The 57671-nt window shown below is 37.7% G+C and carries 43 protein-coding genes, 1 tRNA gene and 1 pseudogene (1 of these 45 cut by a window edge); 13 read left to right on the top strand and 32 right to left on the bottom strand.

All coding sequences use genetic code 11. The features are described from left to right. The 5 genes and pseudogenes from MCO_RS10745 to MCO_RS00555 form a co-directional block, all read right to left on the bottom strand. A pseudogene (locus MCO_RS10745) lies at positions 1-269 on the bottom strand (hypothetical protein); the annotation flags it as partial. Positions 270-365: 96 nt separating this feature from the next. Beyond that, positions 366-1742: an amino acid permease gene (locus MCO_RS00540; protein WP_007551929.1), complete on the bottom strand. Its 1377-nt coding sequence runs from the start codon at positions 1740-1742 to the stop codon at positions 366-368. 487 nt (positions 1743-2229) lie between these two features. Continuing rightward, on the bottom strand, positions 2230-2595 hold the full coding sequence (locus tag MCO_RS00545; protein ID WP_007551930.1) for a hypothetical protein: 366 nt from the start codon (positions 2593-2595) through the stop codon (positions 2230-2232). A gap of 461 nt (positions 2596-3056) precedes the next feature. Next, positions 3057-4595 (bottom strand): histidine ammonia-lyase, encoded by a 1539-nt coding sequence (gene hutH / locus MCO_RS00550; RefSeq protein WP_007551932.1) that lies wholly within the window; start codon positions 4593-4595, stop codon positions 3057-3059. Between the two features lie 1593 nt (positions 4596-6188). After that, positions 6189-6265: transfer RNA gene (locus tag MCO_RS00555), tRNA-Arg, on the bottom strand. A gap of 243 nt (positions 6266-6508) precedes the next feature. On the opposite strand from MCO_RS00555, the gene MCO_RS00560 reads away from it, so the two are divergent. Continuing rightward, on the top strand, positions 6509-7282 hold the full coding sequence (locus MCO_RS00560) for an NAD kinase (protein WP_007551934.1): 774 nt from the start codon (positions 6509-6511) through the stop codon (positions 7280-7282). Between the two features lie 146 nt (positions 7283-7428). Further along, on the top strand, positions 7429-8832 hold the full coding sequence (locus MCO_RS00565; protein ID WP_007551935.1) for a DEAD/DEAH box helicase: 1404 nt from the start codon (positions 7429-7431) through the stop codon (positions 8830-8832). 9 nt (positions 8833-8841) lie between these two features. On the opposite strand, the gene gltX (MCO_RS00570) is transcribed toward MCO_RS00565, so the two are convergent. The 7 genes from gltX (MCO_RS00570) to MCO_RS00600 all read right to left on the bottom strand — a co-directional run bounded on the left by gltX (MCO_RS00570) (position 8842) and on the right by MCO_RS00600 (position 19157). Continuing rightward, positions 8842-10224, bottom strand: coding sequence for a glutamate--tRNA ligase (gene gltX, locus MCO_RS00570; protein WP_007551938.1), 1383 nt, complete (start codon positions 10222-10224; stop codon positions 8842-8844). Between the two features lie 10 nt (positions 10225-10234). Next, complete coding sequence (locus MCO_RS00575) at positions 10235-11896, bottom strand: NAD+ synthase (protein WP_007551940.1); 1662 nt, start codon at positions 11894-11896, stop codon at positions 10235-10237. A 123-nt stretch (positions 11897-12019) separates the two neighbouring features. Continuing rightward, positions 12020-13399 carry a class II 3-deoxy-7-phosphoheptulonate synthase gene (locus MCO_RS00580; RefSeq protein ID WP_007551941.1) on the bottom strand — a complete coding sequence of 460 codons (1380 nt, stop codon included), beginning with the start codon at positions 13397-13399 and terminating at the stop codon, positions 12020-12022. Positions 13400-13471: 72 nt separating this feature from the next. After that, the gene (gor, locus tag MCO_RS00585) at positions 13472-14863 is read right to left on the bottom strand and encodes a glutathione-disulfide reductase (protein WP_007551942.1); all 1392 of its coding nucleotides are present in this window, start codon (positions 14861-14863) and stop codon (positions 13472-13474) included. 203 nt (positions 14864-15066) lie between these two features. Next, positions 15067-15624, bottom strand: a complete 558-nt coding sequence (locus tag MCO_RS00590; protein WP_007551945.1) for a DUF2059 domain-containing protein — start codon at positions 15622-15624, stop codon at positions 15067-15069. A gap of 71 nt (positions 15625-15695) precedes the next feature. Further along, positions 15696-16436, bottom strand: a complete 741-nt coding sequence (rpiA, locus tag MCO_RS00595; protein ID WP_007551946.1) for a ribose-5-phosphate isomerase RpiA — start codon at positions 16434-16436, stop codon at positions 15696-15698. A gap of 444 nt (positions 16437-16880) precedes the next feature. Continuing rightward, positions 16881-19157, bottom strand: a complete 2277-nt coding sequence (locus MCO_RS00600; protein ID WP_007551948.1) for a ComEC/Rec2 family competence protein — start codon at positions 19155-19157, stop codon at positions 16881-16883. 106 nt (positions 19158-19263) lie between these two features. On the opposite strand from MCO_RS00600, the gene gltX (MCO_RS00605) reads away from it, so the two are divergent. The 7 genes from gltX (MCO_RS00605) (at position 19264) to MCO_RS00635 (ending at position 27111) form a co-directional block, all read left to right on the top strand. Beyond that, entirely contained in the window at positions 19264-20691 is a 1428-nt protein-coding gene (gene gltX / locus MCO_RS00605; RefSeq protein WP_007551949.1) for a glutamate--tRNA ligase, read from the top strand. Between the two features lie 265 nt (positions 20692-20956). Then, positions 20957-22252, top strand: coding sequence for a citrate synthase (gene gltA / locus MCO_RS00610; protein ID WP_007551950.1), 1296 nt, complete (start codon positions 20957-20959; stop codon positions 22250-22252). Between the two features lie 569 nt (positions 22253-22821). Next, positions 22822-23574: a transporter substrate-binding domain-containing protein gene (locus tag MCO_RS00615; protein WP_007551951.1), complete on the top strand. Its 753-nt coding sequence runs from the start codon at positions 22822-22824 to the stop codon at positions 23572-23574. 427 nt (positions 23575-24001) lie between these two features. Continuing rightward, positions 24002-24754 (top strand): transporter substrate-binding domain-containing protein, encoded by a 753-nt coding sequence (locus MCO_RS00620; RefSeq protein WP_007551952.1) that lies wholly within the window; start codon positions 24002-24004, stop codon positions 24752-24754. Positions 24755-24831: 77 nt separating this feature from the next. Then, positions 24832-25551: an ABC transporter permease gene (locus MCO_RS00625; RefSeq protein ID WP_007551953.1), complete on the top strand. Its 720-nt coding sequence runs from the start codon at positions 24832-24834 to the stop codon at positions 25549-25551. Beyond that, complete coding sequence (locus MCO_RS00630; protein ID WP_007551954.1) at positions 25551-26258, top strand: ABC transporter permease; 708 nt, start codon at positions 25551-25553, stop codon at positions 26256-26258. Before MCO_RS00625 ends, MCO_RS00630 begins: the two co-directional genes overlap by 1 nt. Positions 26259-26337: 79 nt before the next feature. Then, a complete protein-coding gene (locus MCO_RS00635) occupies positions 26338-27111 on the top strand; it encodes an amino acid ABC transporter ATP-binding protein (RefSeq protein WP_007551955.1) in 774 nt (257 codons plus the stop codon). 18 nt (positions 27112-27129) lie between these two features. Here the strand turns inward: MCO_RS00635 and lpxB are convergent, their stop codons facing one another. The 13 genes from lpxB to MCO_RS00700 all read right to left on the bottom strand — a co-directional run bounded on the left by lpxB (position 27130) and on the right by MCO_RS00700 (position 41222). After that, on the bottom strand, positions 27130-28326 hold the full coding sequence (gene lpxB, locus MCO_RS00640) for a lipid-A-disaccharide synthase (protein ID WP_007551956.1): 1197 nt from the start codon (positions 28324-28326) through the stop codon (positions 27130-27132). After that, a complete protein-coding gene (locus MCO_RS00645) occupies positions 28319-29191 on the bottom strand; it encodes an LpxI family protein (RefSeq protein ID WP_007551957.1) in 873 nt (290 codons plus the stop codon). The genes lpxB and MCO_RS00645 overlap by 8 nt, the downstream gene beginning before the upstream one ends. A 2-nt stretch (positions 29192-29193) precedes the next feature. Next, entirely contained in the window at positions 29194-30018 is an 825-nt protein-coding gene (lpxA, locus tag MCO_RS00650; protein WP_007551958.1) for an acyl-ACP--UDP-N-acetylglucosamine O-acyltransferase, read from the bottom strand. A gap of 23 nt (positions 30019-30041) precedes the next feature. Then, a complete protein-coding gene (gene fabZ, locus MCO_RS00655; protein ID WP_007551959.1) occupies positions 30042-30509 on the bottom strand; it encodes a 3-hydroxyacyl-ACP dehydratase FabZ in 468 nt (155 codons plus the stop codon). 1 nt (position 30510) lies between these two features. After that, positions 30511-31557, bottom strand: a complete 1047-nt coding sequence (gene lpxD / locus MCO_RS00660; RefSeq protein ID WP_007551960.1) for a UDP-3-O-(3-hydroxymyristoyl)glucosamine N-acyltransferase — start codon at positions 31555-31557, stop codon at positions 30511-30513. 65 nt (positions 31558-31622) lie between these two features. Next, positions 31623-34019 (bottom strand): outer membrane protein assembly factor BamA, encoded by a 2397-nt coding sequence (gene bamA / locus MCO_RS00665; RefSeq protein WP_007551961.1) that lies wholly within the window; start codon positions 34017-34019, stop codon positions 31623-31625. A 200-nt stretch (positions 34020-34219) separates the two neighbouring features. Then, on the bottom strand, positions 34220-35368 hold the full coding sequence (rseP, locus tag MCO_RS00670) for an RIP metalloprotease RseP (RefSeq protein ID WP_007551962.1): 1149 nt from the start codon (positions 35366-35368) through the stop codon (positions 34220-34222). A gap of 15 nt (positions 35369-35383) precedes the next feature. Next, positions 35384-36199, bottom strand: coding sequence for a phosphatidate cytidylyltransferase (locus MCO_RS00675; RefSeq protein ID WP_007551963.1), 816 nt, complete (start codon positions 36197-36199; stop codon positions 35384-35386). A 759-nt stretch (positions 36200-36958) separates the two neighbouring features. After that, complete coding sequence (gene frr / locus MCO_RS00680) at positions 36959-37519, bottom strand: ribosome recycling factor (RefSeq protein WP_007551964.1); 561 nt, start codon at positions 37517-37519, stop codon at positions 36959-36961. 31 nt (positions 37520-37550) lie between these two features. Then, positions 37551-38276, bottom strand: coding sequence for a UMP kinase (gene pyrH / locus MCO_RS00685; protein ID WP_007551966.1), 726 nt, complete (start codon positions 38274-38276; stop codon positions 37551-37553). A gap of 157 nt (positions 38277-38433) precedes the next feature. Beyond that, positions 38434-39357 (bottom strand): translation elongation factor Ts, encoded by a 924-nt coding sequence (gene tsf / locus MCO_RS00690; protein WP_007551967.1) that lies wholly within the window; start codon positions 39355-39357, stop codon positions 38434-38436. Between the two features lie 108 nt (positions 39358-39465). Next, positions 39466-40239 (bottom strand): 30S ribosomal protein S2, encoded by a 774-nt coding sequence (gene rpsB / locus MCO_RS00695; RefSeq protein ID WP_007551968.1) that lies wholly within the window; start codon positions 40237-40239, stop codon positions 39466-39468. A 158-nt stretch (positions 40240-40397) separates the two neighbouring features. Next, positions 40398-41222 carry an EipB family protein gene (locus MCO_RS00700; RefSeq protein WP_007551969.1) on the bottom strand — a complete coding sequence of 275 codons (825 nt, stop codon included), beginning with the start codon at positions 41220-41222 and terminating at the stop codon, positions 40398-40400. Between the two features lie 144 nt (positions 41223-41366). Here MCO_RS00700 and MCO_RS00705 point away from each other — a divergent pair, with 144 nt between their 5' ends. Next, positions 41367-41828 carry a RidA family protein gene (locus MCO_RS00705; protein WP_007551970.1) on the top strand — a complete coding sequence of 154 codons (462 nt, stop codon included), beginning with the start codon at positions 41367-41369 and terminating at the stop codon, positions 41826-41828. A gap of 137 nt (positions 41829-41965) precedes the next feature. After that, positions 41966-42388, top strand: coding sequence for an HIT family protein (locus MCO_RS00710; protein ID WP_007551972.1), 423 nt, complete (start codon positions 41966-41968; stop codon positions 42386-42388). A gap of 7 nt (positions 42389-42395) precedes the next feature. Here MCO_RS00710 and clpA read toward each other — a convergent pair whose 3' ends face one another. Together clpA and clpS are read right to left on the bottom strand one after the other, a co-directional pair. Further along, entirely contained in the window at positions 42396-44747 is a 2352-nt protein-coding gene (clpA, locus tag MCO_RS00715; RefSeq protein ID WP_007551974.1) for an ATP-dependent Clp protease ATP-binding subunit ClpA, read from the bottom strand. 6 nt (positions 44748-44753) lie between these two features. Then, a complete protein-coding gene (gene clpS, locus MCO_RS00720) occupies positions 44754-45125 on the bottom strand; it encodes an ATP-dependent Clp protease adapter ClpS (protein ID WP_040298574.1) in 372 nt (123 codons plus the stop codon). A gap of 243 nt (positions 45126-45368) precedes the next feature. Between clpS and MCO_RS00725 the strand changes: the two genes are divergently transcribed. Beyond that, positions 45369-46718: a D-alanyl-D-alanine carboxypeptidase gene (locus MCO_RS00725; RefSeq protein ID WP_007551976.1), complete on the top strand. Its 1350-nt coding sequence runs from the start codon at positions 45369-45371 to the stop codon at positions 46716-46718. Between the two features lie 31 nt (positions 46719-46749). Next, positions 46750-47028: a hypothetical protein gene (locus MCO_RS00730; RefSeq protein ID WP_007551977.1), complete on the top strand. Its 279-nt coding sequence runs from the start codon at positions 46750-46752 to the stop codon at positions 47026-47028. 1024 nt (positions 47029-48052) lie between these two features. Here MCO_RS00730 and MCO_RS00740 read toward each other — a convergent pair. The 5 genes from MCO_RS00740 to rpoB form a co-directional block, all read right to left on the bottom strand. Next, positions 48053-49450, bottom strand: coding sequence for an L-serine ammonia-lyase (locus MCO_RS00740; RefSeq protein WP_007551978.1), 1398 nt, complete (start codon positions 49448-49450; stop codon positions 48053-48055). Positions 49451-49786: 336 nt separating this feature from the next. Next, on the bottom strand, positions 49787-50467 hold the full coding sequence (locus tag MCO_RS00745; protein WP_007551979.1) for a nitroreductase: 681 nt from the start codon (positions 50465-50467) through the stop codon (positions 49787-49789). 223 nt (positions 50468-50690) lie between these two features. Further along, on the bottom strand, positions 50691-51077 hold the full coding sequence (locus MCO_RS00750; RefSeq protein ID WP_007551980.1) for a MerR family DNA-binding transcriptional regulator: 387 nt from the start codon (positions 51075-51077) through the stop codon (positions 50691-50693). A gap of 481 nt (positions 51078-51558) precedes the next feature. Beyond that, positions 51559-55770, bottom strand: coding sequence for a DNA-directed RNA polymerase subunit beta' (gene rpoC, locus MCO_RS00755; protein ID WP_007551981.1), 4212 nt, complete (start codon positions 55768-55770; stop codon positions 51559-51561). A 174-nt stretch (positions 55771-55944) separates the two neighbouring features. Next, positions 55945-57671: the 3' end of a DNA-directed RNA polymerase subunit beta gene (rpoB, locus tag MCO_RS00760; protein WP_007551983.1), read on the bottom strand. The gene runs 2425 nt beyond the window's last position; 1727 of the gene's 4152 nt are visible here — the last part of the coding sequence; the start codon falls outside the window, past its right edge — the gene reads right to left on this strand; its stop codon occupies positions 55945-55947.

Here is a 57671-nt window from a genome sequence, read left to right on the forward strand (position 1 = left end):
ACAGTTGCATTGCCACCAGTAGAAAGCGCATCGGTGTTTAAAACGGTTTCCACACCTTCAACATTTGTGCGCCCTGCATCCAAGCGGATGTTGTTCTCCGCAACCATAACAGCATCACCACCAGCAGCAAAATGCCCTCCTTGACCGAGAATATCCCCACCATGCACATGCAATTGCTGTGAAGCATTTATCCGCCCTGAATTGGTTATCGTGGAATTGCTGGTATTTTGGCTGGTGATATTGACATCATCCCCCATGATCAAGGCATTTGTTACTATCTCTGCTCTATGTGCTAGAGCAATTATCAAATGTTTCTTCTCTTGAAATTATCAGCTATTTTTTTTAAATCAGCTCTTATTTGTATCCTAATACGCTTTGCTTTTTTTTAAATTATAAAGTTTAAACGTATAGAAACAAATAACAAGTAAAATAATCCAACTAACACCTACAATCAAAACTGGCCGTGTATCATCAAAAAACCACAACAAAATAAAAATAAAAACCATAAATAAAATAGAAAGAATTGATCCTATGGGCCAAAATGGAATTGGAAATCTTAAACTACACTGTACCTCTTTAGACATTTTTACTCGCATAAAAATTTGCGAAAGCAAAATCATTATCCAAACAAAAACCGTTGCAAATGTTGCCATTGCTGCAATGAGAAAAAAAAGCCCTTCATGGTAAAAATAATTAAGGATAACTCCAAGAAGAAATATGATAAATATCAGTAAAATAACAAAAATTGGTATACCGTTTTTTGATAAATACTGAAATTTTTTTAAAGCATAACCTTCCTGCGATAACCCATGTATCATGCGACAAGCACCGTACATTCCACTATTCATCGCTGAAATAGCCGCCGTAACAACAACAATGTTTAGAATATTTGCTGCGGATGAAATCCCAAGATTTTCAAAAATTGAAACAAAAGGGCTGTCCATAAGGCCAATTTCATTCCAAGGATAAAGTGACATTAAAATGGCTAACGTCATGATATAAAATAGTAAAATACGAACTGGAGTAGAATTAATTGCCTTTGAGATGGTTTGATGAGGATTTTGTACTTCCATCACTGCCATCCCTATGATTTCTATACCACCAAAAGCAAAAACAACAACGCTAAAACAAGCCAAAAAACCAAACCAACCATTGGGAAAAATACCACCATTTTCCCACAAATTTTGAATACGAACCGCTGAAGAATTTGTACTTGTATTCCAACCACATAAAATAATTGCTATCCCTAAAATAATCATAGCAATGATAGCAATAATTTTAATGAAAGATAGCCAGAACTCCAGTTCACCATACACTTCTACCGCTGCTAAATTAATCCCTGTAATGATCAGTGTAATGCTGAGTGCCCATATCCAAGGTGCAACATCAGGATACCAAAACCCCATATAAGTCGCAAAAGCTGTGATATCAGCTAAACCAACGAGAATCATCTCAAATACATATGTCCATCCCGTTAAAAAACCAGCTAATGGTGATATGTAATTTGCAGCATAACGAGCAAAAGAACCGGACAGTGGATTATGAATAATCATCTCACCGAGAGCTCGCATAACCATAAAAATAGCTAAACCAGCAATACAATAAGCAATTAAAACACTCGGACCAGCAAGTTTAATAGCTTGTGCTGATCCATAAAAAAGACCCGTTCCAATAGCCGAGCCAAGAGCTAAAAAAATAACTTGGCGCTTGCTCATACCTCGTTTCAGTTCATTTGTTACCATTTTTTTCTTTCTTTATTGAAATGTCGATAAAATCCATATCACGACGACAACTCTATAATAAATAAAGCCTCATGTTTCTCTCCCAAATATTGTTTAAAAAAGGCATTGCATAATGGCGCGTTAAACACTCAACCTTAGACAATAAAAAACATTTCTATTGCAAATTATTTAGCTATTTTTATGGACTACAATTTTGTATCATTTTATCAAAATCAAGTGGTAATAAAATTTTTTATAATTATCATTTGAGTCATTTTCATATCCTCTACTTTTCTGCAAAAAAATAGAGGATATAATGCGATATCAATCCGCATACTTTCTTTTCTGTTTACTGAAAAAGAAACTTAAAAACTCGTACAGCTAAATTCAGGGATGAGTGCATTAAATTTTCTACTGCGACATTAAGCAAACTCTCCATTATTTTTAGCCAATAACAATCGTAAGTTGTATACAACAGTGGATGAAGCAACTTTTAAATAGCTAAAAATCAGTGATACAGTGAAACTTGCCACTCTCCATAGGCTTGAGAAAGTATTTCTCCAACCCATATCTTAAGAAATCTAAACGTTTTTAACACGAAGCTTCTTAAAAAAATGGTCATTGTAGTAGTGACAGCCTTTTTAAATTCTTTTCTGATAGTAGTAGATTCACTCTTTTCTCTAGCGCTTTTATCTAAAATGCCAACGGCAATCATATTTGTCTCCTGAACAGAGATATCTTTCTCTTGTACAACCATAGCAATGAGAACGCCTTCTTGAGATCGGACTCTCCAAAAATTCTCATTAACCTCCACAATTTGTAAAAAACAAAAAACAGTTGTCATTAAAATACATAATGTGTGATTTTTAAACATTTTTCTCCCTCTGTTTTGATTTCAAAACATAAAAAGCAACTCTAAAACATCATAAAGCACCTTAAAAAAAGAGAAGCACACAATAAGATTATTAATCTTTACTGGATATAAAACACATAATTTATCCTTTATAAAGGCGAAATTGTAATAAAATATATATGAGATCACAATCTATAACTTGTGATTTTATAGAGGATATTCTTAAATAAGACAGCCCAAACCACTTCAAAAAACAGTTTCTCAAATATTAGCTTGCATAACCTTGTTTTGATAAATCAAATCGCCATGAGGCATAATATTAGGGAAATAAATTGAGGACAAATACCCAATATAGACGTACCGGCTAATAAACAAGCACATATTTATTTAATTACTCAAGTATATCTAGAGCCACAAAACTATATATGAGAAAATCAAATAATTAACTGTCTTTCCTTCCATATTGATCTCAAAAATAAATATTACTTGGGTCCCAATTGAGGAAAAATTGTTTCCGATATAACGGATAATAAGTATCCTTCACGCACAAGAACATATCCTTTATGAAGATCTGGAGCCATATAGCGATCTCCCTTAAGAGTATCAACATTTTTACGCAGATGCTCCATAACAGACTGCAAAAAGGAGCTTGTTTTTAAAGGCGCACGGTATTCGATTCCTTGTGCTGCAATAAGCGTTTCAATACCAATAATAGTAAAAAGGTTTTCACTCATTGTTAATAATCGACGAGCACCATGACAAGCCATTGAAACGTGATCTTCCTGATTTGCTGAAGTTGGTGTTGAATCAACTGAAGCAGGATGTGCCATTTGTTTATTTTCAGCCATTAAAGCAGCTGCAGTTACTTCAGCAATCATAAAACCTGAATTAAGACCCGCATTTTGCGCTAAAAAAGCTGGAAGTCCATAAGAAACTGCTGGATCAACCATAAGAGCAATACGTCTTTGGGAAAGAGAGCCTATTTCACATAAAGCAAGTGCAATCTGATCAGCAGCAAATGCTACAGGTTCAGCATGAAAATTTCCACCTGATACAACCTCTCCATTCCTTAAAATCAACGGATTATCCGTGACTGCATTCGCTTCAATAATGAGTGTTTTTGCTGCTGCGATAAGAATATCAAAACATGCTCCCATAACCTGTGGTTGGCAACGTATACAGTAAGGATCTTGTACACGATTATCATCACATAAATGTGCAGACCGAATTCCTGAATCCTCTAAAAGCTTTTTTAATGTTTGTGATACAGCAATCTGCCCATAATGCCCCCGTAAAATATGGATATCAGGATGAAACGGTGCCGTTGACCCCATGATGGCATCTGTTGTCAATGCCCCTGCAAGAAGTCCACCACACAAAGCCCGATGACTATGAAAAAGACCCGCAAGGGCAAGTGCTGTTGATGTTTGGGTGCCATTGATAAGAGCTAGGCCTTCTTTTGCTTCTAAAATAATAGGGGACAATCCTGCTTTCTCTAAAGCTGCTGCTCCACCCATACGAATGTTTTGAAAGAATGCTTCTCCCTCTCCTATCATAACAGCAGCCATGTGAGCAAGCGGTGCAAGATCACCTGATGCACCAACAGACCCCTTTTCAGGAATAACAGGAATAACACCTTTTGCAAGCATATTTTCTAGCAAATGTACCAACTCTAAACGGACACCAGAAGCCCCTCGCCCTAAAGAAAGAAGCTTTAAGGTCATCATCAAACGCACAATATTTTCTGCTAAAGGTTCTCCCACACCACAACAATGTGATAAAATAAGATTTCTTTGTAAAAGAGCTACATCGTTTGCCGCAATTTTAATCGAAGCCAATTTGCCAAAACCAGTATTAATGCCATAAACTGGCTCACTTCCGGCAGCAATTTCAGCAATACGCTCTGCTCCTTTTTTGATAGCTAAATGTGTGTTACTGTGAAGTTTGCTCACTTTACCATGGAAATAAATAGCTTCAAGTTCACCAAGCGTTACCTCACCTGGTTTTATTATAATAGTCATAATTTTCTTTCTTGTTTATTTAAAGTGTAATACTTAGCATTATTGCCCCTTCTATAAAACAAAAAAGGTATGACTGCTCTCTAGAAGGTTTAAAATAGAACAAATAAATAAACTTTGCCTATTCTTTAATTTATAATGATCATTTACCTTTTTTAGCGTTAATTTAATAAGATTACACATCCTTTTCCATCTTGAAGTGAAATCCGTTTTTTATTATTTAAGGAATCTGTTGTGTATTTTTTGTATCATTACTCCCTAAAAATAATAAAAAATCTATTAAATTTATATTGTTAAAATATAAATATACAAAAATTGATGTATTTATACATACTATAAATAGTGTTAAAATTAAATATATTAAAAAACTCAAAAATTAAAAATGCATATATTAATATAATATATGTTATTCAGTTAAGCAGTAATGCTTAATCAGTAAGAGCCATTCAAAATCACATATTATTCAAATTAAGAGATTAAAATAATAAAAATCGCCTGTAATACATATTGAAGCTTTTGTAGCTTTTTTCTGTTTTAATGTTATTGAAATGCACTAGGGCAGATAATTTAAAATCAATACGATAAGCTTCACCCAAAATATGTGATCTTATCATGGTAGTTATAAAATATGGCAATAGTTAATTTGAGAAATATATCGTGGCGTTGCGAATTAATCCTCCAAGATTTGATATTTTAAAGCTCATGCAATACGATACGATTCTCTCACTTAGCAGTATCTAAAAAATCATTATAGCAAAATCTGGTTCTTAAATACGCAGAAAATTTTTGAGAGAGCATTAACAACATCCCGCAGCAAAATGGCAAGATATGATATATGTATAATATTTTATACTAAATATTACTCTAAGACAGTATAGAATTTATAATTTTGATAGCTTTTCAACATTTTTTTTACTACTTATTGTATAGTTTTACAGTAATCGGTTATTTTTTAAATTCACTTCTCAAAACTATTTGTAACTGTATTTATAAAATACCTTCATAATAGCATTTGGCAAACTTTTTACATAAAAACTAGTTATTTATTAACTGTAATACTGTTACACAGAATTATATTGCTCTTGGGTGTGATCACCTTGTGAACAAAGCCGTCTGGTATAAATAGCAACAAAGGATTTGGGCGTTTTGCACTGTTAAAGAGAAGTGCTTAGCACGCCGTTTCTATTGTCAACCGTTTCATTAACTTATGAAAATCATAGATCGATACTGCTTTGTGAATAATTTCCATGGAACATTTTCTTAAGCAGATAATAAAAAACGTTCTCACTTTGTTTACAGAAAGAAATTAAGAAATCAGAAATGCAGTTCTTAGATTTCAATCCATTGATGAAGCAAAAAAGGAAAAATGGTTTTACATAATAAACCCTTCCATGGCGCATCGCTTCCCTTTATCTCAATATTCAACGTACTTAAAAGAAAAGGTTACATAGATAACAAAAATTTCATTTCTTTAAAATCATTTGCTTATTCTGTACATAACTTAACCGGCAACCCCAACAACCATTTTAATAAAATGGCTGCGTCTTTTCTAAGCAATCCTAGCATAAAAATAATACGAGACAAAACTGAAAAATTTGGTGCACCCGACAGAATTCGAATCTGTGACCTCTGCCTTCGGAGGGCAGCGCTCTATCCAGCTGAGCTACGGGTGCTTAAAACTGAACAGTGATCTTTTAACTGATCATACCCTCAGCTTCAATGATGAATTATCATTTTTAAAAAATACTCGTTTATGGTTTATATCACGATACAATCTTTTCGTCCTATCTTGCTATGATACATAACTTAAACAAATTACTTTTCATGTATATTCTTAAAAAACGGTTTTTATATACAGCTTCAAAATTTCTCAAAAATACACTAGAAAATAAGTTCAAATATCAGGATAATTCTTAATGACCACATTACCAAGCCGCTTTCATTTCATTTCCGCTGAAACTAAAGAAGCCATCAAAGCTACTCATAAATTAATTTCCGTTTATGGTCATTCTTCTCTGGAAGAAGCTGACGTTATTGTTGCAATCGGTGGCGATGGAACAATGTTGCAAACAGTACGAGATGTTATGAACACCGGAAAGCCTATTTACGGCATGAATCAAGGCTCTGTAGGATTTCTTATGAATGAGTTCTATGAACAAAAATTACCAACCCGTATTGCTACCGCACATAAAAAAGAAATTCATCCCCTGCGCATGATTGCAGAAGCTGAATGTCAAGGAACTATTGAAGCACTCGCTATCAATGAAGTTTCTCTCTTTCGCCAATCTTATCAAGCAGCTAAAATTCGTATTAGTATTGATAACAACGTACGCATGGAACAATTAAGTTGCGATGGTATCCTTGTTGCCACACCAGCAGGATCCACGGCCTATAATTTGTCAGCACAAGGACCTATTTTGCCTCTCATGGCTCCACTGATGGCACTTACCCCCGTTAGTCCGTTCCGCCCTCGGCGCTGGCATGGAGCATTGCTTCCCAATACAGCAACAGTACGCTTTGATATGCTCGAGTTTGACAAACGTCCTGTAAATGCTGCAGCCGATAATATTGAGGTTAAATCTGTCCATTCAGTTATTATTTCAACAGCAACAGAAGTAACAGCCTCAATCCTGTTTGACTCTAATCATTCGTGGGACGAGCGTATTTTATCAGAACAATTTCGCTACTAAGTTATTGTGTTATGCTTTTTATGCGTATATGGCTGTTATAGTTGACTTTTTTGTGAAGGCACCTTAACCCTCTAAAATAGTGTAGAATACTTAATCTCACGAATAATTTGGATAGCGAAATTAAAATCGCAGAGCAATTGATAAAAATGATGCCAACTTTAAATAGTTTCGATGATTTAGGTCTTTCCGCAAAGGTAATTAAAGCGGTAAAATCAGCGGGATATACAGTTCCAACGCCTATTCAGAGTGGGACGATTCCCCACGTGCTTCAAAGAAAAGACGTTTTAGGAATTGCTCAAACAGGAACGGGAAAAACAGCTTCTTTCGTTTTGCCTATGCTCACGCTACTTGAAAAAGGTCGCGCGAGAGCGCGAATGCCCCGTACTCTCATATTAGAACCAACACGGGAACTTGCAGCTCAAGTTGAAGAAAATTTCGATAAATACGGAATAAATCATCGTCTAAATGTTGCACTTTTGATTGGCGGTGTTTCTTTTGAGCAGCAAGATCGTAAACTTGAACGAGGAGCTGATGTTCTTATAGCAACACCAGGACGTCTTCTTGATCATTTTGAACGCGGTAAATTGCTCCTGATGGGTGTTGAAATTCTTGTTATTGATGAAGCTGATCGCATGTTGGATATGGGATTTATTCCTGATATTGAACGCATCTGTAAACTAACCCCCTTTACGCGTCAAACTTTGTTTTTTTCGGCAACAATGGCGCCAGAAATTACCAAACTAACAAAGCAGTTTTTACATTCTCCTGTATCTGTTGAAGTTACAAAAGCATCCTCAACAGCCACCACAATTACACAACGACTCGTCAAATCTGGAAATAAGCCATGGGATAAAAGAGCTGTTTTGCGAGAACTTATCCACAATGAAGGCAATGACCTTAAAAATGCTATTATTTTTTGCAATCGAAAGAGGGATATCTCCGAACTTTTTAGGTCGCTCATCAGACATCATTTTAGTGTAGGCGCCCTTCATGGGGATATGGACCAATATTCACGCACAAATACATTGGCCGATTTTAAAAATAACAAAATCACACTTCTTGTTGCTTCTGATGTTGCTGCCCGTGGACTCGATATCCCAGCTGTAAGCCATGTTTTCAACTATGATGTTCCTACACATGCTGAAGACTATATTCATCGAATTGGTCGTACAGGACGTGCAAATCGTAGTGGAAAAGCTTTTACAATCGTCACAAAAGATGACCAGAAATATGTCAATGCTATTGAGGAAATGAGCAACGAAAAAATTGAATGGCTCAATGGAGATCTCTCTACTTTAACGGCCGATGATCAAGAAGACGACATCGTTTTAAAGAAAAAATCTCCAAAACCGTCTAAGAAAACTGCTCCCAAAGAACGTATTGTTCCAACCAAAAAATCTTTAAAAAATGATAAAGTAGATTATGTTCAAACCGAAAAGAATAAATTAAAACCGTCTGAGCAACATCATCCTCAAAAAAATAAGGATTTTTCTCCTCTTGGATTTGGCGATGATATCCCAGCATTTATGCTCATAAAAACCCGCACTTAAACTAGAAACTTATTCTCCTTGAAGTGTCAATCTTTCTATTACTTTCTCACGTCCTAAGAGTTGCAAAAGTTTTCCCATTTCAGGTCCATGGTCCATTCCAGTAAGCACCTGACGTAATGGCATAAACAGAGCTTTTCCGCTGCGACCTGTTTTCTCTTTTAATGCCGTTGTCCAAACTTTCCAACTTTCATCATTCAATGCACCTTCAGGCAAGAAATTGAGTGACTTACGCACAAATGCACGATCCTCAAGCGTCACTTTATCAAAGTTCTGCTGTTCATCATGAATCATTTTCCACCACAAAACAGCATCATTTACTTTGTCAATATTGCCTCTTATCACATTCCAAAAACACTCTGCTTTGTCTCCATCAATAGAAAGATTTTTAAGTCGCGTTTTAACTTCCGCATAGGTTAACTCATGCACAAGATAACTATTCAAAGCAAAAAGATCAGCAATATCAAATTTCGCAACTGATTTTGACGTATCTTGTAGATTAAAATGCTCTAAAAGCGCTGCTTGATTGGGATACGGATGCACATTTTGTGATGTCCCAATTAAAACAGCAAAGCATTGAACAGCAATAGATTCAAATCCTTCCTCTCGTAGAGAGCGAATAGAAAGATCATTGTTACGTTTTGAAAGCCCTTTTCCTAAAACTGTAGACAATAAATTGATATGGCCAAAAACTGGCAATTCTGCACTGAGAGCTTTAAAAAGAGCAATCTGAGCGCCTGTATTTGTAATGTGATCATCCCCACGAATAATATGAGTAATGGCCATATCTATATCATCAACGACAGAAGGCAATGTATAAAGATAACTTCCATCTTCACGAATTAAAATAGGATCTGAAAGAGAGGACAAATCAATCGTCTGTTTTCCTTTTACCGCATCATTCCAGCAAATTTCTGTTCGCCTTGTTTGCAAAGGATTATTTTCAAAATTAGGGAGAAGAAAACGCCAATGAGGTTTACGACCTTGCAATTCAAATGCTTTTCTATCTTCTGGTGTTAATTTCAATGCAGCGCGATCATAAATAGGGGGTAATTTGCGAGAAAGTTGGATTTTACGGCGCCGATCTAATTCTTCCGCAGTCTCATAACAGGGATAAAGAAGACCACGTTGTTTGAGAGTTTCCGCAACTTCATCATATCGACTAAACCGTTTAGATTGATAATAAATCTCATCTGGTTGAATACCAAGCCACTCAAGATCAACTGCAATAGCATCAATATATTCCTGTTTAGAGCGCTCAACATCTGTATCGTCGTAACGCAAAATAAACGCTCCATTATGCGCTTGCGCATAAAGCCAGTTGAACAATGCACTACGGGTATTGCCAATGTGAATATAACCTGTTGGAGAAGGTGCAAAGCGGACTTTTATCATAAAATAATGCTCAAATTTTATCACGAAACCGATTTACAATGGGATAACGACGATCACGCCCGAAGTTTTTATAACTGATTTTTACGCCGGGTGCAGATTGTCGTCTTTTGTATTCGGCCACATAAATAAGATGTTCAATTTTTTCAACTGTTTCCCGTAAATATCCACGTTTAACAATATCACAAATACTCATGTCATTTTCTACAAGAGATTGCAAGATATCATCTAAGACAGGATAAGGTGGAAGAGAGTCTTCATCTTTTTGATTTTCTCGTAGCTCCGCAGAAGGTGCTTTCTCTATAATATTGGATGGGATCACAATCCCTTCTGGACCCAACAAATTTTGCAAGTGATTTTTATTGCGCCACTTCGCTAATGCATAAACCTGCATTTTATAAATATCTTTAATAGGATTAAACCCTCCATTCATATCACCATAGAGTGTTGCATATCCAACGGCCATTTCTGACTTATTGCCTGTTGTTACCACCATTGAGCCAAATTTATTTGAAAGCGCCATCAAGATAGTACCACGTATACGACTTTGAAGATTTTCTTCTGTCACATCAGATGGAAACCCTAAAAAAATAGGTGCCATTGTCTTCAAAAAAACCTCAACAGGTTGCACAATTGGTATTACTTCATAGTGACATCCTAAAAGACGTGCACACTCTTTAGCATCTTTCAATGACTCTTGTGAAGTATAATGATAGGGCATCATTATGGTGCGAACCCTCTCAGCGCCAAGAGCATCCACTGCCATTGCTGCACAAAGAGCTGAATCAATTCCTCCTGAAAGACCAAGAATAACATCCTTAAAACGATTTTTATTGACGTAATCTCCTAACCCCAAAACACAAGCTTGGTAATCAGCAGCTAATCCATTAAGAAGATTTTCATTTGGGCCAGAAATACATTGCCATCCTGCCGTTTTTCTCTGCCAATGACTTAAAGCAATATGGCTTTCAAAATGTTTCATTTGAAACATCATTTTGCTTTGCCCATTTAGTGCAAAAGATCCCCCATCAAAAACAAGCTCATCCTGCCCCCCAACGGGATTAGCATAAATAATCGGCAGACCAGATTGAAGCGCTTGCACACGAACAACTTCTATACGCTTTAGTGCTTTATTACGATAATAAGGAGAGCCATTAAGAACGAGAATGATCTCTGCTCCTTTATTGCCAAGCTTTGCACACAAAGAAGAATCATTCCAAATATCTTCACAAATCACTATTCCTAATCTTATCCCCTGATAGACAATTGGCTCAGGATATGGACCTGGGGAAAATAGTCGTTTTTCGTCAAATTCAGCATAATTAGGTAAATCAAACTTGAAGCTTTCAGCAACTATCTGTCCTTCATCGAGAATCACGGCACTATTATAAATATTACCATTACGCCTGAGAGGAAGACCAATTACAATTCCTGGTCCCCCTACTGTTATCTTTGCTAATTTCTTAACAGCATCTTCACATGTTTTTATAAAAGCAGGTTTAAGAACAAGATCTTCCGGCGGATAAGCACTGATAAAAAGCTCCGTGAATAAAACAAGATCAGCACCTTCTGCTTTAGCCATTTGATGCGCCATAACGGCAAGAGAATAATTTCCTTCAATATCACCAACGATAGGATTTAATTGGGCAACTGCTACCCGAAAATCATGTTTCATAAGTCTTTATATCATTTCATCAGCTTGACAACCACAACTTTATTTTAATTATTGAAAACATTTCTTTTCAAAAAAACTCTTCTCCCATAAACATTTTAAATGGAATATGATGGGACTTTTTGTCTAACAATTTGCAGCAAAATCCACTGAATCAGTATCACGATTTTTCTTAAGCAGTTCTGCAACAAGAAAAGCTAGTTCTAACGCTTGATCTGCATTTAATCGCGGGTCACACTGGGTATGATAACGATTAGACAAATCTTCTACAGAAATAGCATGTGCCCCACCTGTACATTCTGTTACATCACGACCAGTCATTTCAATATGAATACCTCCTGGATAAGTTCCCTCTCCATAATGTACTGAAAAAAAATTCTCTACCTCTTTTAACACATAATCAAAGGGACGCGTCTTATAACCATTTACAGTAACCGTATTGCCATGCATTGGATCACACGACCATATAACCTTACGCTTCTCGCGCTCAACTGCTTGAATCAATTTGGGAAGATAATTCTCAACCTTATCATAACCAAAACGCGTAATGAGCGTCAATCGTCCTGCGTCATTTTCAGGGTTTAGAATATCAATTAACCTCAAAAGCTCATCGGGCTCAATGGAAGGACCACACTTCAATCCAAGTGGATTTTTAATACCACGACAATATTCAACGTGCGCATGATCAATCTGACGTGTACGATCTCCAATCCATAGCATATGACCAGAGGTTGCATACCAATCTCCAGAAGTCGAATCAATCCGCGTCAAAGCCTCTTCATAGCCAAGCAAAAGCGCTTCATGACTGGTATAAAAAGATGTTTCACGTAATGAAAAATTTGTTTTGGACGTAATCCCTATGGAACGCATAAAATCAATCGCTTCCGAAATACGTTTTGCCAATAACTCGTATCGCTCGCCCTGCGGGCTATTAGAAACAAAACTCAACATCCATGTATGGACATTTTCTAAATCGGCGTACCCCCCTTGTGAAAAAGCACGCAAAAGATTCAATGTTGCTGCAGACTGGCGATAAGCCATAGACATTCGTTGCGGATCAGGAATACGAGAATCCACGCTAAATTCAATACCATTAATAATATCCCCCCGATAAGAAGAAAGCTCAACTCCTCCTTTGCTTTCCGTATCAGAAGAGCGTGGCTTTGCAAACTGACCTGCGATGCGACCGATTTTAACAACGGGTTTAGAACTGCCAAAAGTTAAAACAATCGCCATTTGCAAAAATACACGAAAAAAATCACGAATATTATCAGCTTCATGTTCTGCAAAGCTTTCTGCACAATCTCCACCTTGTAATAAAAAAGCCTGACCTTGTGCAACAGCTGCTAATTCATTTTGCAAATCACGTGCTTCACCGGCAAAAACCAAAGGTGGATAGCTACGTAGCTTTCGTTCAACATCTGCTAATACAGATTTATCCGGATAAATCGGAACTTGTTTAATTGGTCTTGTTCTCCAAGAGTCAGGCGCCCATTCTTTTATCATTGCACTCTCTCCAGAGCTAAAAATCACAGCTTATCGTATTAAAATTTGTTCGCTTACCACAACATGTGCTGTTCAATTTTCTATTTTCTTCCCATTTTCATAGATATAACTTGGCTTATACATCGTTACCAATTCTTCTGCCATAGTTGGATGCACTGCCATAGTTTCATCAAAAACATCTTTTGTCAGCTTTCCCTTGAGAGATATGCCAAGGAGCTGTGCCATCTCACCAGCGTTCTCACCTAAAATATGGGCACCCACAACAATACGACTTTCACCATCAACAATAAGCTTCATAAATATTTTTTCCGAGCTCTCAGAAAAAACATTGCGCATAGAACGAAAAACTGTACGATAAATCTCGAGACGTTTATAACGATGTAGCGCATCTTCTTCTGAAAGACCCACCGTTCCAATCTCAGGTTGTGAAAAAACCGCCGTCGGCATTAAATCATAATCAGGTGTCGTGGATATATTCTCAAATGCAGTCTTAACGAAACATATTGCATCATGAATCGCAACAGGTGTTAATTGAATATGACCTGTTACATCACCTACAGCCCAAATGTGGGGAACATTTGTTGTCATTCTTTCATCAACAATAACTGCACCAAACTCATTCACTTTAACACCTGCTCGCTCGAGTCCTAAACCCATTGTATTTGGTACGCGCCCCGTGGCTAACATTACCTGATCAGCACTGATCGTTTGCCCACTGGATAAAGTAACATTATAACAATTTCCTAGAGCTTGCACTTTGGAAACTGTCTCCCCGTAGATAATGGAAATCCCTTTTTCAACCATTGCATCACTGAGCAGTTGTCGCAAATCATGATCAAAGTTACGAAGAATTAGATCACCTCGATGAAGAAGTGTTGTTTTCACACCTAACTCATAAAAAATGTTAGCAAATTCAACACCAATATACCCGCCACCAACAATTACTATTGATTTTGGGAGTTTTTCAAGGTCAAAAATTTCATTGGAAGTAAGACACAAATCACTGCCTTTTATTGCCGTACTTGATGCAATTTTTGCACCCGTCGCGATTAAGATTTTTTCCGCGCTTACCCGTTCACCTGTCACAGAAAGCTCTAATGTATGATCATCCACAAAGATAGCGCGACTTTCATAAATATGAACATTATTATTTCGCAGTCCTTGGCGATAAATCCCTTCTAATCTTGATATTTCTTTATTTTTAGCTGCAACTAAATTTTCCCAACTAAAAACTGGTTCAGCATATTTCCAACCGAAACCAACGCTTTTACGGAACTCATTTGCATATTGTGAGGCATAAACATACAATTTCTTCGGAACACAACCGCGAATAACACAAGTCCCCCCTATACGATACTCCTCTGCTATAGCGACACGCTTCCCAAGTCCTCCAGCAAGGCGTGCAGCACGCACTCCACCAGAACCGCTTCCAATAACGAATAAATCAAAGTCAAAAGAACCCACGAACTATCCCTTCTTCATATGTATGCAATAATAAGCTATGATCATTCATCATCAAATGAAAACCTTTTTGTTTTTCAAGCAGCATTTTTTATTATAAATAAAGTAATATCCTGAAAAAATCTGCTTTTATTAAAAACAGCGGGGGCACCGCTGATTTTTAAAATAAACTCAAAGAATCATACACTTGAACAATATAAATCAAACTATTTTTGATTTTTTGAAGAGCCCGATTTTATAGGCGTAACGGAGTTGTTTAAATGAAGTGTTTCAGACATCTCCTTTTTCACATTTTTTATAAGATCCTGCATAAGAGCAGAACGCCACATATCAAATGTAGAATAAGCATCACGCGCAATATTTGGAACTTCAGCTAAAAACTTTTTACCAGTATCAGAACTATAAAATGCCGTAATTGCATCAAGTTCTTCTTGGGTAAAATATTTTGCATACACATGAGCAATTTCTTTTTCTAAATCAGAGCGCCGCTTAGCTAAAGCAAGTGCCTGTTTATCAACAATATCAGAAATAGAAGTTGCCAAATTGGGATCGTCGTTGATCAATTCATTTTTGAGATCATGCGCCGCACTCGGTAAAAAACTATCAAACTGATCAGTTGCACGAATAGCACTGATAGCCTTTCTTGCTGAATCTAAATGCTGATCACTCACGCCTTGTGCATAAACCATCCCAACATTGATTACCAAAATGGCAACCGCACCACAATACGCTACAAAACGCTGAAAAGAAAATATTGCTTTCATTTAATGATTACCCTGATGACTAAATTATAATCCAAATTCTTTAATTTTATCCAAAACTTTCAACACCCTTTTTATTGTGCTAGCATATCCTCATGCAAATTGTCTTCTCTAAAATTAAACGGTTCTAAAACTTTTATTTGTCCACTAGACATTGCTATAACTGCACGCGAAGCCAATCCCAAAAAAAGACCATGCTCCACAACACCAGGAATAGCAAGAAGCGAATCCGATAATAGTTTTGGCTGTAAAATATGCCCCCAAGATGCATCAAAAATGAAATGACCACCATCTGTTTCAAAAGGAGTCTCTCCATTCATACGTAATACAACTTCTCCAGAAAGCCCTAAATCAGCGGCTACTTTTTCGATAGCTCTGCGTGTAGTATACATACCAAACGGATTCACTTCAATCGGTAATGCAAAAGCACCAAGTCTTTTTACCATCTTTGTTTCATCAGCAATAATAAGCATTGCACGAGAAGCCGATGCTACAATTTTTTCATGTAACAGTGCTCCCCCTCCCCCTTTAATGAGAGACAACCCTGGACCAATTTCATCAGCCCCATCAATATCAAGGTCTAGTTCAGGTATCTGTTCTAACGTACTGATAGGCACCCCAAATTTACGACAGAGTTGCTCAGAATACCGTGAGGTAGCAACACCAATCACACGAAGACCATCTGCAACACGCTCACCTAAGAGGCGAATAAATTCATTTACCGTCGAACCAGATCCGATACCAAGCCGCATATCATCTTCAACAAATTCAAGTGCTTTAACAGCCACCACTTTCTTTAACTGCTGAACATTCATGAATTACTTTACCTTTTACCAATCAGCGATATCTATTAAAAATCGATAATATATGAATCTATGACCTCAATCTGCCATAAATTTGCCCATTACCTTTTGATTAAAGAAGTGTTAATGATTATAAAGACATATGATAATAATAAAATAAAATAATTAACAATTTTATCTCTTTATAAAATCCATTGACATTTTTCGTATCAAATAAGCATTTTTAGTTTATCTTTCACTATGAATGAGGTGCATGCATAAAATGCTTCTACAAGATTATATATTGTTCAGATATCAATAAACCGTCTGTTTTGAAAAACTACAAATAATTGAGGCAGCTCTAGCGAAATTGATACCCCTATAACAAAAATATAATAAAGCATAATCAGAAAAATGTGCCGATCATTTCCTATTCTGTTGTTGCTTGGCATCAAGAAGGATCGAGAACGCGATAAGTTATAGAGTCCTTGTGGAAGGCTGCCTGTATATATTCCACGGTCTATAAAACCCCTTTGAAGACCAAATGACATTACCACTTTTGGTCATCATAACACTCCCTCGTGATAGCAATTGTTGGGGAGTAAATATTATTTTTGTCTTCTTGTTACATGTTTGATTACTCATTGCCAATGTATTAACCATAATGTCTGCCTCTATGCATTGATCTGTTTTTCCACGCAAGATGACCACTCTTAATCCATTTTCTAATAAGGACGCACAAACATGGTTATCACAAACAAACTGCTCATAAAACGAAGGACCATATTTCGTTGGTTTTATCATCTCATTCACACGAAATGATTGTTCCCATATGGAAGTTGTGAATTTAGAAATATGGTAACGATCAATATATAATTTCTTTTTATTAATAACCCCCACGAGTTTCATATTATCTGCTATAATGAGTTGTATAGGTGGATACGACCAACAAACATAAATACCAGCCAAGATAAAAAGACAAAAAAAGAACCTGATGGATGTTTTGAAAAAAATTAACCCAACCAAACCTATACTCAATAAAACTAACGCAGATAACGGCATAAATCCAGGATTCAAATCAGGAGAAATTGCTTTTATAGCGTGAGCAATTTTTATCACAAGACCAACACCAAAACCCATAATTTGAAGCGGTAACCATTCAACTCCCCAAAACATTGCAAAGACTGCTATTAATCCGAAAGGTATAATGAGGATTGATACTATTGGCACAGCTAATGCATTACTGATAATGCTAAAAGTTGCAATATTAGAAAAATGATAAGCAGCATAAATTCCACTAGCAGCACCCGCCACAAATGACGATACACATGTTGAAAGTATCGTTAAGAGCACAAAACGAATCATTCCACCTCCAACGTAAGATGGTGTTGTTTTTCTTTTACGAAAAAGTGCCCCCCCGTTCCACCAATCAAAAGACGCAATCAAAGCTGCTGTTGCAGAAAAAGACATTTGAAAGCTGGGACCTAATATTTCATGCGGCGTAAAAGCAAGGGTTATTAAACCTGCAATAGCAAAATTACGTATTGTTACGGCAGAACGATTACACAATACAGCAATCAACATAACAGCAATCATCACAAAGCTTCTCTGTGCTGACACAGCGGCGCCAGAGAGTAGCAAATAAAAAGTTGTCATCATTAATGCCGCAATAGCAGCGAATTTTTTAGCAGAATAATAGGACGAAAAAACTGGGAAGAGTGCTAAAAAACTGCGAATACACACAAGAACTATGCCACTCAACAAAGCCATATGCAAACCTGATATTGATAAAATGTGTGCTAATCCAGCCGTACGCAACGCTTCATTTGTATCATTTGAAATACCGCCCCGCTGTCCGGTTATAAGAGCAGCCGCAACACTACCTTTTTCTCGATCAATCGCTGTACGGATTCTCTGTGTCAGATTTGTCCGTAAATTTTCAATTTTCTGTCGGACTATATTTAATATTTTATCCGACTGTAAAATTGATATTTTAATTGGTTTTCCTAAATAAACTCCCTGAGCACCAATTCCTTTAAAATAATTATGAAAACTAAAATCGTAGCCTCCTGGGCGTACCGCCCCAGATAACGCACGGATCTTGACTTTCCCATATAGGCCATCACCAATTGCTAATCCATAGGGTAAATACCTTGCTAACAAACGAATTCGACGAGGACTATGGTGTAATATTGGCTTTTTTGTACTCAAAACATCTAGAACTAAACGAAAGCCCCCATTTTGCCTTGAATCAATAGAAACAATCCTTCCTGTCAATGTGGTAACAACTTCTCCACTCAACATTATTGTAGATACACGCCACGTTTCTATTTTTGCTGCCAAAGCACCCAATACAATACAAAACAAAAATCCCGTGATAATCCATACTTTCCTATAAAAACGTGAAACATACAGTATTCCAAGAAAGATGCTAACCAACACACCAATTTGCCCCCAGCTTGGCTCTCTCTCCACACTAAAATAATAAAGGATGCCTACGGAAAAAAAGATTAAAATCAATGAAAAAAGAATTCCAAAAGAAATTTCTTTGTTTATGCAATCTACCAACCACTTCCAGAAAAAATTTATTGCTTCTTTTAAAAGTGTAAATAAAAAAATCTTTGCTTTGTTAAAGCTACCGTTATTCGTATTATAAAGCGTAGAAAAAGCATCCAGCCGTATCACACTCAACTTTTTGCTTTCTATCAAACTGCTTATGGATAAAATATCCTTAACTTTATTTTGATTAAACATCCGCAAATCCCCACTTTACTTATAATGCGGCTCTTGCACACCTTATCATCTATGCTAACATACCTCTTCCATAAAGTTCCATAAGTTAATTTAAAGGAAAATATCCGTGCCCGTTATTACCCGTTTTGCTCCCTCACCAACAGGCTTCCTTCATATTGGTGGTGCCCGTACTGCCCTCTTTAATTGGCTTTATGCAAAACATACTGGGGGAAAAATGCTTCTACGGATTGAAGATACAGATCGAGAGCGCTCAACAGAAGCGGCTGTAAAAGCCATTATAAATGGCTTACACTGGATAGGACTTAGCTACGACGGTGATCCTATTTCACAATTCGAGCGGGCAGAACGTCATCGACAAGTTGCTGAACAATTAGTAAAAGATGGCAAAGCTTATTATTGCTATGCTTCTCCTGAAGAATTGGCTGAAATGCGTGAAAATGCCCGTATAGAAGGCCGACCACCGCGTTATGATGGACGTTGGCGAGATCGTGATATTTCTGAAGCTCCAAAAGATATCAAACCTGTTATTCGCATCAAAGCTCCCCAACATGGGGAAACAATCGTGCGCGACCGCGTTCAAGGTGATGTTCGCTTCCCTAATAAAGATCTAGATGATTTTGTTATTTTGCGTTCCGATGGCTCACCCACCTATATGCATGCTGTCGTCGTGGATGATCATGATATGGGGATAACACATATCATACGCGGCGATGATCATCTCACAAATGCAGCTCGCCAAACAATCATTTTCAATGCAATGGGATGGGATATTCCTATTATGGCGCATATTCCACTTATCCATGGTGAAAATGGTGCAAAATTATCAAAGCGGCATGGCGCACTAGGTGTCGATGCTTATCGAACAATGGGATACCTTCCTGCTGCTTTACGCAATTACCTCGTCCGTCTAGGTTGGAGTCATGGTGATGACGAACTCATGTCAATCGAAGACATGATTTCTTGGTTTGATATCGATGATATTAATAAGGGTGCAGCGCGTTTTGATCTCAAAAAGCTCGATGCCATTAACGGACACTATATACGCATGAGTAATGACCAAGACCTCTTTGATGCCGCTCTTAATATTTTACCAGAAATTGAAGGTGGATTAAAAATAATTGAAACACTTAATGAACAACAACGTACTCAATTTCTAAAAGCTATACCAAATTTGAAAGAACGTTCAAAAACGCTGTGTGAACTCATTGATAATGCTTCCTTCATTTTTAAGCAACGGCCGTTACTTCTCGATGAAAAAGCACAAACACTCTTAGATAAAAATGGGCTAGCTATCTTAGAAGATATCTATCTTACCCTGAAAACATGCTCTCATTGGGATGTAAAAAGCTTGGATGAAACTCTTCGACATTACACAGAAAGACAAAATCTCAAATTTGGAGCTGTTGCCCAACCTCTTCGCGCAGCTCTCACAGGACGTGCAACATCGCTGGGAGTTTTTGATGTTCTTGCTTTATTAGGACAAGATGAGTCTCTTAACCGCATCAATGACCAACTTATAACAATGAAATACTAATGATATGTATATAATTTATCATCTCAATAGGTATCACCTACAAATATTTCTACACAAATTGAAAGCTATCTTTTCTCTTAGATAGTGGAAATACATTTTTGATTTGGTAAAATTGCAAATAAAAAATATTTTTAGATTGCATGTGTCAACTTTTAAGGTAAATCTACCCTTCAAAATAGGTAGGAGAAACTTCGGTCATATGTCTCCCTATCTGATGAAACGGCGTCTTGATTTTTAGAAGCGAGGAATCTGAAAGGAATATCTAATGTCCGAGAATAAAGCATACATTACAGTGAAAGATAAAAAAATAGAATTTCCAGTGCGTAGAGGCACGAGTGGACCTGATGTCATTGAAATTGCTTCTCTCTATAAAGAAACAAATACTTTTACTTATGATCCTGGCTTTACCTCAACTGCTTCTTGTGAATCAAAAATTACTTACATTGACGGTAATAAAGGAATATTGCTTTATCGTGGTTATCCCATCGACCAACTAGCTGAAAAAGGAGATTTTCTCGAAATCTGCTACCTTTTGCTTTATGGTGAACTCCCAACAAAACAAGAAAAAAATGACTTCGATAATTGTATTATGCAGCACACGATGGTACATGAGCAATTGGCGCGGTTTTTTCATGGATTCCGTCGTGACTCCCATCCTATGGCCGTTATGGTTGCATGCCTTGGAGCTATGTCTGCATTCTATCACGATTCTATTGATATTACAGACTCACAACAAAGAATGATTGCTTCTGTTCGCCTCATCTCAAAGGTTCCAACTCTTGCTGCGATGGCATATAAATATAGTATCGGGCAAGCCTTTGTTTATCCACGCAATGATCTTAGTTACGCTGCTAATTTCCTCCGTATGTGCTTTTGCGTTCCTTGTGAAGAATACAAAATCAATCCCGTTCTTACTCGAGCAATGGATCGAATTTTTATTCTTCATGCAGACCATGAACAAAATGCTTCTACATCCACTGTACGCCTTGCAGGATCATCAGGTGCTAATCCGTTTGCATGTATTGCAGCAGGTGTTGCATGCCTTTGGGGACCAGCGCATGGTGGAGCTAATGAAGCATGCTTAAAGATGCTACAAGAAATAGGTTCCGTTGAGAGAATTCCTGAATTCATTGCACGTGCAAAAGATAAAAATGATCCTTTCCGCCTTATGGGGTTTGGGCACAGAGTCTATAAAAATTATGATCCGCGTGCAAAAATCATGCAAAAAACCTGCCATGAAGTTTTAAAAGAGCTTAACATCCAAGATGATCCACTTCTTGATATAGCTATAGAACTTGAAAAAATCGCCCTGAACGATGAATATTTTGTTGAGAAAAAGCTTTATCCAAATGTCGATTTCTATTCTGGAATTACATTAAAAGCTCTAGGATTCCCAACTGAAATGTTTACTGTTCTTTTTGCATTAGCACGTAGTGTAGGTTGGGTAGCGCAGTGGAAAGAAATGATTGAGGATCCCGCACAAAAGATTGGTCGTCCACGCCAACTCTATACAGGCTATGCCATGCGTGAATATGTTCCTATAGATAAACGTACAAATTAAAAAAAACAAACCACTAAAGCTTCAATTTACTGAAGCTTTAGTGTGAATAATCAAGTAGCACAATTTAAAAGTATTTGACATCGATTTTGAAACTATCTCTAAAAATATAATACTATCATAAAAGCTATGAGAAACGTTTTTTGATGGCTTTTTTCCAATAAATCAATAGAGACCAAAACGCTCTTTCTTAAGATCAGAAAGACATTTCTGTCAAAAAGAGGTGAAAGAATCAACTTTTAAGCCACATTCCTCTAAATTAGGTGTATTCTCCATCATTCCCTATACAAAAAGCCTTATCACATACTAAACTCAATGATGTTTAAGAATTCTTTTCCTTTGTTCCTAAAAAAACATCACCAAAGAATAATTGAAAAATGCTTTTTTTTTACAACTATACACCAAACACTTCTTATTTCTCTTTAGTAGATAAGGAGAAAAACAAAACACTCTCTTAAAACTTTCCTAAGCAAAATGAATACTTATAAATTTTTGCATTGCTCCAGAAAAGCTTACAGATTATAAAATACATGATAGTCCCATGTTTTCAGCTTATTCGACAGGAGAACATAATGAAATTATTAGCAGTCACTCTTATAATAAGCGCAACATTTTTCACCCAATTAACCAATGCTCAAACGCTGAAAATTGCAAGTGACGCTTCCTATCCCCCTTTTAGTTATATTGATTCAAATAATGAACTCCAGGGTTTCGATATTGATATATCTTACGCACTTTGTAAAAAAATGAATGTTGAATGTACTCTCATCACCCAAGACTTTGAGGGAATGATTCCTGGTCTTCTTGCAAAAAAATACGATGCGATCATTTCTTCCCTTGCTCCTACACAAGAGCGCTTACAAAAGATTGACTTCACAGATCCTTATTACAACACGGCACTCGCTGTAATTGTTACCAAAGATTCAGAAATTAAAGAGATCTCTGTTGAAGCTTTTAAAGGTAAAAATATTGGCGTGCAATCAAATACAACACAAGCTGCATACGCAGAAGACCATTATGCTCCTAAGGGGGTAAGCATTAAACTCTATCCTACAACAATAGAAGTTAATCGTGATCTTTTAAGTCGCCGGCTTGATGTGGTTATCTTTGATAAACTAAAGGCATTAGACTGGCTCAACAATGGAGGGAAAGATTGTTGCCAACTTCTAGGAATTTTGGAAGAAACAAAGTTTCCTATTGCAATTGCACTACGTCAAAACAATAATGACCTCAAAGATAAGTTTAATGAAGCAATAAAAGAGATCCGTCTAGATGGAACTTATGAAAAAATTATGAAAAAATATTTCACATTCAATATTTATTAAATCTTAATATGTATTGAAATTGAACACTCTGTTATTTCTAAATACGTCATTTAACTCTTTGTGAGGAATGCAATAATAATTGAGAATTTAGCATTCTTATCATCCCTTACGAGAAGATTCACATTTATTCTCGAGTAATGATCGATTTTTATATATTTTTCAATATCTAAACCTTTCATAACACCTGTGATAAAAATGATATTTTAATTTTGTTTTCTTGAGATCTAAACTTTTTTATAGTCAAATTGGATAGTTTTTTCAAAGCTAAATTCTATATCTTTTAAATCATGCTGTTCATTATAATGATAACAACATGAGACACAAATGAATTTTTATATTGCTCCCAAAAGGGCTTCCAGATTATAAAATACATGATAACCCCATATATGCGCATCATATTTTCCCGCTTATTCGACAGGAGAACATAATGAAATTATTAGCAGTCGCTCTTATAATAAGCGCAACATTTTTCATCCAATTAACTAATGCTCAAACGCTAAAAATTGCGAGTGAAGGCTCTTACCCTCCATTTAGTTATATTGACTCAAATAACGAACTCCAAGGTTTTGATATTGATATATCTTATGCACTTTGTAAAAAAATGAATATCGAATGTACTATTACTACTCAAGATTTAGAGGGAATGATTCCTGGTCTTCTTGCAAAAAAATACGATGCGATCATTGCTTCTCTTGCTCTCACACAAGAGCGCTTACAAAAAATTGATTTCACAGATCCTTATTACAACACAGCACTCGCTGTAATTGTCACAAAAGATTCAAAAATTAAAGAGATCTCGGTTGAAGCCTTTAAAGGTAAAAATATTGGTGTGCAATCAAATACAACACAAGCTGCATATGCAGAAGATCATTATGCTTCTGAAGGAGTGAACATTAAACTTTATCCTACAACAATAGAAGTTAATCGTGATCTTTTAAGTCGTCGACTTGATGTGGTCATCCTTGATAAACTGCAAGCATTAAACTGGCTCAACAATGAAGGAAAAGATTGTTGCCAACTTTTAGGAACCTTGGAAGAAACAAAATTTCCTATTGCAATTGCACTACGTCAAAATAATAATGACCTTAAAAATAAGTTTAATGAAGCGATAAGAGAGATCCGTTTGGATGGTACTTATGAAAAAATTGTGAAAAAATATTTTACATTCGATATTTATTAAATACCAACACAAACTAAAATTGGACAAACTGTTTATTTCTAAAAAACATTATCTAACTCTTTGTGAGGAATGCAATAATGATTGAGAATTTAGCATTGCTATCATTTAGCAATGGTGGATGGGGTATGGTTATACTTTCTAGTGCGGGGATGACATTATCGTTGGCTTTGTGCTGTGGAATCTTGGGGCTTCCTTTAGGTCTTCTGAGTGCTGTGATGATTCGATCCAATATTAAGATAGCTAAAGCTATAGCAATCACCTTTTCATCGATCTTCCGTGGACTACCAGAGCTTTTAACCTTATTTTTAGTTTACTACGGCCTGCAAAATATTATTCAGATTGTCCTTGATTATTTTAATATTGAAATAATACTTAGTATTAATGCTTTTGTTGCTGGTGTTCTTGCACTCAGTATGGTTCTTGCGGCTTTTTCTTGTGAAGTTTGGCTCGGAGCATTCAATGTTTTTGATAAAGGTCAATATGAAGCGGCGAAAGCTCTAGGACTTTCAAATTCAACCACATTTTTTCGTATTGTCTTTCCTCAGCTTATTCGAAATGCCTTACCAGGACTTTCTAATAATTGGCTAACTTTGCTTAAAGATACATCCTTGGTATCAACTATTTCACTTGTTGATCTTATGCGACAAACAAATCTAGCAGTCGCAGCCACCAATAAACCTATGCTGTTTTATCTTGTGGCTTGCTTACTCTATTTGTTATTTTCAGCGTTTTTTTCTGCAATCCTGCACCATCTGGAAACATATACTCAAGCAGGATATAGAAAGGTATTTGGCTAATGATTCCTGAGTGGCTTTATTTCCTTTTTAATCCTGCTCTTTTGGACCGTTACGGGCTAAAATTTATTTATGGCTTTATTGTTACTTTGGAGCTTGTTTTTATTTCTTGCTCTCTCGGCTTTTTTCTTGGTATGCTTATTACGTTTGCACGTTTATCAAATAATAAGTTTTTACAATATATTGTCCGTGCTTATGTTTATTTTTTCCGCGGATCTCCTTTATTAGTCCAACTTTTTCTTTTTTACTACGGACTTGGTTCAATGAACAACTTCTGGCAACAGGTCGGTCTATGGTGGTTCTTTCAAAACGCTTGGTATTGTTGCCTTTTCATTTTTGCACTCAATTCTGCTGCCTATCAATCCGAAATTTTTAAAGGAAGTTTTCTATCCGTAACAACTGGGCAACGTGAAGCATCAAAAGCATTAGGGTTGAGCAATTCTGTAACATTTTTGAAGGTTATTTTTCCCCAAGCTATGGTTGTAGCATTACGCCCTCTAGGAAATGAGTTTATTTTAATGATTAAATCCAGTGCTATTGCCTCACTCATCACTATTTATGATCTAATGGGGATTGCCAAACTCACTTATTCACGCACATTCGATTTTCAAGTTTACGTTTGGGCTGCTCTTATTTATCTTCTGATCGTTGAGCTTATTCAGCGTTTTATTGTTTTTATCGAATATCGTCTAACTCGGTATTTACGGTAAATAGAATGGTAACAAGAACCGTTACCAAATCAAAATGTTAAATTAATCAGTTTATTTATCAGTGAAAGAATACAACAAGATGAATTTGGAAAATAATCAATCCGTCCACACCGCTAAGAACTCTGTGATTTCTATTCGAAATTTAAATAAATGGTATGGAGATTTTCAGGTACTTTATGATATTAACTTTGATGTTGAAATTGCCGAACGCATTGTTATTTGTGGCCCTTCCGGATCAGGAAAATCAACTTTGATTCGTTGTATTAATCAATTAGAAAAAGCACAAAAAGGTTCCATTTGTGTTCATAATATTGATATTCATGCTGCTCCTTTACACAAACAAAAAAATGTTCTCCGTAAAATAGGAATGGTTTTTCAGAACTTTAATTTATTTCCCCATATGAGCGTTATACAAAATTGCATTTTAGCACCTATGACAGTTCAAGGGCTTTCTAAACAACAAGCAAAAGAACGAGCAATTCGTTATCTTACAGATGTTGGAATTGAAAAACACTGTAATAAATATCCTTTACAACTCTCTGGTGGACAACAACAGCGTGTTGCAATTGCTCGTGCACTTTGTATGGAACCTGAAGTGATGCTTTTTGATGAGCCAACGTCAGCTCTTGATCCAGAAAGTGTTGGCGAAGTTTTAGAAGTTATGGTTCAGTTGGCCAATACAGGCATTACAATGCTTTGCGTTACTCATGAAATGGGGTTTGCACGTGAAGTTTCAGAAAGAATACTCTTTCTAGAAAACGGAAAAATTATTGAAGATGCAGCATCTGACGAATTTTTTATCAATCCTAAAAGCCAACGCGCTTGTGATTTTCTTGCTAAAATTAAGCATTAACCATCAACATTGTTTTATTTATACAATGTTAATCCTATTTTTTAGAAGAGTGATAATCGTTTGCGCACCAACAACCCCCGATGGTACTTCAGTTTTCATTTTCTTTTCCACCAACTCAAAAGCATCAAGTTGCGCCTGTCGCACTAAAGGATTATACAAAAGCTGTTCTATCTGCCTTGCTAACAAACCAGGGCGCAAAAATTCATTAAAATATTCTGGCACAAACGGCTTATCAGAAATAATATTGGGAAGAGCAGCACTCCATAACATTATTTTGGGCAAAATGAATAATTTAGAAAAATGATCAAGTTTATAACAAAGGACCATGGGGATTTTCGCTAACGCTAGTTCAAGCGAAACCGTTCCATGAGCTGCAAGTGCAACGTCTGCTTGTGCAAAAGCACGCCATTTTGCGTCTTCACCAACAACAATTTCTACTTTGCTTTTCCAATTCTGTAAAAAATCACGAATTTTATCCACCAAATGTGGTAGAGTTGGTAAAATAATACGTAAATGAGAGATACGTTGTGCAAGAATTTCTACTACTTCTCGAAAAATAGGCATTAAAGAGCGAATCTCTAAATTGCGTGATCCAGGTAAAATAACTAACGTAGGCGGTGATATTTGCTTGCCATATAAATGTTTTTTTTCTGATTGGCGCTTTTTTTTTGCTTGGGCAGTCAAAAGCAGAGGATAAGTTAAAAGACGATGCCCGACATAAGTAGTAACAGGACCTCCAAAATCTTGCATAATCTTTTCTTCAAAAGGAAACGCTGCTAAAACATGGTCAACAAATTTGCGCATAGCTTTAGCGCGCTTCGGCCGCCATGCCCAAATAGTTGGTGCAATGTATTTAATGATAGGAATTGAAGGTGCTAAAATGCGCACTTTTTTTGCAACGCGATGGGTAAAATCAGGACTATCAATAATAATTAAACAATCGGGTTGTTCTTGCGCAATAAATTTAGATAAATTGTGAATATGCATCAGCAGTGATGGCAATTTTTTTAATACTGCACCTAAGCCTATTAAAGCAATCTCATGAGAATCAAAAAGGCTTTTTAAACCTAACTCCTTTAAATGCCTCCCACCAACACCAATCAAATGAATATCGCATCCTGTCTGTTCTGATAAACAAGAAATCAAATCAGCTCCAAGAAAATCACCAGATTCTTCTCCTGCGACAACAGCAATTTTTAAAATACAATTATTCATGATCAAATTTTTCAAACGTTTCTATAAACAGGGAATATTTGTTAGCTTTTTCTACTGTTGTTTGCACTGATAATATCAGACTTTTATTTGCTTCTACCGCAATGCCACACAATCCACTCTTTGCAATATTTATTATTGTTGTAGGTCCAATTGATGGTAAATCAACGCGATGATCTTGTTGTGGTTTCGCACATTTAACGAGAACACCACCTTTAGCCGGAATTTGCCCTCTTTCTCGCATTTCGCAAATCCGCCATAGCATATTATCAGTTCCCTCTGCTCCCTCAACAGCAACAACTCTCCCATTAATAGCAACAGCTGCTTGCCCTATATCTAAGCGACCTAAAAGCTTTGCTGCTTCTGCTGCTAAGAAAATATCTTTCTTTTCTTTTCGCGTCGCTCGCCGTAATGTTAAATTAAATTCCATTGGTGCTAAAAGATCTGGTACTATCTCATGAGCCCCAAGTATACAAAATCCGTGCGCTTCAATAACTCGTATAAAAGCTTTTAATAACGCATCATCTCCCTTCTTCAAAGCCCCGATTAACTTAGGGAGAGCTAAAAATGTTGTCCAATCGAGTCGCAATTGCGTAAGAAATGGCCGTTTTTTTATACCGCCGGCCAAAACAATATTATAAATTCCAGCTGTTTTTAAAACTTTAACGAGTTGTGCTAGCTCCACAATCGATAACTCGCAATGCTCATAGCGATAAAGCACAGCATCTGCTTCATCACGCAAAAGGACAAGAAAAGGATTTTGTCCATTCTTCTCAAGCTCTTGAGCGACAGTGATAGGGAGAACACCATTTCCTGCTATAATGGCAGTGCGGCCGAAAAGAATACTTCTGGCACCAGAAACAGACATTTTTAGTCCTTATTTTTTCTTACTCTATCACCTTCAAATTTAGGTGTACAATAAAAGCGTTTTCCTTCTTCTTTAATAAAATTAACTACGTCAATAACAGACTGAGACGTGGAATAAAAAGAAGCAACATCGTTTACACGCTCTTTAAACGGCTTGCTATGATCAAAAAGCATGGAAACTGCATGACGTAGCGCATGAATATCTTTGCGGTCAAGTCCAGCACGTTTCATCCCAATAATATTTAATCCCGCGAGCTTTGCCTGCACACCAACAGCTGTTCCGTAAGGAATCAGATCGCCAACCAATGCAGATACACCACCAATAAACGCATAACACCCAACACGAACAAATTGGTGAACAGCGGATCCGCCACCAATAATAACACAATCACCAACAGTAACATGCCCTGCAATCATTGCATTATTCGCAAAAGTCACATGATTACCTACATGACAATCGTGGGCAACATGAGCATAACAAAAAAATTGACAATTATCACCAATAATCGTCATTCCTACACTTGAGTCGGAGCCTCTATGCATCGTTACGCCTTCACGAATCGTACAATTTTTACCAATAGAAAGAATTGTATGACCTCCTCTATGTTTATTATTTTGCGGTTCTGCTCCCAAAACTGCATGCGAAAACACTTTACTATTAGCTCCTAACGTTGTCTTACCCATTATCACAACATGACTCATCAAACTGCATTCATCACCAATAATAGCATCTGCACTAATATGACAAAACGGCCCAATTCGTACATTCTCACCAAGCTGCGCTCCTTTCTCCACAAGAGCAGTTGGATGAACTTTTGTACCGGACATTTTTAAATTCCTACTAATATCGTTTATTCTTTTTCAATAATCATCGCAGCAATTTCCGCTTCGGCGACACGAATATCTTCTACTTTTGCAATACACGAAAAACGCCTTATACCAGATCTCTTTTTTAAAAGCTGAACATGAATCTTTAGTTGATCGCCAGGCACAACCGGCTTACGAAATTTCGCATTATCAACAGTCATAAGATAAACCAAATTTTGTTGCTTATCCCCTAATTTTAAAAGTGAAATTGCTCCTGCTGTTTGTGCCATAGCCTCTAAAATTAAAACCCCAGGCATAACCGGTTTCGCGGGAAAATGTCCCGTAAAATGTGGCTCATTAATCGTTATATTTTTAATACCAATAGCTTCCTGCTCACCATCAATTTCAACTATGCGATCAATCAATAAAAATGGATAACGATGTGGTAATATTGATAGCAATTTTTCAATATCTACAGCTTCTAAATTTCTAATTTCTCTGGGGTTGATCATATTAGCGTTTCTCCTTTTTAATTTTGCCAATATTACGCAACGCCGCTACTTCACGAAACCACTGCTTGAATGGTCGTGCCGGACTTCCTCCCCATTTTTCTCCATCCGGAATATCATTCATAACACCACTACCAGCAGCAATCTGAACACATTTACCTATTACGATATGATCGGCTACCCCGACGCTCCCTCCTAGTTGAGACATATCACCTATGGATGTACTCCCAGCAATTCCACATTGAGCAGCAATAAGACAATAGCGACCGATCTTCACATTGTGAGCAATCTGTACCAAATTATCAATTTTGCTCCCTTCACCAATAATAGTGTCTTCAAATGTTCCACGATCAATAGTTGTATTTGCACCAATTTCCACACTATCTTCGATGATAACACGGCCAAGCTGTGGGATTTTTTCAATTCCAGAAACACTTCCAACATAACCAAAACCATCTTGCCCAATGCAAACGCCAGGATAAAGCTGAACTCTATCACCTATTAAAGAATACTGAACTGTTACCTTAGGGGCAATATAGCAGTCACGCCCAATACGGCAATTTTCTCCAATAACAGCCGTGGATGAAATAAGAGTCCCTGCACCAATCTCAACATTTCGACCAATAACAGCTCCCGCCTCAATACATACATCATGTGCAAACTTAGCACTTGGATGAATATGCGCATGCGGTGAAATTTCTCTCTGTCCAAACCAAGGCATTGGCTTGACAGAATCAGGAAATAAGATGCGCCCAATCTGGGCAAAATCACGCTGCGGTGTAGATGTCACCAAAATTGCCATGGATTCAGGAACTTTAAAAACGATTTCATTCGTACAAAAAACAGCAACAGCAGAACTTCCTAAGAGAGCATCAGAAAATTTTCGATGTTCCACAAACACAAGAGAACCTTCCACAGCACCCTCAAGCGAAGAAAGAGTATTTATAACTGTGTTAGAAAACTCTGGATTAAGAAGCTTTGCACCTGTTAACTCTGCAACATTAGCAACCGTCAATCGCCGGGACGGCGTAAAAAAAAATGTATCCGCCATCAAAACACTTTCTCTCCCAGCTAGCTCATTATCTTCAAAGCTTTTCCTTCTAAAGAAAATTCAAATCAGAACTTCGTAGAAATACCAAAGTTCAATTTCTGTACACGATCACCTGACTGCTTTTTTATTGGCCAAGCATAATCAAAGCGCAGCGGTCCAAATGGAGAATCCCACATCAAACTCACACCTGCAGACGAACGCCATGCGCTTTTGGTATTTATAACCGGCGCTTCACCCTGAAAAACAGGTTTATAATTATTGCCATAAAGCGTTGCAATATCTGCAAATAAAGCACCGCGCAATCCTAGCCCTTCAGGCACAACAGGTATAGGAAACTGTACTTCAGCTGTCGCATTCATATAAGTTGTCCCCCCTAAGAAATAAGCTTCACCTTTATTGGAAACTTGGAGCGGGCCTATTCCGTTGTATTTGAACCCTCGGATCATATCAGAATTCGCTTTAAACATATCGAAAATACGAACACCGTTTCGGCCTATTTCGTGAATATATCCTCCCCCAAAGGAAAATAAACCAACAAAATCCATCTGCTCAGAAAGCGTCTTGTACATCATCGCTTTACCAGTTGTCTTTAAGAACTTTGCACTCCCTCCAAGACCTGCATACTCCTGAAGAACACGCACGTACCACCCATTATGTGGGTTTTTCATATCGTCGATAGTATTATAGGTCAAACCATAACTAATGGATGAACGCTTCCAAGGGCTATGCTTTGCTGCTTGAACAATTGCTCCAGAATACTTCCCATATAATTCTCTTATGTCAGCCTCTTTACTTAAATCATATTTCTTACCAAAATCATATTCTTCCTGTACATAAGAATAAGCCAAATTAGCAGATAATTGATCATTAATAGGCATCGCAAATCGAAGAGATCCACCTGTCTGTCGGACATCATATGCTTTATCAGCACGGTAAGTACTGCGGAAAATATCAACACCTGCAGATAAGCGATAACCTAAAAAATAAGGGTCAACAAACGACAAATTGTAATTACGGGATTTTTCTTGCCCAGCACCTAATCCCAAACGAACATACTGACCACGTCCTCCAAGATTACGTTCGGTAACAGACACCTCAAGCGACATACCAGGGCTTGTACCACCCGTTGTATATCCTCCAGACAAAGAAAGATCCCCTGTCGAAGCTTCAACGACATCTATAACCAAGGTAACCTGATCAGACTGATCTGTAGGAACCATTGAAATATTAACGGCCTTGAAAAAACCCAAATTTTCTAGACGACGCTTTGCCCTTTGCACTAAGGTTTGATTGTAAGCATCCCCTTCATTTAAATCAAGCTCACGGCGAATAACATAATCACGCGTCTTTTCATTACCGCGTATTTCAATGCGCTGAATATAAGCTCGCGGACCTTGTTCAATATTATACAAAATTGAAATTGTATGATTTGCCAAATCACGATTTCCTCGTGGTTCAACTTTAGCAAAAGCATATCCGGAATCAGCAACCTTATTATTGATAATCTCAACAGATTGTTCAATACTTTCTGCGTTGTAAATGTCACCTGATCGAGTTTTAAGAAGCCCTTTTACAGATTTTACATCAATTCCGTCAATATCGCTTTCAACTTGAATATCACTAATTTTATAGCGCACGCCTTCATCAAGAACAAAATAAACGTTATATGCGTTACTCCTTTCATCAAAAATTGCCTTAGAGGAAACAACACGAAAATCTGCATAACCACGATTATAATAAAAGCGACGTAGAGCGTCTTCATCGGCAGCCAACCGCTCTTCACTATAAATATCCCCGCCCAACAACAATGAGAATACTCCTGAAGGCTTTGTTGAAATCACATCACGCAGACGGCGACTTCCAAAAGTATGATTACCCTTAAAAATAATATCATTAATCTTTGTCTTCCGCCCTTCAATAACATTGAAGACCACATTTACTCGTCCTTTTCCTAAGTTAATAGTCTGAACTGTAACAGCAACATTATTACGCCCAACCGTTTTATAAGCTTCACGAATCGTATTAATATCCTTTGAAAGCTTAGCAGAATTGAAAGGCTCATTCGGCTTCAAAGAAATAAACCGTTTAAGATCAGGGTCCTTAAAAGATTTATTTCCCTGAAACAATACCTGATTGACTACCTCATACTCTTTGACGAACACAACTAACTTATTGCTAACCTGATTTATTTTAACATCATAAAACAAACCCAATCCGAAAAGACGCTTCACTGCAGCATCGACATCGCCACTGGAAAAACTCTGTCCAGCTTTAATGCCCATATTGTCGCGCACTATCTGAGCACTTACAAACTTATTCCCACGAACCTCAATAGAATGGACCACAGATGCTTGCACTTCTCCAACCATCGCAATTGACATAAAGGCTGTTGTTGGAGCAACTACTCCCATACCTAACACCAACACAGATGCTACATTTAAAAACTTCGAATTTGTAGTCATTGGCTTCTTTTACCTTATCTTATTCCTTGGACATGATGCCTCAAAAGCTAACTGCCATAACAACCCTTATAGTGAGACTTTCCATTCCTTAATTACTTATTACAACACACAACGCCACAACATTTTGTGGACATGGTAAACAACCTTTAATTTATTCTTCCCATTATTACCCAATTTATAAAATGTTTTCCATAATTTAATTAGCTAAACCAACAAAAATAATCATTAAAGAACGCAAAAATCATAAATAGGAGAACAATGAAAAAGCCTAAGCGAAAAACAATTTCCCGAATTTTAGCAGATATTGGTCTCTTAGTAAGAACCTCAATGAGGTGAAATAATAAATGCCCACCGTCAAGCGGTGGAATCGGAAAAAGGTTAATAAGCCCAATACTTATGGAAAGAAAAGCTGCAAAATTCAACAAAGATATAAAACCTGTTTCACTCACTTTCCAAGCAATTTTAACGGTCTTAGAAGGTCCACTTAGCCGGCAATAATCTTCTTTCCCTCCTATTAAACGACTCATAAAAAGAATTGTTTGGGTGACAATAAACATAGTACGTTCTGACGCTTTTCTTACAGCTCCGCCAAAACCGTAGCGAATATGTTTTACATAAGTTGGATTTAAACGCGTAGGATTATCTGGATCAACAGGGACACCAACACCTATCACTCCACTCTGAACCAAATTCCCAAAACCATCATCTCTCTCAATCACTTTTGGTGTAATGACCGTCGTAAATACCCGCCCCATGCGTTCTATTTTAAATTCTATAGGATTTCTACCATGAAAAGTCACATAGCTCATCAAATCTTCAAAACTTTCAACCTGACGACCATCCATTTCAACAAAACGATCACCTAATGCTAAACCAGACTGAATAGCGGGGGCATCTTTTACCAAAGAACCAACAACAGGTTCAATAGCTACACGACCATAAACAAAGAAAAAAAATGTTAAAATAACAACAGTGAAAAGGGCATTGAATAAAGGACCAGCGAAAACAGTTGCTGCTTTTTTCCAAGCATGCGCATTAGCAAATGAACCATCAACTATCGGAAATGATTGAGACGATGGGACATCAGCTTCTCCTTCATCCCCAATAAACTTTACATACCCTCCCAAAGGAATAAGCGCTAAACGCCACTGTGTGCCATGCTTATCTGTGTAATCAACTATTTGTGGCCCGAACCCAAGAGAAAAAACCGATGCCTTAATACCACACCATCGCCCAATGAGATAATGCCCAGCTTCGTGCACAAAAATGATAATCATAACAACGAAAAGAACGCCAAAACTTCTCAAAAGAAAGTGACCTATAACAATTATATGATCCCAAAAATCCAAGATATCTTCTCCCTACTAAACCATGCGAAAAAGATTAAAAGGTGTATCCATATCTGACATAAATGAACCAATTAAATAGAGGAGAAAAGCAGCTCCGACTAATCCATCCATACGATCCATAAACCCACCGTGTCCTGGCAATAAAGAACTAGAATCTTTAACAGAAAAATGCCTTTTTAGCCACGATTGCCCCAAATCACTCAATTGTGAGAAAATTGATAAAATAAGAGCAAGGAATAGCACAAAAGAACTGGTTAAATTTATGTTAAAAAATTGAAATGCAACCAATATGCCACCAGAAACTCCGACAAATGTACCACCAATCGCCCCTGCCCATGTTTTGTTAGGAGAAAATTTTGGTGCTAATTTAGGACCGCCAAACGCGCGTCCGCTAAAATACCCAGCAATATCTGTTCCCCACACTATAGTAAATAAGAAGATAACAACTCCAAACCCTAGGGTTTCATTCCCCCGTAAAAAGGATAAAGCCGCAACTGGAAAAGATGTATATAAAAAACCAAAAAAAACCCACCCACTCTTTTGTACAGGACCAATTGCCAACACTGTTGCCAAAACTATCAAAACACAAAAAACCAGTGAAGCAGATATATCTGATACTAAAAAAAAGCCAAAAACCAAATAAAAAATACTCGCTAATATTTTTTGTAAAACACACCACTTCTCTTTAGTGATACTAATCCATTCATAAAGAATAAAACCGCCAATAATCCATACAAACAAAAAAAATAAAATTCCTCCAAACCATGTTAAACACAAAGCAATAATGCCAAAAACAAAAGCTGTCAGAATACGATAAACAAGATTAGACAAAATAACATCCAAACAATATAAATAGAAAATACAAGCTTAAAAATTGATACAAGCAAAGAACTTTCCCAAGCAGTATTTTTATATTCACACTTTTGCAAACTTTTCTTACAATTTAGCATCAATAATCCAGTATACCAAAATAACGTTTATAAGATCAATAATCAGTAAAAATGGCTTCAAAAGTCTATGTATCAAGATCAATCCCAAAATATGTTTCCAATAATCTCAACCTTCAAAAGGAAAAAGCCGCTACTCACGACCTACGTGAATTATGAAATTCCAGATCTGATATTTGCTTCGTATAAAAGCATTTTTTATTAAAATATCAGTCATCTAGAAACAAATTGGCAAAACAGCGATCGCTCGCTTCATCCCATCACATCTCTTATAATGGAAAGTAAGAGCAAGATTAAGGCATTATCCTTTGAGTCATATTTCCCCCCTCCTAAAATTTGCCATGGAATATTTGAATAATCCCCAATAATGAAAACACTTCCTCATACAACTTAACAAAATTCTTCTACTATCTTGTTAAATAGCTTACCCCAGCAGGAAGCCTTATCCAAGGCTCAGATAAAGATACTCTAAAAAACACTCACCACTTCACATCGATGTTATTTTTATAGTATAGAATTGCAACGTAACGCATCTTCCCCTGCTTCATATGCTACTATCAGTAGCACACATAACCTCCACCTTTTTTCCACAAACCTTATATGACAGACGTAATAATATTCTTTTACCAGTGTCAAAATCGCCTTAAACATGCATAATTTCAGATTCTTTCACAGCCAAAATCTTATCAATATCAGCAATAGTCTCATCCGTGAGTTTTTGAATTTTCTCAGATAAGCCATGAGCTTCATCCTGACCAATTTCACCTTCTTTTTCTAATTTTTTTAAATTATCCATGCCATCTCGGCGCACATGGCGGGTAGCAACACGCGCTTGTTCTGCATATTGATGTGCAATCTTTACAAGCTCTTTACGGCGTTCTTCATTTAATTCAGGTAAAGGAATACGTAAATTCATACCATCTGTGATAGGATTCAATCCAAGTCCAGAGTCACGAATAGCACGCTCTACAGCTCCTACCATCGTTTTATCCCACACAGAAACAGAAAGCATCCGTGGTTCAGGAACAGAAATATTTGCAACCTGATTTATATGCACAACAGAACCATAAGCCTCAACTGTTAATGGCTCTAATAAACTGGTCGAAGCGCGTCCTGTTCGCAAACCACCTAATTCATGTTTAAAAGCGGAAATAGCACCATCCATGCGACGTTTCAGATCATCCATAATCGATGTAATACTCATATCTGTGTCTCCTTCAATTACACCTTGAAGCTTATCCTTTTTCTGATACTATTGTAAACTGTCCTGTTCCATTTAATACCTTGGCTAAACCACCTTTTTCATGAATGGAATATACAATAATCGGTACATTGTTCTCGCGTGCTAAAGTAACTGCTGTTGTATCCATCACGGACAACCCCCATTGCAAAATCTCCACATATGTTAATTGATTAAAACGCTTAGCTGTCGGGTCTACCTTTGGATCTGCAGAATAAATACCATCAACCTGTGTTCCTTTCAGCAGAACATCTGCACCAATTTCTGCTGCACGTAAAGTAGCAGCAGAATCAGTGGTAAAAAAAGGATTACCCGTACCACCAGCAAAAATAACGACTTTTCCCTGATTCATATAACCTATTGCTTTACGCTGCGAGAAGCTCTCACAAATTTGTGGCATAGCAATCGCAGATAATACCACCGTTTCGATCCCTAATTTTGTCAACGATGTTCGCAACGCTAAAGAATTAATAGCAGTTGCAAGCATTCCCATATGATCACCTGTCACACGATCCCCACCATGTGAAGCAACAGCAACTCCACGAAAAATATTTCCCCCACCTATAACAATAGCGACTTCTACTCCCATCGCCCGCACTTCAGCAATATCAGCAGCGATACGATCTGCAACGGAAACATCAATTCCAAAGCTTTGCCCTCCCATAAGAGCCTCACCAGAAACCTTTAAAAGAATACGTTTGTACTGTAGCGCTAACGTCATTGATAATCTCCCAAAAAGCACATTTGCTTTTTGCTTTCGACACACTAAGAGCACCACTTTATCGCGTGACGACCTCTTAATAATCATACTTTCTCATATCAGCGACTGTATAAATCAATGGTGTGATTCTAAATCACTGAAAATAATCTACAAATAGCTACCCTTTTGCAGCAGCCGCAACTTCTGCAGCGAAATCAGAATTCTCTTTTTCCACACCTTCTCCTAGCGCAAAACGAATAAAACCTGTGATTTTTGCCGGCGCACCAATAGATTTCTCGGCATCCTTTAAAGCCGCTTCAACAGTCATATCAGGATTCATAACAAAAGCCTGAGAAAGCAAAACAACTTCTTCGAAGTACTTACGCATACGCCCTTCCACCATTTTTTCAATGATATTTTCAGGCTTGCCAGACTGACGTGCCTGATCTGAAAAAATCGCCTTTTCACGCTCAACAGCACTGGCATCAACATCTTGCGCTGTCAGTGCTAACGGATTAGTTGCAGCAATATGCATAGCAACCTGCCGACCAAAAGCTGTTGCCGCTTCTTTATCCCCTGTCGTTTCAATAGCAACCAAAACACCAAGTTTTCCAAGATTATCGGCCACACTATTGTGTATATAACTGGCAACTACACCATTCTCAACGGAGAGTTTGGCAGAACGCCGAAATTCCATATTCTCACCAATGGTACCAATCGCATCTTTAATTGTAGCCTCTACAGTCTTTTCAGAATTAGGGTAGAGAGACGCCGAAACAGCATCAACACACCCTTGGGTTCCCAAAGCAGCTGTTGCCACTTTCCGCACAATGTCTTGAAATACATCATTGCGCGCTACAAAATCTGTTTCTGAATTAATTTCAACCAAAACTGCGCTTGAATCCTTTGATGCAATTCCTATTAATCCCTCAGCCGCAGTACGACCGGCTTTTTTATCTGCTTTGGCTATCCCTTTTTTACGAAGCCAATCAACAGCAGCCTCCATATCACCACTGGTCTCTACCAGCGCTGCCTTACAATCCATCATACCAGCACCTGATAATTCCCGAAGTTCTTTTACTTGTGCAGCAGTAATACTCATATTTGCCTCTTTATTCTGTAACAGTGAAAGCGTGCAAAAAGAAAAACTCGTGCACGCCTATAATCTATTCTTTAAAAAATTAAGCAGCCTAATAGGCGCTTTTTAACATTACTCAGAAACTGGAACCGCATTTTCCAAAACAGGTTCTACAGGTGCTTCAACTTGAGCTCCTAAATCAACGCCCATTGCACCTTGTTGGCGAGCAATACCATCAAGAGCTGCACGAGCAAAAAGATCACAATAAAGAGAAATTGCACGTGACGCATCGTCATTACCCGGAATCGGATGCGTAACGTTATCAGGATCGCAGTTTGTATCAATAATAGCAATAACCGGAATACCCAAACGTTTCGCTTCTTGAAGTGCAATATTCTCTTTATTTGTATCAATAATAAATATAAGATCTGGAACAGATCCCATATCCTTAATGCCACCAAGCGCACGATTAAGTTTTTCACGATCGCGTTCAAGATTTAAACGCTCTTTTTTAGTGAAACCTTGTGCTTCAGCAGCGAGAATTTTATCCAGCTTACGTAAGCGATGTATTGAATGAGAAATCGTTTTCCAGTTTGTGAGCATACCGCCAAGCCAACGCGCATTAACATAATATTGTGCAGAACGATTCGCTGCATCAGCAATAATATCAGATGCCTGCCGCTTAGTACCAACAAAGAGAATGCGACCACCCCGTGCAACCGTATCTGAAACAAGTTTAAGGGCTTGATGCAAAAGAGGAACAGTTTGAGCCAAATCAATAATATGAATATTATTACGCTGACCGTAAATATAAGGAGTCATTTTGGGATTCCAGCGATGAGTCTGGTGTCCAAAGTGCACACCTGCTTCTAAAAGCTGGTGCATAGTAAAATCTGGTAGTGCCATAATTTATCCTTTCCGGTTTAACCTCCGCGGAAAAAGCAGGTAAACCTACTACCGGCGGACATTTGCTAGATTTTCCTTGCAAACACCCAAACTCCGCGTGTGGAATATCGCGAACATACTAATATTTGATTCTTTTTCAAGTTATTTTCTGCAATCACTTAATGTTTACATTGATTAAGATCTTTTCCAACTTCGAGAAATTCAAGACTACTCAATTTTGCACGCACTGAAAAAGTCCCTTTGTCTATATGAATATCACGCATAACGCCGCTCTCGTATAAAAGAAAACTAGTACGATAGACTGGCAAACCATCTTTTTTTTCTACATCATCAAAATAAGAAATCGTAATGGGCCAATATTCCTCCTCATCCAATTTTTCTATTTTTTTCGTTTCAGAATCAGAGAAAGGAAGTTTCTTTTCCCCAATGACCACACTTTCTCTTTTGACTTTGTCGGCTTTATCTGTTCCATCAAATACGGTAACGTGGTAGAAACGATGACCTGCTTTTGCATGGCGGATGATATTCTTCAGTTGCATAATCGGAAACTCGGCCATTGCAAGCTTGTATTCTTTTTCCTTTGGCTTCTTTAGTTTAACTATAATTCCATCTTGAATACGCTCAGCTACACCTTCAGAACGATGCGCAACCTCTTGTCCAACTTGATCTGTAACACTAAAATGAAATGTACGGCTATCACCAGTTTCATAACTCGTCGTCTGTTGATCAGTTACACGCTCCAACATATCTCCAAGATGAATACGGCTGATAAAACGAAAACGTGTGGTATAGCCCTGACATACCGAACCAGTCAGTTCGTAGACCATTCTCCCTGACATCCCCGAAATTGTCATGTCATGAGAAACACTATCGAGCTGAAAATCATAAATTGCTCGATGAGGTGCAATAAAAATAGACTCTTCTGCTTTCGCAATACATAAAAAAGCAACATATAAACTTATTATAAATAATAATCTGAACATTCCCAACTTCCAATCCTATCCCCATTGCATAACATCATACAATAAGGCAAAAAAGGACTACCCCTCAATTAACCACACATTTCCTTAAATCAAAAAATAGTTTATGCAATTGATTTACTATAGAATAGCTATGGAGTTTAAATTATGACCAACGCGATTGAAAACCACCTGAAAAAATTTGGAATCACTCTTCCTGAAGCAACACAACCCATTGCCAACTACGTAGCAGTTTCACAAAGCGGCAATCAACTCTTTATTTCTGGGCAGCTCCCCCTTTTTGATGGAAAGCCAATCGTAACCGGCAAAGTTGGTGCAACTGTTAGCGTTGAACAAGCAAAAAAATCAGCAGAAACCTGTGCACTCAATATCCTCGCGCAAATCAAGGCAGCTCTTGGTGATTTAAATAGAATAAAACGTGTAGTAAAAATTACTGTTTTTGTTGCCGTAGACCCTCATTTTACTGATATCCCCCTTATCGCCAATGGAGCTTCCGATTTACTCACTAATATCCTTGGTGAAGCTGGGAAACATGCTCGTTCTGCTATTGGTGTTGCCTCTCTTCCTATGAACGTTCCAGTAGAAGTTGAAGCCATCATAGAAATTTAAGCCCTCATCAATAACAACACGTTCATAAAATGACAACCAAATACGAAATCTCTCTTTAATTTTGGCTCTCTATTAACCATTACATGCTTTAGTTTTTTTAAAATTCTGAATTACAAAGCCTAAAAGGAAATATTTGTATGAAACAGACTTATGATGACAATAATATTTTTGCTAAATTGATTCGCAATGAAATTCCTTCAGTTCGTGTCTATGAAGATGATGATGTTATTGCGTTCATGGATATCATGCCACAAGCACCAGGACACACGCTGGTTATACCAAGAAAAGGCTCTAGAAACCTACTGGATGCGGATACTGAAACATTATTTCCAGTTATTAAAGCTGTTCAAAAAATCGCCAATGCCGCCAAAAAAGCCTTTCAGGCAGATGGTATAACAATCATGCAATTTAATGAATCTGCTAGTCACCAAACCGTTTATCATCTCCATTTCCATATTATACCACGTATGAAAGGAATAGAGCTTTGCCCCCATAATGATGTTATAACGCCTACAGAAATACTTGAAGAAAATGCAAAAAAAATCCGTGCAGCTCTTTAAAGTGCCCTTAAGTTATTGAGCTTTTTTTCTTCACACGTTTTTTTATCAAATGCGTTGTTGCGTTATTCTTTGAATCAACAGACATACCGGAAGGTGAAATTTTTAACTGTAATTTCTCTTTTCCTCCATTTGATCTTTGTGTCAATACGCGAACTGTGCCACCATTGCGCAATTTTCCAAATAAAATTTCGTCAGCTAATGGCTTCTTAATATATTCTTGTATAACACGATTCAATGGGCGTGCTCCCATCTGAGAATCGTATCCTTTATTGGCAAGCCAAGTCATAGCAAGAGGAGTTAATTCAAAACAAATTCCTCGATCAGCTAATTGGGCTTCAAGTTGAAAAATAAATTTTTGTATGATCTGATTGATGATTAACTGAGATAAAGGTGCAAATGGTATGATTGCATCTAGCCGGTTACGAAATTCCGGTGTAAAGAGCCGATTAATTGCTTCAATGTCATCACCCTCACGGAGCACTTTGCCAAATCCGATAGCTGGCTTTGCCATATCTGAAGCACCAGCATTGGTCGTCATAATTAAAATGATATTACAGAAATCAATTTTTTTGCCATTGTGATCTGTTAACTTACCATAATCCATCACCTGTAATAAAAGATTAAATAGCTCTGGATGCGCTTTTTCAATCTCATCCAGTAATAAGACAGCATGAGGCTGCTGATCAACTGCATCTGTAAGGAGACCGCCTTGATCAAACCCTATGTAACCTGGAGGTGCCCCGATTAAGCGCGCCACTGTATGTCGTTCCATATATTCTGACATATCAAAACGTAATAATTCAACGCCTAAAGAAGATGCAAGTTGTTTTGCAACTTCCGTTTTTCCTACGCCTGTTGGTCCTGAAAATAAATAACTTCCTATCGGTTTGTCTGATTCGCGCAATCCTGCTCGCGCCAGCTTAATTGATGACACTAATGCTGAAATTGCCTGATCTTGTCCATAAACAACACGCTTAAGTTCTCTTTCAAGCTTGCTAAGCATCTTTTGATCATCACCAGAAATTGATTTTGGTGGAATCCTTGCCATAGTAGCAATAGTCGCTTCAATTTCTTTAACTCCTATACTTTTTTTTCGTTGTTTTTTTGGCAAGAGCTTTTGCGCTGCACCACTTTCATCAACAACATCAATTGCTTTATCAGGTAAGCGTCGATCAATCATATAACGTGAAGATAACTCTACGGACGCTCTTATCGCTTCATCAGTATATTTGATCTGATGGAACTTTTCAAAATAAGGCTTCAACCCTTGCAAAATCTTAATCGCATCAATAACAGAAGGCTCGTTCACATCAATTTTCTGAAAACGGCGTTCTAAAGCGCGATCTTGTTCAAAAATTTTGCGATATTCTCTGTACGTAGTCGAACCAATACATCGAATAGTTCCGGAAGATAATGCAGGTTTTAAAAGATTTGCCGCATCTATATTCCCCCCCAATGTAGCTCCTGCTCCAATCAAGGTATGAATTTCATCAATAAATAAAACAGCATCTGGATACTGCTCAAATTCTTTCATAACTTGCTTTAACCGTTCTTCAAAATCACCACGATAGCGTGTACCAGCAATAAGTCCTCCCATATCAAGGGAAAATATCGTTACATTTGACAAAACTTCAGGCACGTGCCCATCAACAATGCGTTTTGCTAATCCTTCAATCATGGCAGTTTTTCCAACTCCAGGATCACCAACCAAAAGAGGATTGTTTTTTGATCTTCGGCATAACACCTGAATCATGCGTGAAATTTCCATTTCACGACCAATTAATAAATCAACTTTTCCATTGCGTGCTTTACAATTGAGATCAACACAATAACTCGTAAGTGCACTCGTTACCTTTTCACCATTGTCTGAAATCTGCTGATCTAATTGCTCTTCAAGCCCCTCAAGTAACATGGATAATCCCTCATCTCGCGTGATACCATGTGAAATAAAACGCACAGCATCATAACGTGTCATTCCCATCTCTTGAAGGAAATATGCCGCATAACTTTCGCGCTCAGAAAAAATTGCAACGAGGACATTCGCTCCTGATACTTCGTCTTTTCCAGCTGATTGAGCATGAATCACCGCACGCTGGATAACACGCTGAAAGAATGTTGTTGGTTTTGTATCCTCATCAGCTCTAATCTGTACATCCAATTCTGACTGGATATAGTTGGTTAAGCGCTCTCGCAATTCTTCTACGTCTACCTGACAAGCTTGAATAACTGAATTTGCATCAGCATCATCTAACAAAGCAAGCAGAAGATGCTCCAATGTAGCATACTCATGCCGCGCTTGAGCAGCAATTGTTAATGCACGGTGCAAAACCTCTTCAAGACTAGGTGTAAAAGATGGCATAGTCCCTCACTTCCATACCATTACACACTGTAATGGATGTTCATTTTGACATGCGCATTCTCTAACTTGTACTACCTTCATTTCAGCAACTTCATAACTATAAATTCCGCATTCGCCTACCCCATTGTGATGAACATTTAACATAATATGTGTTGCTTCTTCGAAACTTTTTTTAAAAAAGTTTTTCAAAACAAAAACAACAAAATCCATAGGTGTATAATCATCATTGAGTAAAAGAATACGATATAACTTAGGCTTTTGAATTTTTAGTTTAATTGTGGGCATTATAATAGCATCATGCCTGCTTTTATCCCAATTCTTGCCCTTTTCATTGTGCATAATGTGCGCTATAGGGTTCGTTGTTAGCTTCTGTACCATTGTCGTTTCTCGTGTAGCACATTTTTTATTAACCTTAAGTTCTTCCATAACTATTGTAATACCTCTTTATGTGAAGAAGAAAATTTCCTACTATGGTTAGATTGCAAATCAAATATGGAACCTCAAAATAATTTCTGTAAATAAATTAGTAATACCGTTCGTCTAAATTGCATCAATAAGCTACAAAAAATAAGGAGCTTAACAAAAGATCTTTAGAGTAAATGGTGAAATAGGATAGTGCAAGTGTATATTAACTGCCAAAAAATTATGTATTGCTATAAAAAGATAGCAATTGTTTTTATTGTTTTAGCTTTTTCTTACTCTTGGGCATCAGCTACCCCTCAAGGTGCCTATCCTGATAAGTACGCTGCTATCGTTATAGATGCAAATACAGGAAAAACTTTATTTCAAGCTAACGCAACACTGAAACGTTATCCTGCTTCTTTAACAAAAATGATGACGCTGTACATACTCTTTGAAGCAATGCATATGCGTCGTGTAACACCAAATACACCAATCCCTATCTCACATTATGCAGCAACACGTCCACCAACAAAAATCGGATTTAAAGCAGGCCAAACAATTTCTGCACAAGCAGCGGCTAAAGCGCTCATTACAAAATCAGCAAATGATGTTGCTACTGCTATTGCAGAATATCTCGGCGGTAATGAAAAGAAATTCGCTCGAATGATGACAGCTAAAGCCCGCAAACTTGGCATGATACATACGAATTTCGCAAATGCTTCAGGACTCCCTGATACGCGTAACTATTCTACGGCACGTGATATGGCCACTTTATCATTGGCCTTGCGCAAACATTTTCCAAAACAGTATAACTTGTTCAAAATAAAAAGTTTTAATTTTCGTGGACATACAATTAACAGCCACAATAAACTTATCAAAATAATGAAAGGTGTTGATGGAATTAAGACAGGCTATACACAAATGTCAGGTTCTAATTTAGCAACTTCAATGCGTCTTGAGGGGCGCTCTATCGTTGCTGTCGTTATGGGAGGTAAATCGTCTACCGCACGTGATGAGCATATGGCCAGCTTATTGAACCAGTATTTCCCAAAAGCAAGCCGGATGAAAAGCGATAGAAATTTTATGGCTTCTTTACACTATAACTTACCCACTGGCGCAAAGACTCCTATACCGATTTTAAAAACTGAGCCAACCAATTTTGATGATGAAATTTCTACTATGCTGACAGCATTTGTAGAACAATCTAAAAATTCCAATATGGCAATAGCTGCTGTAAACCAAGCAATTATACCAATTCCTAACCCACAAAAAACAACGCCTATTGAGACTCATAAAATTGTTACGGCCTCTTTATCCACAGGCGCCGGATGGGCCATCCAAATTGGTTCTCTGCCCAATAAAGAACAAGCACAAGCTCTGCTTTTAAAAGCAAAAAACACAGCTTATTCTGCTTTAAAGAATGCGTCGTCACATATGCAACTGTTTGAAAAAAGTGGGCGTCGTTATTATCGTGCGCGATTTATAGGCTTTCAATCAAAAAAAACTGCATTCGATGCTTGTTCTACGTTAAAGAAAGCAAATTTTAACTGCTATACTGTAGCTTACTAAAGGTTTTCGAATTCTGCGTAAGGATAGTATCATGACACATAATGCTCTTGCTTCATCCCCTGAAAAAGAAAAATTATTGAAGCAATCATTTTTCCTCTCATTGCGCTCTCTTCACGATGCTGCAACAAGACTTGCTGGCTTAAAATATACTCCCACGACATTAGACACGCAGTCTCTTGTAAAACTTCTCATTTGCCAAACAACACGAAATCGTCGCCTCACAATGCCGCCTGTACGCATTCATTTACGCGTTGCCAGTAAAACCGGTAATGTACCGATTAAAATCCGTCTAGGTGCAACAAACGTTTAGTTATATAGGTAATTTTCGTAAGAATTATTTTGTTAAAAAATATTTTCTTGCTTACAAGCTCTAAAACCCTTTAGAAGATGTACTTCTTCCTTTAATTTATAAGAATTGCGCCTGTAAATTTCTCTCCAACTCTCAGATCAACTTTCCCATAAAACCATCCCTTAGAGTGCCAGAAAATAGCAAATGTTTACTTATTTTTGGATTTGATACCCAAATTATCCTTGATATTCTTTCATAAGAAAAAAGTGGCTCCCAATGGATGCAAGCTTTTTAAATTTGTTAGATACTATCACAACAATTCAATGAAAAAAATTTTCTTCAATAACATATAAGTCCTTCCAAGAAACATAAACTCTGTACCAATTACCTAAACCGTTTTTTTTAACTTGTATTCTTTTAAAAACACAAAACAATTTTAAGATACAACCCTTTACAGCTCTCCAGCCCCACTTCTCACCACCTCTCACGAATCGCCATAATCCAACAACCACTTTCCTCCTCCATACTCGCGCTTATACACCCAAAGGCCAGCGCCATCCTTATATTTGCCAATGTCCACGTGTTATTACTACTTTTGCACTCACACAATTTGTTACACGCACGCCAACCCATCTCTCTCATTGCGATTGAATGGATTCTGCTGTTTTTTGCCAATAGTGAATGAAACTGAAATATATTGTAATATCAAATAGTCTGCTATGATACGAAAAATCATGATATACACTTAGATATCAACTTCTTAACTCTTATTCAATATATCTTTATAAATATAATTCATCGTTTTAACACTTGAGTAAGAGCCTCGAATATGGAAGTACCCTCTCATTTTTAATCTATTTTAAAGTAAATCAATAAAAATCGTTTATTAAGAAAAGACTAGAAACATACCTCTTTATGAGGCATTTCACTACAAGAACCGTTGGCGATACTGAGAGCTGACAGATATAATGAGAGTGTCTGCTTGTACTTTCACAAACAATAAACAATGTGTAAAAAATTCTTAGATTAAGTACTTCTGCACACTTTAACAAGATATTGCATTGACTGCAAGGCCGGCTTTACTTGTTTCTTTATAGCATTCACTCATATCATGCCCTGTCTGACGCATTGTTTCTATACAAGCATCAAGAGAAACAAAATGATCCCCATCACCATGTAAAGCAAGAGAAGAAGCTGTCACCGCCTTAACGGCTCCCATCGCGTTGCGCTCAATACAAGGAACCTGCACAAGACCTGCAACCGGATCACATGTCATCCCTAAATGATGCTCAAGCGCAATCTCTGCAGCATTTTCAATTTGAGCGGGTGTACCACCTAATGCTGCTGTCAGTCCTGCTGCTGCCATTGAAGATGCCGTTCCAACTTCACCCTGACAACCAACTTCTGCACCAGAAATAGATGCATTGTGTTTAATGACACCACCAATGGCTGCAGCTGTCAGCAAAAAATTATGTATCCCCTGTCGATCTGAACCATCATTAAATTGAAGATAATAACGCAAAACTGCGGGTACAACACCAGCAGCCCCATTCGTCGGTGCTGTAACAACACGACCACCAGCGGCATTTTCCTCATTCACGGCTATGGCATATACAGAAAGCCAATCGTTTGCCCAAAGTGGATGATTGCGATTTTTCCTTCGATTTTCCAAAAGCTTATCATGTAATTTTTTAGCACGCCTTGGAACATGCAACCCACCTGGCAACTCACCCTCTTTTGAAAGACCTCTATCAATACAATTTGTCATAGCTGAAAAAATCTCATCTAGCCCTGTATCAAGGACAGAACGCTCCATCTTCGTCTCTTCGTTTAGACGCTTCATTTCAGCAATTGAAAGTCCTGACTTTTCTGCCATTGATAACATTTTACGTGCCGAATCAAAGGGATATGGCACCTCAAGGGTTTCTTGTTGTATATTTCCATGCATATGGCTTAATTCATCCTCAGTCACAACAAAACCACCGCCGATAGAATAATAAATCTGTCGCAAAAGAACATCTCCATCAGCATCAATTCCTTCAAACACAAGCCCATTAGCATGTCCAGGAAGGACTCTCTCTCGTTCAAAAATAAGATCACTTTGCAAATCAAACTGGTAAGCAGGATGGCCTTCTGGTTGCACTTTTTTTTCACGTGCAACCTTTTCTAACAGGAATCCCATAGAATCAGGATCAACCGTAGAAGCTTTTTCTCCCAAAAGCCCTAATATAACAGCTCTATCTGTAGCATGACCAATTCCTGTGAAAGCCAAAGAACCATGAAGATAAACACGTATACGAGAAACTTCAGCACTAGAAGACTGAGAAAAATTTCGTACAAAAATTTCCTGCAAAAACATATTAGCCGCAGTCATCGGCCCCATTGTATGTGAGCTAGAAGGGCCAATACCAATTTTAAAAAGTTCAAAAACAGATAAAAACACTCATCACCTTAAAACTACATATGGCTTGAGTATACGATCTTTTACCACACTTGTCTCATTTAAAATCAAATTGTGAGATAAGCTAAAAAGATGACAGCAATAAATATGAAGGTCGCTCGTCTTGCTACCAACCAACATTTTCTTTCTACAGCACTTTCCATAGCTAACCTTTGAAACTGACAATAATTTCTTCTCACTGTCTTGATGCGTCAGCGTAGTAAAATAAGTGTTAATATGCAATATAAAAATCCAATAAGAATGAAAAATTCTCACTAAAATATTTTTCATCAAGCTCTAAAATTTTATATTCAATAGTATAAAACATTCTATGGATATTTAAATAAAACGTACAAAGTTCTCAATTGGTTCGCGTTCAGTCTCAAAATTGTTTTCTGGAGCATGCGTATCGCGATAGCCAAGTGCCATACCACAAATAATTTGCCGATCAGAAGGCACAGATAAAAGGGTACGAATTTGTTTATGATAATCAGCAAAAGCAGCTTGAGGACACGTATCTAATCCAAACCCACGTGCTGCTAACATAATGGTCTGCATAAACATGCCCAAATCAAGCCAACTCCCCATTTCCATATCGTGATCCATTGTAAACAAAAGTCCAATAGGTGCACCAAAAAATGAAAAATTCCGCGCCTTTTGGTGAAGTATTTTTTCCTGTTCATCTTTTTGAATTCCAAGACTCTTGTAAAGATCCAAACCAATTTTTCGGCGCCTTGAAAGATAAGGCTCACGCCATTGACGTGGATAATAATGAAATTTACGCTCTCCTTTTACACCGGAGAGTACGAGTTGTGAGAGTTCTTGTCCTACTTGCTGTAATACATTCCCTGTAAGAACAATTACTTGCCACGGTTGGAGATTTGTTCCAGATGGTGCACGTGATGCAAATTTTAAGATTTCTTTGATCGTTTCCTGTGAAACTGGTTGATTAGTAAAAGCTCGAATTGACTTACGTGACAGAATAGATTGGAAAATATCAACAGTAGAGCCCTCTGTCATTGTTTTTACTTTCTCTTTTGAAAAGTGAACTTAAATATCGTTGTTTTCATATTCAAAGCCAAGATGTTTGAAAACACCTCTACAATCCTTTTCATCCAACCTATTTCTTCTATACAACTTGTATATTGAATACTCAATTAATGACTGCTATTAGAAAGCAATACAGCTTATCTCTTTTTAATGGAGAAGAAGCCATTAGGAATGAATGCAATAAACTTTAAAATCAACGATTAACTCCCAATTCGGCTAAACTCTCAAAAAAAGTTTCCTCGATGTGTTCTAGGTCATGTAAAAGATCATCAATATCACGTTGCATCTGCTGTAAATCTGCCCGTTTTTTATTAATCCCTGCAATTAATTCTTTAAGCTTTTTCTCATCATCAGGTGGCTTTCCAACCATAATCAACATATCAGATATTTCAGACAACGAAAATTTAACTCTTTTCGCACGTAATATTTGTTTTAATTTATGACGATCTGTTTGCGTATAAAACCGCATCCCCCCACGCCGGAAGGGTACCAGAAGCCCTTCTTCTTCATAATAACGCAAAGTCCGAGCAGTTATTGAAAATTCGCGAGTCAATTCACTAATTGAATAATATCCGTACATTTTATCATTCTGTTTTTATAAAATTTTAGTTAGCATTTTATTCTTTTCTTTCCTGAAACTTTTAATAAAGAAATACAGAGTTTACTCGTCATGCAAGCATTCTTTATAGAAGATATCAATTCCAAAAAAAATTCTGGGAATATTCAAAATAAGTAGTTACCTTGTTTTCAGATAATATACCCGTTTTCCTCAACACATAGCGGCATTATCCTATGCGCTCTTCGACTTTAAATGTTTTGGAAATAAACTTTCTATCTGACACAGAAATAAGAAACTTTATAAATGAAGCAGCAAAAAAGATAAATATCATTATAAGAAAACAACAACAAGCTACTAAGGATGCTTGAAACGGTAATAATCCTATAATTTTTACAGCCCTATTTATCAGAAAACACGTAACTTCTACATTTTGAGATCTAAAAAACGCCCTAATTATACCTTCGGGCGCTTTTGTATCTCTTTTTTTTAGAATGCATTCGAATCACTCAACAACTGCTTCAGTTGTCATATTCATCAACATAGCCTTAGCCATCTCATTATTGCTAGACTTACGCCGCTCATCTACAATCAAATCATCACGAACTGCAGCAATACGACGGATTTGAGCAATAGTACCACCCGTACCTGCAGGAATAAGACGACCGACAATAACATTCTCCTTAAGTCCTTGCAAAGTATCAATTTTACCAGAAACTGCTGCCTCAGTAAGAACCCTTGTTGTTTCCTGAAACGATGCCGCTGAAATAAAAGAGGGTGTTTGCAGAGAAGCCTTCGTAATTCCAAGAAGAATAGGAGTACCAGATGCTGGTCTCTTCCCTTCTGCAATCAAATTATCATTTATTTCATCAAGTTCAATACGATCAACATTATCTCCTGGAATATAGCCAGAATCTCCAGATTCAGTAATTTCAACTTTTTGCAACATCTGGCGAACAATTACTTCGATGTGCTTGTCATTAATCAAAACACCCTGCAAACGATAAACTTCTTGAATTTCATTAACAAGGTAAGACGCCAAAGCCTCAACCCCCTTAATCGCTAAGATATCATGAGGAGCTGGATTACCATCAAGGATATAATCTCCTTTTTCAATTTGGTCGCCTTCTTGAAAGTGAAACAACTTACCCTTTGGAATCAAATATTCTACTGCTTCAAGAGTTTCATCATTTGGTTCAATAATAATACGACGCTTATTCTTATAACCACGACCAAATCGAATTGTACCACTGATTTCAGCAATAATAGCATGATCCTTCGGACGCCGTGCTTCAAAAAGCTCAGCCACACGCGGTAGTCCACCTGTAATATCTTTTGTCTTAGCACTCTCCATTGGCAAGCGAGCAATAACATCACCTGCCTTAACATGAGAACCAGGTTCAACCGAAAGAATGGTTTCCACTGACATCATATAACGGGCTTCACCTCCCTTATACAATTTGGCAATGGTTTCACCTTTTTTATCTGCATGGATGATAATAGCTGGCTTTAAATCAGCCCCACGCGGATTAGCACGCCAATCAATCACCAACCGCTTCGTAATCCCCGTAGATTCATCAGCTGTTTCAGTAACTGATAAACCATCTATCATATCTTCAAAGCCTACATAGCCCTCAACTTCAGTTAAAACTGGACGTGTATAGGGATCCCATTCCGCTATACGTTGTCCACATTTAACTACGTCACCATCATCAACAAAAATATGCGCACCATAGCTAACACGATGCACCACGCGCTCTTTTCCGGACTCATCCTTGATAAGAATAGCTACATTACGCCCCATAACAACCAAATGACCTTCAGAATTGCGAACCACATTGCGATTACGAATCTCCACCGTACCTTCATAAGAGGCTTCTAAATGAGATGAATCAACAACCTGTGCCGTTCCTCCTAAGTGGAAAGTACGCATAGTAAGCTGTGTCCCCGGTTCACCAATTGATTGAGCGGCAATCACACCAACTGCTTCACCTTGATTAACCGGTGTCCCACGTGCCAAATCACGACCATAGCATTTAGCACAAACACCAAGGCGAGTTTCACATGTCAAAGCAGAACGGATTTGAACAGACTGAATTCCAGCTTCTTCAATCTTAGCAACATCAGCCTCTTCAATCATCGCACCACCTTCAAGGATAACTTCTCCAGAAACTGGATGCAAAATATCAACAAGTGCTGTACGACCAAGAATTCTTTGCCCAAGAGATGCAACTATTTGTCCTGCATCAACAATCGGCTGCATAGTAAGTCCTTTTGCAGTACCGCAATCAACTGCTGAAATAATAGCATCCTGTGCAACGTCAACAAGACGCCGTGTTAGATAACCAGAATTGGCTGTTTTTAACGCCGTATCAGCAAGACCTTTACGTGCCCCATGGGTTGAGTTGAAATACTCGTTAACGGTTAGACCTTCCTTAAAGTTTGAAATAATTGGTGTTTCAATAATCTCACCCGATGGCTTTGCCATTAATCCACGCATGCCAGCCAACTGCTTCATTTGGTTAGCAGAACCGCGTGCACCAGAATGCGACATCATATAGATTGAGTTCATTGGTCGTTGACGACCCGTTTTGGGATCAAATTCAACAGCCTGAATACGTTTCATCATTTCATCCGCAACGCGATCCGTACATTTACCCCAAGCATCTACGACCTTGTTATATTTTTCACCTTGCGTAATTAGACCATCATTATATTGCTGTTCATATTCTTTAGCCAAAGCTTCGGTTTCTGCAACCAAACGCGATTTGCTATCGGGGATAACCATATCGTCCTTACCGAATGAAATTCCTGCACGACAAGCATACGAAAAGCCAAGTTGCATAATACGATCACAGAAAATAACTGTCTCTTTTTGTCCACAGTGCCGATAAACCTGATCAATCATTTTAGAAATATTCTTTTTCGTCATTTCTTGATTGACAATATCAAACGAGATATTTGGATTTTTTGGCAAAAGTTCCCCGATAATTAAACGACCGGGTGTTGTATCATAAAGCTTAGGAGCACAGTTCCCATCCTTGCCCATATTTTTAACACGGCCTTTTATCTTCGTATGAAGAGTTATAACCTTATTTTCCAAGGCGTGGTGGAGTTCACCTATATCGGAGAAAGCCATTCCTTCACCCGGTTCTTTTTCAGAAACAATCGAAAGATAGTAAAGACCAAGAACCATATCTTGTGATGGAACAATAATTGGTGCACCATTGGCTGGATGAAGAATATTATTAGTTGACATCATCAAAACGCGGGCTTCAAGTTGTGCTTCAAGAGAAAGCGGAACGTGAACCGCCATTTGATCACCATCAAAATCCGCATTAAAAGCAGTACACACCAATGGATGAAGCTGTATAGCTTTCCCTTCAATCAGTATAGGTTCAAAAGCCTGAATTCCCAAACGGTGTAGTGTCGGAGCACGATTAAGCAAAACAGGATGTTCACGAATAACCTCATCCAAGATATCCCAAACTTCCGGATGCTCTTTTTCAACAAGTTTCTTTGCCTGTTTTACAGTGGATGAATACCCTTTCGCATCAAGCCGCGCATAAATAAATGGTTTAAATAATTCAAGAGCCATTTTTTTGGGAAGACCACATTGATGCAATTTTAGCTCTGGACCCGTCACGATAACAGAACGCCCAGAATAATCAACACGCTTTCCAAGTAAGTTTTGACGGAAACGTCCTTGTTTACCTTTTAGCATATCCGAAAGAGATTTGAGCGGACGCTTATTTGCTCCGGTAATCACACGCCCACGCCGACCGTTATCGAACAATGCATCAACAGCTTCCTGCACCATACGTTTCTCATTGCGCACAATAATTCCAGGAGCACGCAATTCAATCAGACGTTTCAGACGGTTATTACGATTTATAACGCGCCTATAAAGATCGTTCAGATCCGATGTTGCAAAACGTCCACCATCGAGTGGTACCAATGGACGTAGATCTGGTGGAATAACTGGAATCGTCTTCATAATCATCCATTCTGGTTTATTGCCAGATTCAAGGAAATTTTCAACGATTTTAAGCCGTTTTATCAGCTTTTTCTGTTTTAACTCTGAAGTCGTTTCAGCTAATTCGGTGCGCAAATCATTCGCGATTTTCTCTAACTCCATGCTCGCTAGAAGCTCGTAAATAGCCTCCGCACCAATCATGGCTGTAAACTGATCTTCTCCGAATTCATCAATAGCAAGCATATATTCTTCTTCCGAAAGAAGCTGATGCAGCTTAAGAGATGTCAATCCTGGTTCCGTTACAATGTAATTTTCAAAATAAAGAACCCGTTCAATATCTTTCAAAGTTAAATCTAAAAGTGTGGAAATACGACCTGGTAACGATTTAAGAAACCAAATGTGAGCAACGGGCGCTGCAAGTTCAATATGCCCCATACGCTCACGACGTACGCGCGAAAGAGTAACCTCTACACCACATTTTTCACAGATAATACCTTTATATTTCATGCGTTTATATTTACCGCATAGACACTCATAGTCCTTAATAGGGCCAAATATACGTGCACAAAAAAGACCATCACGCTCTGGCTTAAAAGTCCGATAATTAATAGTCTCAGGCTTCTTGATCTCACCGTATGACCAAGACAAAATCTTCTCAGGACTCGCAATGGAAATACGAATAGAGTCAAATGTCTGCGCTGGCGCTTGAGGATTGAAAAGATTCATGACCTCGTGGTTCATGCCGTTCTCCTTCAAAGATTCTTAGAACCTATTGTAATATCTCTTTAATTTTATCACAGATCTTAATTTAAAATCTATTTCTACTTTTTAAACTATCTGCGTTACCTTAATAGAAGTTTCTTTATTTAGCCTTCCAAGACAATAAGAGCGCACTCTTTTCGCGCGCTCCCTGAATTATTGTTTTGCTGTATCAGATAACGCGCGTTGCGCAATAAGTTCACGCGCATCATCAAGTTCTACATTAAGAGCCAGTGAACGCATTTCTTTTACTAAAACATTAAAGCTTTCTGGTATCCCCGCCTCAAATGTATCATCACCGCGCACAATTGCCTCGTAAACTTTTGTTCGACCAGCTACATCATCTGATTTCACTGTCAGCATCTCTTGCAAAGTGTATGCTGCACCGTAAGCTTCAAGTGCCCAAACCTCCATTTCACCAAAACGCTGACCACCAAATTGTGCCTTACCACCTAATGGCTGCTGCGTAACAAGAGAATATGGTCCAATCGAACGCGCATGAATCTTATCATCAACTAGGTGATGCAATTTCAACATGTAAATGTAGCCCACTGTCACCGGACGATCAAAAGGCTCTCCAGTACGACCATCATAAAGCGTAACCTGCCCTGAGCTATCTAAGTCTGCATCTTCCAACATCATGTTGATATCAGCTTCATGCGCTCCATCAAAAACAGGCGTTGCAATTGAAACACCTTTCCTCATCTGCAGCGCCAATTTGTAAAGACTTTCATTATCATACTGACGTACTGATTCATTATGATTATTATCAGGCATAAGATTCTCAATGCGTTGACGCAAAGGAAGTATATCCCCAGTTTCTTGATATAACTCTACCAAATCGCCAATCTTCTTGCCCATACCAGCACATGCCCAACCAAGATGTGTCTCAAGAATTTGTCCAACATTCATACGACTAGGCACACCAAGCGGATTCAATACAATATCAACATGAGTTCCATCTTCAAGGAATGGCATATCCTCCACTGGAAGAATACGTGATACAACTCCTTTATTACCATGACGCCCCGCCATTTTGTCACCTGGTTGAATTTTGCGTTTCACAGCAACAAAAACCTTCACCATTTTCATGACACCAGGAGGCATTTCATCGCCTCTTTGAACCTTCTCAACTTTATCCATAAAGCGGCGTTGTAATGCTTCTTTTGATTCATCATATTGCTTGCGCAAAGCTTCAATTTCACTCTGAAGCTTCTCATCTTCAACAGCGAATTGCCACCATTGTGAGCGTGGATAATGACCTATTATCGTATTGTCAAGCTTCTTACTGTTCGAAAAACCTTTTGGACCTTCTATAGCAACTTTACCTATCAACATATCAGCAAGGCGCGCATAAACGTTACGATCAAGAATAGATTGTTCATCATCACGATCTTTAGCTAAACGCTCAATTTCCTCACGTTCAATTGCCATCGCACGTTCATCTTTTTCCACACCATGACGATTAAAAACACGGACCTCAACAACAGTTCCAAAAGTCCCAGGAGGCATTCGCATAGAAGTATCACGAACATCTGAAGCCTTTTCTCCAAAAATTGCACGCAGAAGCTTTTCTTCCGGCGTCATAGGACTTTCACCTTTTGGTGTAATCTTGCCAACCAGAATATCACCAGGTTGAACTTCAGCACCAATATAGATGATACCAGCCTCATCAAGATTCCTCAACGCTTCTTCTGCAACATTAGGAATATCGCGCGTAATTTCTTCAGGACCAAGCTTTGTATCACGTGCTGCAACTTCAAATTCCTCAATATGAATCGAGGTAAAAACATCATCGGCAACAATACGCTCGGATAACAAAATGGAATCTTCGTAATTATATCCATTCCAAGGCATAAAAGCCACAAGAACATTCCGACCAA

This window comes from Bartonella sp. DB5-6, assembly GCF_000278115.1.
Classification (GTDB): Bacteria; Pseudomonadota; Alphaproteobacteria; order Rhizobiales; family Rhizobiaceae; genus Bartonella; species Bartonella refiksaydamii.

What these genes read in the sequence shown, in the direction of transcription:
- MCO_RS00540 (WP_007551929.1), bottom strand. Translation starts at nt 1,742, where the DNA reads ATGGTAACAAATGAACTGAAACGAGGTATGAGCAAGCGCCAAGTTATT.
- MCO_RS00545 (WP_007551930.1), bottom strand. Translation starts at nt 2,595, where the DNA reads ATGTTTAAAAATCACACATTATGTATTTTAATGACAACTGTTTTTTGT.
- hutH (WP_007551932.1), bottom strand. Translation starts at nt 4,595, where the DNA reads ATGACTATTATAATAAAACCAGGTGAGGTAACGCTTGGTGAACTTGAA.
- MCO_RS00560 (WP_007551934.1), top strand. Translation starts at nt 6,509, where the DNA reads ATGACCACATTACCAAGCCGCTTTCATTTCATTTCCGCTGAAACTAAA.
- MCO_RS00565 (WP_007551935.1), top strand. Translation starts at nt 7,429, where the DNA reads ATGATGCCAACTTTAAATAGTTTCGATGATTTAGGTCTTTCCGCAAAG.
- gltX (WP_007551938.1), bottom strand. Translation starts at nt 10,224, where the DNA reads ATGATAAAAGTCCGCTTTGCACCTTCTCCAACAGGTTATATTCACATT.
- MCO_RS00575 (WP_007551940.1), bottom strand. Translation starts at nt 11,896, where the DNA reads ATGAAACATGATTTTCGGGTAGCAGTTGCCCAATTAAATCCTATCGTT.
- MCO_RS00580 (WP_007551941.1), bottom strand. Translation starts at nt 13,399, where the DNA reads ATGATAAAAGAATGGGCGCCTGACTCTTGGAGAACAAGACCAATTAAA.
- MCO_RS00590 (WP_007551945.1), bottom strand. Translation starts at nt 15,624, where the DNA reads ATGAAAGCAATATTTTCTTTTCAGCGTTTTGTAGCGTATTGTGGTGCG.
- rpiA (WP_007551946.1), bottom strand. Translation starts at nt 16,436, where the DNA reads ATGAATGTTCAGCAGTTAAAGAAAGTGGTGGCTGTTAAAGCACTTGAA.
- MCO_RS00600 (WP_007551948.1), bottom strand. Translation starts at nt 19,157, where the DNA reads ATGTTTAATCAAAATAAAGTTAAGGATATTTTATCCATAAGCAGTTTG.
- gltA (WP_007551950.1), top strand. Translation starts at nt 20,957, where the DNA reads ATGTCCGAGAATAAAGCATACATTACAGTGAAAGATAAAAAAATAGAA.
- MCO_RS00615 (WP_007551951.1), top strand. Translation starts at nt 22,822, where the DNA reads ATGAAATTATTAGCAGTCACTCTTATAATAAGCGCAACATTTTTCACC.
- MCO_RS00620 (WP_007551952.1), top strand. Translation starts at nt 24,002, where the DNA reads ATGAAATTATTAGCAGTCGCTCTTATAATAAGCGCAACATTTTTCATC.
- MCO_RS00625 (WP_007551953.1), top strand. Translation starts at nt 24,832, where the DNA reads ATGATTGAGAATTTAGCATTGCTATCATTTAGCAATGGTGGATGGGGT.
- MCO_RS00630 (WP_007551954.1), top strand. Translation starts at nt 25,551, where the DNA reads ATGATTCCTGAGTGGCTTTATTTCCTTTTTAATCCTGCTCTTTTGGAC.
- MCO_RS00635 (WP_007551955.1), top strand. Translation starts at nt 26,338, where the DNA reads ATGAATTTGGAAAATAATCAATCCGTCCACACCGCTAAGAACTCTGTG.
- lpxB (WP_007551956.1), bottom strand. Translation starts at nt 28,326, where the DNA reads ATGAATAATTGTATTTTAAAAATTGCTGTTGTCGCAGGAGAAGAATCT.
- MCO_RS00645 (WP_007551957.1), bottom strand. Translation starts at nt 29,191, where the DNA reads ATGTCTGTTTCTGGTGCCAGAAGTATTCTTTTCGGCCGCACTGCCATT.
- lpxA (WP_007551958.1), bottom strand. Translation starts at nt 30,018, where the DNA reads ATGTCCGGTACAAAAGTTCATCCAACTGCTCTTGTGGAGAAAGGAGCG.
- fabZ (WP_007551959.1), bottom strand. Translation starts at nt 30,509, where the DNA reads ATGATCAACCCCAGAGAAATTAGAAATTTAGAAGCTGTAGATATTGAA.
- lpxD (WP_007551960.1), bottom strand. Translation starts at nt 31,557, where the DNA reads ATGGCGGATACATTTTTTTTTACGCCGTCCCGGCGATTGACGGTTGCT.
- bamA (WP_007551961.1), bottom strand. Translation starts at nt 34,019, where the DNA reads ATGACTACAAATTCGAAGTTTTTAAATGTAGCATCTGTGTTGGTGTTA.
- frr (WP_007551964.1), bottom strand. Translation starts at nt 37,519, where the DNA reads ATGAGTATTACATCGATTATGGATGATCTGAAACGTCGCATGGATGGT.
- pyrH (WP_007551966.1), bottom strand. Translation starts at nt 38,276, where the DNA reads ATGACGTTAGCGCTACAGTACAAACGTATTCTTTTAAAGGTTTCTGGT.
- tsf (WP_007551967.1), bottom strand. Translation starts at nt 39,357, where the DNA reads ATGAGTATTACTGCTGCACAAGTAAAAGAACTTCGGGAATTATCAGGT.
- rpsB (WP_007551968.1), bottom strand. Translation starts at nt 40,239, where the DNA reads ATGGCACTACCAGATTTTACTATGCACCAGCTTTTAGAAGCAGGTGTG.
- MCO_RS00700 (WP_007551969.1), bottom strand. Translation starts at nt 41,222, where the DNA reads ATGTTCAGATTATTATTTATAATAAGTTTATATGTTGCTTTTTTATGT.
- MCO_RS00705 (WP_007551970.1), top strand. Translation starts at nt 41,367, where the DNA reads ATGACCAACGCGATTGAAAACCACCTGAAAAAATTTGGAATCACTCTT.
- MCO_RS00710 (WP_007551972.1), top strand. Translation starts at nt 41,966, where the DNA reads ATGAAACAGACTTATGATGACAATAATATTTTTGCTAAATTGATTCGC.
- clpA (WP_007551974.1), bottom strand. Translation starts at nt 44,747, where the DNA reads ATGCCATCTTTTACACCTAGTCTTGAAGAGGTTTTGCACCGTGCATTA.
- clpS (WP_040298574.1), bottom strand. Translation starts at nt 45,125, where the DNA reads ATGGTACAGAAGCTAACAACGAACCCTATAGCGCACATTATGCACAAT.
- MCO_RS00730 (WP_007551977.1), top strand. Translation starts at nt 46,750, where the DNA reads ATGACACATAATGCTCTTGCTTCATCCCCTGAAAAAGAAAAATTATTG.
- MCO_RS00745 (WP_007551979.1), bottom strand. Translation starts at nt 50,467, where the DNA reads ATGACAGAGGGCTCTACTGTTGATATTTTCCAATCTATTCTGTCACGT.
- MCO_RS00750 (WP_007551980.1), bottom strand. Translation starts at nt 51,077, where the DNA reads ATGTACGGATATTATTCAATTAGTGAATTGACTCGCGAATTTTCAATA.
- rpoC (WP_007551981.1), bottom strand. Translation starts at nt 55,770, where the DNA reads ATGAACCACGAGGTCATGAATCTTTTCAATCCTCAAGCGCCAGCGCAG.